General features: G+C 71.5%; 47 protein-coding genes (2 of these 47 running past the window's edge). 21 read left to right on the forward strand and 26 right to left on the reverse strand.

The genetic code is table 11. The features are described 5' to 3' along the window. Nucleotides 1-224, forward strand: partial view of an L-glyceraldehyde 3-phosphate reductase gene (gene mgrA, locus LL648_RS21470; protein WP_232664422.1) — the 3' end only. 802 nt of this gene lie to the left of the window's left edge; the window shows 224 of its 1,026 coding nt (coding positions 803-1,026); its start codon lies off the left edge, out of view; it ends in the stop codon at nucleotides 222-224. Nucleotides 225-338: 114 nt separating this feature from the next. On the opposite strand, the gene LL648_RS21475 is transcribed toward mgrA, so the two are convergent. The 4 genes from LL648_RS21475 to LL648_RS21490 form a co-directional block, all read right to left on the reverse strand. Beyond that, nucleotides 339-1,532 carry a CynX/NimT family MFS transporter gene (locus LL648_RS21475; RefSeq protein WP_232664423.1) on the reverse strand — a complete coding sequence of 398 codons (1,194 nt, stop codon included), beginning with the start codon at nucleotides 1,530-1,532 and terminating at the stop codon, nucleotides 339-341. Continuing rightward, nucleotides 1,529-2,215: a FadR/GntR family transcriptional regulator gene (locus LL648_RS21480; protein WP_232664424.1), complete on the reverse strand. Its 687-nt coding sequence runs from the start codon at nucleotides 2,213-2,215 to the stop codon at nucleotides 1,529-1,531. Before LL648_RS21480 ends, LL648_RS21475 begins: the two co-directional genes overlap by 4 nt. Before the next feature lie 62 nt (nucleotides 2,216-2,277). After that, a complete protein-coding gene (locus LL648_RS21485; RefSeq protein ID WP_232664425.1) occupies nucleotides 2,278-2,871 on the reverse strand; it encodes a hypothetical protein in 594 nt (197 codons plus the stop codon). After that, entirely contained in the window at nucleotides 2,856-3,614 is a 759-nt protein-coding gene (locus LL648_RS21490) for a MerR family transcriptional regulator (protein ID WP_232664426.1), read from the reverse strand. Before LL648_RS21490 ends, LL648_RS21485 begins: the two co-directional genes overlap by 16 nt. 197 nt (nucleotides 3,615-3,811) lie before the next feature. Here LL648_RS21490 and LL648_RS21495 point away from each other — a divergent pair, with 197 nt between their 5' ends. The 3 genes from LL648_RS21495 to LL648_RS21505 are packed head-to-tail and all read left to right on the forward strand — an operon-like array spanning nucleotide 3,812 to nucleotide 5,866. After that, on the forward strand, nucleotides 3,812-4,912 hold the full coding sequence (locus LL648_RS21495) for a methyltransferase (protein ID WP_232664427.1): 1,101 nt from the start codon (nucleotides 3,812-3,814) through the stop codon (nucleotides 4,910-4,912). Between the two features lie 49 nt (nucleotides 4,913-4,961). Next, nucleotides 4,962-5,279 (forward strand): type II toxin-antitoxin system prevent-host-death family antitoxin, encoded by a 318-nt coding sequence (locus LL648_RS21500; RefSeq protein WP_232664428.1) that lies wholly within the window; start codon nucleotides 4,962-4,964, stop codon nucleotides 5,277-5,279. Continuing rightward, nucleotides 5,276-5,866, forward strand: coding sequence for a Fic/DOC family protein (locus LL648_RS21505; protein ID WP_232664429.1), 591 nt, complete (start codon nucleotides 5,276-5,278; stop codon nucleotides 5,864-5,866). The genes LL648_RS21500 and LL648_RS21505 overlap by 4 nt, the downstream gene beginning before the upstream one ends. A gap of 166 nt (nucleotides 5,867-6,032) precedes the next feature. On the opposite strand, the gene LL648_RS21510 is transcribed toward LL648_RS21505, so the two are convergent. From LL648_RS21510 to LL648_RS21520, 3 genes are read right to left on the reverse strand one after another with little or no spacing between them, the layout of a single operon-like run. Beyond that, on the reverse strand, nucleotides 6,033-6,743 hold the full coding sequence (locus LL648_RS21510) for a nucleotidyltransferase domain-containing protein (protein ID WP_232664430.1): 711 nt from the start codon (nucleotides 6,741-6,743) through the stop codon (nucleotides 6,033-6,035). After that, nucleotides 6,740-7,261 carry an orotate phosphoribosyltransferase gene (gene pyrE / locus LL648_RS21515; RefSeq protein WP_232664431.1) on the reverse strand — a complete coding sequence of 174 codons (522 nt, stop codon included), beginning with the start codon at nucleotides 7,259-7,261 and terminating at the stop codon, nucleotides 6,740-6,742. Before pyrE ends, LL648_RS21510 begins: the two co-directional genes overlap by 4 nt. Continuing rightward, a complete protein-coding gene (locus tag LL648_RS21520) occupies nucleotides 7,258-7,998 on the reverse strand; it encodes a methyltransferase domain-containing protein (protein ID WP_232664432.1) in 741 nt (246 codons plus the stop codon). Before LL648_RS21520 ends, pyrE begins: the two co-directional genes overlap by 4 nt. Nucleotides 7,999-8,304: 306 nt before the next feature. Here LL648_RS21520 and LL648_RS21525 point away from each other — a divergent pair, with 306 nt between their 5' ends. After that, nucleotides 8,305-9,750: a serine hydrolase domain-containing protein gene (locus LL648_RS21525; RefSeq protein ID WP_232664433.1), complete on the forward strand. Its 1,446-nt coding sequence runs from the start codon at nucleotides 8,305-8,307 to the stop codon at nucleotides 9,748-9,750. Between the two features lie 162 nt (nucleotides 9,751-9,912). Here the strand turns inward: LL648_RS21525 and LL648_RS21530 are convergent, their stop codons facing one another. Further along, entirely contained in the window at nucleotides 9,913-10,536 is a 624-nt protein-coding gene (locus tag LL648_RS21530; protein ID WP_232664434.1) for a DUF1963 domain-containing protein, read from the reverse strand. A gap of 40 nt (nucleotides 10,537-10,576) precedes the next feature. Continuing rightward, the gene (locus tag LL648_RS21535; protein WP_255686172.1) at nucleotides 10,577-11,143 is read right to left on the reverse strand and encodes a putative immunity protein; all 567 of its coding nucleotides are present in this window, start codon (nucleotides 11,141-11,143) and stop codon (nucleotides 10,577-10,579) included. Nucleotides 11,144-11,228: 85 nt separating this feature from the next. On the opposite strand from LL648_RS21535, the gene LL648_RS21540 reads away from it, so the two are divergent. Continuing rightward, nucleotides 11,229-12,725, forward strand: a complete 1,497-nt coding sequence (locus LL648_RS21540; protein ID WP_232664436.1) for a serine/threonine-protein kinase — start codon at nucleotides 11,229-11,231, stop codon at nucleotides 12,723-12,725. Between the two features lie 6 nt (nucleotides 12,726-12,731). Here the strand turns inward: LL648_RS21540 and bfr are convergent, their stop codons facing one another. Together bfr and LL648_RS21550 are read right to left on the reverse strand one after the other, a co-directional pair. Then, the gene (bfr, locus tag LL648_RS21545) at nucleotides 12,732-13,217 is read right to left on the reverse strand and encodes a bacterioferritin (protein WP_232664437.1); all 486 of its coding nucleotides are present in this window, start codon (nucleotides 13,215-13,217) and stop codon (nucleotides 12,732-12,734) included. 123 nt (nucleotides 13,218-13,340) lie between these two features. After that, the gene (locus tag LL648_RS21550; protein WP_232664438.1) at nucleotides 13,341-13,553 is read right to left on the reverse strand and encodes a (2Fe-2S)-binding protein; all 213 of its coding nucleotides are present in this window, start codon (nucleotides 13,551-13,553) and stop codon (nucleotides 13,341-13,343) included. An 82-nt stretch (nucleotides 13,554-13,635) separates the two neighbouring features. On the opposite strand from LL648_RS21550, the gene ligD reads away from it, so the two are divergent. Continuing rightward, nucleotides 13,636-15,555 carry a non-homologous end-joining DNA ligase gene (gene ligD, locus LL648_RS45300; protein ID WP_308190369.1) on the forward strand — a complete coding sequence of 640 codons (1,920 nt, stop codon included), beginning with the start codon at nucleotides 13,636-13,638 and terminating at the stop codon, nucleotides 15,553-15,555. A gap of 313 nt (nucleotides 15,556-15,868) precedes the next feature. On the opposite strand, the gene LL648_RS21565 is transcribed toward ligD, so the two are convergent. Next, nucleotides 15,869-16,702: an LLM class F420-dependent oxidoreductase gene (locus LL648_RS21565; protein ID WP_232664439.1), complete on the reverse strand. Its 834-nt coding sequence runs from the start codon at nucleotides 16,700-16,702 to the stop codon at nucleotides 15,869-15,871. A 95-nt stretch (nucleotides 16,703-16,797) separates the two neighbouring features. On the opposite strand from LL648_RS21565, the gene LL648_RS21570 reads away from it, so the two are divergent. Both LL648_RS21570 and LL648_RS21575 read left to right on the forward strand, forming a co-directional pair. After that, nucleotides 16,798-18,351 carry an FAD-dependent oxidoreductase gene (locus LL648_RS21570; RefSeq protein ID WP_305080790.1) on the forward strand — a complete coding sequence of 518 codons (1,554 nt, stop codon included), beginning with the start codon at nucleotides 16,798-16,800 and terminating at the stop codon, nucleotides 18,349-18,351. Beyond that, nucleotides 18,348-19,937, forward strand: a complete 1,590-nt coding sequence (locus tag LL648_RS21575; protein WP_232664440.1) for a bifunctional 3'-5' exonuclease/DNA polymerase — start codon at nucleotides 18,348-18,350, stop codon at nucleotides 19,935-19,937. Before LL648_RS21570 ends, LL648_RS21575 begins: the two co-directional genes overlap by 4 nt. A gap of 7 nt (nucleotides 19,938-19,944) precedes the next feature. Here the strand turns inward: LL648_RS21575 and LL648_RS21580 are convergent, their stop codons facing one another. After that, entirely contained in the window at nucleotides 19,945-20,835 is an 891-nt protein-coding gene (locus tag LL648_RS21580; protein WP_232664441.1) for an SGNH/GDSL hydrolase family protein, read from the reverse strand. Nucleotides 20,836-20,900: 65 nt separating this feature from the next. On the opposite strand from LL648_RS21580, the gene LL648_RS21585 reads away from it, so the two are divergent. Further along, a complete protein-coding gene (locus LL648_RS21585; protein ID WP_232664442.1) occupies nucleotides 20,901-21,356 on the forward strand; it encodes a pyridoxamine 5'-phosphate oxidase family protein in 456 nt (151 codons plus the stop codon). An 83-nt stretch (nucleotides 21,357-21,439) separates the two neighbouring features. On the opposite strand, the gene LL648_RS21590 is transcribed toward LL648_RS21585, so the two are convergent. Genes LL648_RS21590 through LL648_RS21605 form a run of 4 tightly spaced genes read right to left on the reverse strand, consistent with a single transcriptional unit; the run spans nucleotide 21,440 to nucleotide 26,631 of the window. Further along, nucleotides 21,440-22,840, reverse strand: coding sequence for a serine/threonine-protein kinase (locus LL648_RS21590; protein WP_232664443.1), 1,401 nt, complete (start codon nucleotides 22,838-22,840; stop codon nucleotides 21,440-21,442). A gap of 19 nt (nucleotides 22,841-22,859) precedes the next feature. After that, nucleotides 22,860-23,879 (reverse strand): acyl-CoA dehydrogenase family protein, encoded by a 1,020-nt coding sequence (locus tag LL648_RS21595; RefSeq protein WP_232664444.1) that lies wholly within the window; start codon nucleotides 23,877-23,879, stop codon nucleotides 22,860-22,862. Next, nucleotides 23,876-25,060: an acyl-CoA dehydrogenase family protein gene (locus LL648_RS21600; protein WP_232664445.1), complete on the reverse strand. Its 1,185-nt coding sequence runs from the start codon at nucleotides 25,058-25,060 to the stop codon at nucleotides 23,876-23,878. The genes LL648_RS21595 and LL648_RS21600 overlap by 4 nt, the downstream gene beginning before the upstream one ends. Nucleotides 25,061-25,089: 29 nt before the next feature. Next, nucleotides 25,090-26,631 carry an MDR family MFS transporter gene (locus LL648_RS21605; protein ID WP_374112086.1) on the reverse strand — a complete coding sequence of 514 codons (1,542 nt, stop codon included), beginning with the start codon at nucleotides 26,629-26,631 and terminating at the stop codon, nucleotides 25,090-25,092. A 197-nt stretch (nucleotides 26,632-26,828) separates the two neighbouring features. Between LL648_RS21605 and LL648_RS21610 the strand changes: the two genes are divergently transcribed. The 5 genes from LL648_RS21610 to LL648_RS21630 all read left to right on the forward strand — a co-directional run bounded on the left by LL648_RS21610 (nucleotide 26,829) and on the right by LL648_RS21630 (nucleotide 30,981). Further along, entirely contained in the window at nucleotides 26,829-28,310 is a 1,482-nt protein-coding gene (locus LL648_RS21610; protein ID WP_232664447.1) for an NAD-dependent succinate-semialdehyde dehydrogenase, read from the forward strand. Between the two features lie 95 nt (nucleotides 28,311-28,405). After that, on the forward strand, nucleotides 28,406-29,083 hold the full coding sequence (locus LL648_RS21615) for an energy-coupling factor ABC transporter permease (protein ID WP_232664603.1): 678 nt from the start codon (nucleotides 28,406-28,408) through the stop codon (nucleotides 29,081-29,083). Continuing rightward, nucleotides 29,080-29,439 carry a PDGLE domain-containing protein gene (locus LL648_RS21620; protein WP_232664448.1) on the forward strand — a complete coding sequence of 120 codons (360 nt, stop codon included), beginning with the start codon at nucleotides 29,080-29,082 and terminating at the stop codon, nucleotides 29,437-29,439. The genes LL648_RS21615 and LL648_RS21620 overlap by 4 nt, the downstream gene beginning before the upstream one ends. A 10-nt stretch (nucleotides 29,440-29,449) precedes the next feature. Continuing rightward, complete coding sequence (gene cbiQ, locus LL648_RS21625; RefSeq protein ID WP_232664449.1) at nucleotides 29,450-30,214, forward strand: cobalt ECF transporter T component CbiQ; 765 nt, start codon at nucleotides 29,450-29,452, stop codon at nucleotides 30,212-30,214. 11 nt (nucleotides 30,215-30,225) lie between these two features. Then, nucleotides 30,226-30,981, forward strand: coding sequence for an energy-coupling factor ABC transporter ATP-binding protein (locus LL648_RS21630; RefSeq protein ID WP_232664604.1), 756 nt, complete (start codon nucleotides 30,226-30,228; stop codon nucleotides 30,979-30,981). A 216-nt stretch (nucleotides 30,982-31,197) separates the two neighbouring features. On the opposite strand, the gene LL648_RS21635 is transcribed toward LL648_RS21630, so the two are convergent. The 3 genes from LL648_RS21635 to LL648_RS21645 form a co-directional block, all read right to left on the reverse strand. Then, the gene (locus LL648_RS21635) at nucleotides 31,198-32,493 is read right to left on the reverse strand and encodes an SPFH domain-containing protein (RefSeq protein WP_232664605.1); all 1,296 of its coding nucleotides are present in this window, start codon (nucleotides 32,491-32,493) and stop codon (nucleotides 31,198-31,200) included. Nucleotides 32,494-32,518: 25 nt separating this feature from the next. Beyond that, a complete protein-coding gene (locus tag LL648_RS21640) occupies nucleotides 32,519-32,953 on the reverse strand; it encodes an NfeD family protein (RefSeq protein WP_232664450.1) in 435 nt (144 codons plus the stop codon). Between the two features lie 174 nt (nucleotides 32,954-33,127). Beyond that, the gene (locus tag LL648_RS21645; RefSeq protein ID WP_232664451.1) at nucleotides 33,128-33,937 is read right to left on the reverse strand and encodes a DUF3097 domain-containing protein; all 810 of its coding nucleotides are present in this window, start codon (nucleotides 33,935-33,937) and stop codon (nucleotides 33,128-33,130) included. 151 nt (nucleotides 33,938-34,088) lie between these two features. On the opposite strand from LL648_RS21645, the gene LL648_RS21650 reads away from it, so the two are divergent. Further along, nucleotides 34,089-34,886, forward strand: coding sequence for a hypothetical protein (locus LL648_RS21650; protein ID WP_232664452.1), 798 nt, complete (start codon nucleotides 34,089-34,091; stop codon nucleotides 34,884-34,886). 24 nt (nucleotides 34,887-34,910) lie between these two features. On the opposite strand, the gene LL648_RS21655 is transcribed toward LL648_RS21650, so the two are convergent. The 3 genes from LL648_RS21655 to LL648_RS21665 form a co-directional block, all read right to left on the reverse strand. Further along, complete coding sequence (locus tag LL648_RS21655; protein ID WP_232664606.1) at nucleotides 34,911-36,200, reverse strand: MFS transporter; 1,290 nt, start codon at nucleotides 36,198-36,200, stop codon at nucleotides 34,911-34,913. Between the two features lie 247 nt (nucleotides 36,201-36,447). After that, nucleotides 36,448-36,942 (reverse strand): GyrI-like domain-containing protein, encoded by a 495-nt coding sequence (locus tag LL648_RS21660; RefSeq protein ID WP_232664453.1) that lies wholly within the window; start codon nucleotides 36,940-36,942, stop codon nucleotides 36,448-36,450. Nucleotides 36,943-36,972: 30 nt separating this feature from the next. After that, the gene (locus tag LL648_RS21665; protein WP_232664454.1) at nucleotides 36,973-37,935 is read right to left on the reverse strand and encodes a helix-turn-helix transcriptional regulator; all 963 of its coding nucleotides are present in this window, start codon (nucleotides 37,933-37,935) and stop codon (nucleotides 36,973-36,975) included. A gap of 62 nt (nucleotides 37,936-37,997) precedes the next feature. On the opposite strand from LL648_RS21665, the gene LL648_RS21670 reads away from it, so the two are divergent. From LL648_RS21670 to LL648_RS21680, 3 genes are all read left to right on the forward strand, one after another. Beyond that, complete coding sequence (locus LL648_RS21670; RefSeq protein WP_232664455.1) at nucleotides 37,998-38,501, forward strand: VOC family protein; 504 nt, start codon at nucleotides 37,998-38,000, stop codon at nucleotides 38,499-38,501. A 71-nt stretch (nucleotides 38,502-38,572) separates the two neighbouring features. Continuing rightward, nucleotides 38,573-39,532, forward strand: a complete 960-nt coding sequence (locus LL648_RS21675) for a GlxA family transcriptional regulator (protein ID WP_308190370.1) — start codon at nucleotides 38,573-38,575, stop codon at nucleotides 39,530-39,532. Between the two features lie 10 nt (nucleotides 39,533-39,542). Next, entirely contained in the window at nucleotides 39,543-40,160 is a 618-nt protein-coding gene (locus LL648_RS21680; protein WP_232664457.1) for a DJ-1/PfpI family protein, read from the forward strand. A 295-nt stretch (nucleotides 40,161-40,455) separates the two neighbouring features. On the opposite strand, the gene LL648_RS21685 is transcribed toward LL648_RS21680, so the two are convergent. Together LL648_RS21685 and LL648_RS21690 are read right to left on the reverse strand one after the other, a co-directional pair. Further along, nucleotides 40,456-53,559 carry a hemopexin repeat-containing protein gene (locus LL648_RS21685; protein WP_232664458.1) on the reverse strand — a complete coding sequence of 4,368 codons (13,104 nt, stop codon included), beginning with the start codon at nucleotides 53,557-53,559 and terminating at the stop codon, nucleotides 40,456-40,458. A 203-nt stretch (nucleotides 53,560-53,762) separates the two neighbouring features. Continuing rightward, nucleotides 53,763-54,428, reverse strand: a complete 666-nt coding sequence (locus LL648_RS21690; RefSeq protein ID WP_232664459.1) for a hypothetical protein — start codon at nucleotides 54,426-54,428, stop codon at nucleotides 53,763-53,765. A gap of 4 nt (nucleotides 54,429-54,432) precedes the next feature. Between LL648_RS21690 and LL648_RS21695 the strand changes: the two genes are divergently transcribed. Then, nucleotides 54,433-54,990, forward strand: coding sequence for a papain-like cysteine protease family protein (locus LL648_RS21695; RefSeq protein ID WP_232664460.1), 558 nt, complete (start codon nucleotides 54,433-54,435; stop codon nucleotides 54,988-54,990). Nucleotides 54,991-55,121: 131 nt separating this feature from the next. Here the strand turns inward: LL648_RS21695 and LL648_RS21700 are convergent, their stop codons facing one another. Further along, on the reverse strand, nucleotides 55,122-56,738 hold the full coding sequence (locus tag LL648_RS21700) for a hypothetical protein (RefSeq protein WP_232664461.1): 1,617 nt from the start codon (nucleotides 56,736-56,738) through the stop codon (nucleotides 55,122-55,124). A 255-nt stretch (nucleotides 56,739-56,993) separates the two neighbouring features. On the opposite strand from LL648_RS21700, the gene LL648_RS21705 reads away from it, so the two are divergent. After that, nucleotides 56,994-57,671, forward strand: partial view of an alpha/beta fold hydrolase gene (locus tag LL648_RS21705; RefSeq protein WP_232664462.1) — the 5' portion only. It continues 201 nt past the right edge of the window; 678 of the gene's 879 nt are visible here — the first part of the coding sequence; the start codon lies at nucleotides 56,994-56,996; its stop codon lies off the right edge, out of view.

Raw genomic sequence — 57,671 nt, forward strand, 5'->3', positions numbered from 1 at the left:
TGGCCGAGGCCCGTGGCCAGTCCCTCGCGCAGATGGCGCTGGCGTGGGCGCTGCGCGACCAGCGGGTCACGTCGGTGCTGATCGGCGCCCGCACCGTCGAGCAGCTCGACAACAGCCTCGGCGCGCTCGACCAGCTCGCGTTCACCGACGACGAGCTGACGCAGATCGACAAGCACGCCGTCGACGCCGGGATCAACATTTGGGCGAAGTCCGCGGAGCGCTGAACCCTCGCCGTACCCCTCGCCGGGCGGATGGCACGCGAGGGCAGGAAAGCCACTTTCCGGCCCCCACAGGGCAGGAAAGTGGCTTTCCTGCCCTCCCCAGACACCCGCGGGGCGTCAGCCGACCAGGCGAGGCCGCCCGGCCAGCGCACCGGCGACGGCCTGCGGCACGAACATCAGCAGCACCACCAGCAGCGGCACCGTCCACCCTCCGGTGAGGTCGTGCAGCGCGCCCACGACGAACGGGCCTGCTGCCGCGACCACGTACCCGGCGCTCTGCGCCATCCCGGAAAGCTTCGCCGCGTGCTGCGCATCGGGTGCGCGCACCGCCATCAGCGTCAACGCCATCCCGAGGCAGGCGCCCTGGCCGATGCCCAGCACCGAGGTGCCGACGACCTCCCATCCCGGCACGGCCAGGATGATCAGCAGGCCGGAGCCCGAGAGCGCCGTCACCGCAGCGGCCAGCAACGACTGCTTCGGTGCGCGGGTGGCCAGCGTCGGGGCGGCGAGCGAACCGATAATCGCCGTGATGCTGGCGAGCGACAGCAACCAGCCCGCCGTCGCCGGCGAGTACCCCCGCCCGACGTACACCGCTGGCAGCCACGCCGCGAGCCCGTAGAAGCTCATCGACTGCAACCCCATGAACGCCGTGACCTGCCACGCCACCGGGTCGCGCCGCAGCGCCGCCACCCGGGCGCCCGCGACGGAGATCCGGTGCCCGGCGCCACGCAGCTGCGGCAGCCAGCAGAGCAGCCCGACCCCTGCGAGCAGCCCCCACGCGCCCAACGCCATCCGCCAGTCGAGACCGGCCGCCTCGGCCACCGGCACGGTCACCCCGGCGGCGATGCCGCCACCGGCGGAGATCGCCATCGTGTAGATGCCGGTCATCAGGCCGGTCCGGTGCGGGAAGTCCCGCTTGATCAAGCTCGGCAGCAGCACGTTGCCCACGGCGATCGCCGCGCCGAGCAGCACCGTCCCCACATACAGCGCCACCAGCGACGGCGCCAACCGCACCACGAAGCCCACGCACAACACCAGCAGCGTCGCCAGCAGCGAGCGCTCGATCCCGAACCGCCGGCCCAGCACCGGCGCCAACGGCGCGAACAAGCCGAAGCACAGCACCGGCAGCGCGCTCAGCACACCCGCCGCCGTCGCCGAGAGCCCCTCAGCGGCCCGGATCTGCTCCAGCATCGGCGCCACAGCCACCACAGCCGGCCGCAGGTTGATCGCGACCAGGACGATCGCGATGCCCACCCACAGCGACGCCCGCCGCGCCGGAGCCGGAACGTCGACCTCCGCGACCGCGCTCACCGGCCGGTCCGCACGGCGATCGCGCGGGCGGCGTCGACGCACACCGACGCCGCCGCACGAGCGGCCTCGGCGTCGCCGGCGATCACCGCGGCCGCCAGCTCCTCGTGGCCGGGGAAGCCGTGCGGGTCGTCGTCGACGGCGTCGACCTCCCGGACGCTGTGCTGCACGGCCTCGGTCAGCCCGTTGTAGAGGTCGATCAGCACGGTGTTGCCGGTCGCCGCGATCACCGCGCGGTGGAATGCCAGATCGGCCGCGACGAACACCGAACGGTCCTGCGCCCCGAGCGCGGCCCGGCGGGCGTCGAGCGCCGCGCCGATCGCCCGCACGTCCGCCTCGGTGCGCCGATGCGCAGCCGCGGCAGCCGCGTCACGTTCGAGGCTTGCGCGGACGTCGAGCACGTCCAGCACCGACGACCGGCCGGTCCGGCGACGCAGCGCCGCACCCAGATCGGTCTCCGCGCGCACGTAGGTGCCGTCGCCGCGGCGGGGCTCCAGCAGGCCGGCGCGTTCCAACGCCCGCACCGCCTCGCGGACCGTGTTGCGTCCGACGCCGAGCGCGGCGACCAGCTCGGGCTCCGGCGGGATCTTCGACCCGACCGGCCACTCGCCGCTCGAGATGAGGACCTCCATCTGGGCCATCACCTGGTCGCACACCCGACCGGCCCGTACCTGCACCAATGTCACGCAAAACAACCTAACATCCCATGTTTCACGGGTTGTCGTGTTTTCCGTGACACCAACGCCGGTCAGGTAGGGGCGAGTGCGCGGTGTGCGGCGGCGACGAACGCGCCCGGGGTGTCGACGTGCATCCGGACCGACGTCACCTCCACCGGCCCCTTCCCGGGGAGCGTGACCCGCACCGGCTCGACCAGCGCGACCTCGACGTTCGTCTGGCCCGACACGACCAGGTGCAGCACCCCGTCGACGACCTGCACCGCCGCGCCGTCACGGGCCCGCAGCACCGACCGCACACCCGACACGTCCGTCCAGGGCAGGGCGAGATCAACCACGGTGCCGTACCGCACGCGCAATCCCGCGGGCCCGACCAGGTGCGGGTGCACGACGTACCCGGCGAGCACTGCGATCATCACCCGCAGGCTCCAGATGCCTGCCACGAGCAACACGGCCCGGGGGACCGGCCAGGGCAGCAGCACCTCGACCGCGACGATCTCGATCACCGACGCCCCGGTCAGCACCCACATCAGCGGCGCCATCAGCGCGTGGTACCCGAACGCCGCGTCCCCATCGGCCAGCCCTGGCCGCCGTCGTAGCACCCAGTTCCACAGGCTGCGCCACTGGTCGAACTCGAACACCCATGCCCGCTTCACCGGCTCGTCCACTTCCGGTAGAGGGTGCGCAGGACCTCGGCCTGCGCCGGCGGGAAGTCGCCGACGAGCGCCGCACCGTAGGGCTGGTCGTCCAGCTCACCCGGGGGCGCCGCCTCCACGACGGCCGTGAGCTCACCACCGAGAGCGGCCGCCATGTCGGCCGCGAGCGCGGGCACCCGCGGGTCGTCGGGCGAGGCGTCCACCAGCTCGTCGAACCGGGCGTAGATCGCGGCGGTCGCGGCCGCCAGCGCCGGGTCGTCGAGCGCCTTGTGGTACTCCGCGAGCACCGCGCCGGCCCGGCCGCCGTCGAACATCGCCAGCAGCTCGCGGTCGCGACGCACGGTCGGCCCGTCCGGGATGCTGACGTCGATCCGCGCGAGCAACCGCGCTGTCTCCTCCGAGACGGCGTCGTCGGGGCCGAGGCGGCCTTCGCGCGACCGCGCCATCATCGCGGCCAGCTGCCGGCGGCGCAGCCGGATCTCCTCCTCCTGCCGGGCCAGGTCGGCGTCCAGCTCGGCGAGGATCTCCGGCAGCTCCCGCCCCTCGTCGTCGGCCAGCACGTCGCCGGCCTCGGCGAGGGTCAGCCCCAACTCGATCAGCCGGCGCGCCCGCGCCAGCCGCAGCATGTCCCGCATTCCGTAGGTGCGGTAGCCGTTCGCATGCCGCTGCGGCTCCGGCAACAGCCCGACACGGTGGTAGTGCCTGACCGTTCGCGTCGACACCCCGACCGCCGCTGCCAACTCCCCGATGCGCATGGGACCAGTTAAAACGTTGACGCCGCGACAAGGTCAAGGCATTCTCACCCACGTGGTGCGTGCCTCGCTGAACTGGTGGACCCCGTCCGACTGACGGCCCGTGCAACCCACCCGCGCCGTCTTCGGACGGTGCCCGCTCCACTCCGCGCAGGAGGTAGCGCCCGCTGAAGGCGGCTCCCCAGTCCGGAGAGTCCCCGATGCAGCACCCCACGATCACCTGGAACGACAACGGCACCCCGCGATCCGCGCCGCTGGTCACGGGCGATGCCCCGGCCGGTGAGGTCGTCGCCGTCGACGAGCGGGTGCGTGCCGACACCGCGTTGCGTCTCGCCACCCGCGGCACGGCCCTCGTGTGGAGCGGTGAAGCCCGCACGGCCCGCCACCTGCTCGACGCGCTCAAACGCCGGCTCGACCGGCGACCCGTCCGCGAAGGCATCGACGCCGCCGACACCTTCCGCCGCCACCGCCAGGCCCGCGCGCACCGGCGCCGGGTGTTGGGCGCGCTGCTCGTCCGGGTCACATCCGACGTAGGGGCCGCGTGCCGGGAGGCGTTCGGCACCGACGACGGCCTGATCGCCCTGCAGGATCTCCTCGGTGCCGTCGCCGCCTACGAGTGGCGCCGCCGGGGGATCGACGTGCTCGCGCTCGGCGGACGCATCCACCCGCACTACAGCGTGTTCGCCCCGACCCGGCAGGACTACGTCGACCTCGTCGCCGCTGCGCCCCTGCCTCCCGGTGCGTCGGTCGTCGACGTCGGTACCGGCACGGGTGTGCTCGCCGCCGTCCTCGCCTGCGGCGGCGCCACACCCGTCACGGCCACCGACATCAACCCCCGCGCCGTCGCCTGCGCCCGCGACAACATGGCCAGGCACGGCCTCGACGTGCGCGTCGAGCAGTCCGACCTGTTCCCGGAGGGGCGCGCCGACGTGATCGTCTGCAATCCGCCCTGGCTGCCCGGCACCCCGACGTCACCGTTGGAGGCCGGCGTGTTCGACCGCGGGAGCCGGATGCTCACGACGTTCCTCCGCGAGCTGCCCGCGCACCTGAGCAGCGGGGGAGAGGGGTGGCTGGTGATCTCCGACCTCGCCGAGCTGCTCGGCCTGCGCTCGCGGGACTGGCTCCCCGAGACGATCACCCGCGCCGGGCTGCACATCCACGAGCGCAGGGACGCGCCGCGGCGGCAACGCACCGCACGCGCACACGACCCGCTCGACGCCTACCGTGATGCCGAGACCGTCTCGCTCTACCGTCTACGCGTCCGAACGCGTGACACAGCGGAGTCGAACGTACGTTCGTAGCGTGACGACAAGTACCGGAACGTGTACATCTTCCAGTACAGTGCTGCGTGTGCACATCCCTGAGGTGCTGTCGGTCAGCGAATTCCGCGCGGGTCTCGCCGGTGCGATGAAGCGGGTCACCGACAGCGGACCGGTGTTCATCGGCTCCCACCGCAAAGCCGAGGCCGTGATGATGTCGGTGGAGCAGTACGAGGCGCTCACCGGAGCCGTCGAACGTCGCTACGCCATGGCCGAGGCGCTGGCCTCGGGCCGCGCGGAAGGCCTCGAACCCAGCCCGGAAGGGCTCGCGCTGCTCGAAGCCGTTGCCGGCGGCGAGCTGCGCCCCGATGAGGCACGTGAGCGGATACTCGCGCGCCGCTCCCGGTGACCTTCGACCACTACCTCGACCTCGACCACGGCGTCCTGCGCAACAAGCTCGGCATCACCGACCCCACCGAGCTGGCCGGCGCCGAGGCCGAGCTCGTCGCGCTGCGCCAGTACGAGCTGCACACCAGCCGACTGGAAGGCCGCTACGACCTCCACCACCTGCAGGCCCTGCACCTGTGGCTATTCCAGGACGTCTACGACTGGGCCGGCCGCATCCGCACCGTCAGCATCGGCAAGAACGGCCAGATGTTCTGCATGCCGCAGAACATCCACCCCTTCGCCGGCACCATCTTCGGCTGGCTCGCCGACACCGGCCACCTCCGCGGCCGCACCCGCCCGCAGTTCCTCGCGGGCGCCACCACCCTCCTCGCGCACATCTGCGAACTGCACCCGTTCCGCGAAGGCAACGGCCGCACCCAACGCGTGTTCCTCACCCAGCTCGCCGGCGACGCCGGCTACCGCATCCGATGGATCGACATGGATCCGGTGCAGAACGTCGCCGCCTCCCGAGCCTCGCTCGACGGCGACAACGACCCGCTGCGCGCGATGCTCGACACCCTCGTCGACAGGGTCGAGCCGGGCCCGTGACGCCCGCTTCCGCGACGGCCTCAGCGCTGGTCGTGTGGCGATGTGCGCGGAAGGGCAGCAAAGCCACTTTCCTGCCCTGTGAGGGCCTGAAAGTGGCTTTCCTGCCCTCGCGTGGGACCGTCGCGGACCTCCTGGCACCAGGCGGTGCTCGGCTTCCCCCGTGACGTCACGTACCGGATCGGTGTCGTGCAATCCGGCGGTAGCCGGCGCCGACCCGTCCGCCGCGGGTGTCGAGGATCGCGGAGCCGCGTGTGTGCAGCACCATCGGGTCGACCGATGCCGCGGACGTCACCAGCTCGTTGCACAGCTGCGGCGCCAAGCTCGCGAGCCGGCGGCCCAGCCACTTGCCCCGGCTGAGCCATTGCCGATCCTGCGTCAGCACCAGCTCGGCGATCTCCTCCAGCAGTCGTGCCGAGACGAATGCGACCGAGGTTCGGTCGCGGGCGTCCGAGAGGTCGTCGAGCAGGTCGGTGATCCGGTACCGGCGGTCCTCGTCCTCACCGGGGGAGAGGGGAGGCGGACCGGCCGCGAGCCGGCGACGGGCATCCTCCTGGATGCGCACGCCGCAACCGTCGACGTCGAGCAGCAGCCGACCTTCGGCGCACATGTGCAGCAGCGGCGACCGGCGGGTCGCGATCTCGCGCTCCACGAACTCGACCATCGACGCCGGCGTGTGCAGGAAGACCTCCACCGGCCATCCCGCGTAACGCAGCGTCTCGCGCAGCACCGGGCCGCCGGGCTCGCCGACGACCACGACGTCGAGGTCGGACGACGCCGTGGCCAGCGACGTCCCCGCACTTCCGGCGAGGAACGCCGCCTGCGCGTCCGGGAACCGCTCGGCGACGAACCGCCCGGCCACGTCATCAGGAGCGCTCACAGCAGCTCCGATCCCGTGACGAGCGACCTCAGGTCGATCCCGATCGCGTGCAGCGCGGCACACCCGCCCTCGCCGCGATCGACGACGCAGATCGCGGTGTCGACCGTCGCGCCGAGAGCGCGGAGGTCGCCGGCCGAGGCGACGATCTGCCCGCCGGAGGTTACGACGTCCTCGATCACCAGCACCCGGCGTCCCGCAACGTCCGGGCCTTCGGCGAGCTTCGCCGTCCCGTACTGCTTCGCCACCTTGCGGACGAATACGGCCGGCACCCCGGTCCGCAACGACAGCGCCGTCGCCACTGGCACCCCGCCGAGCTCGAGGCCTCCGAGCAGGTCGGTGCCCGCAGGGACGAGGGGCGCGAGCCGGTCGGCGATCGCCGACAGGAGGGCGGGATCCGACTCGAACTGATACTTGTCGAAGTAGTGGTTCGCGGTCCGGCCGGAGCGGAGCAGAAATGCTCCTTGCAGCAGCGCAGCGCCCCGGATACGGGAGACGAGCTCCGCACGGTCCACCGTCATGCCCGCCGCGCGATCAGCTGGAACATGCGGGCCACGTGCTTGTACGGCTCGCGGTCGGTGACGGCCAGCTCCAGCCGCTCCAGGTCGGCGAAGAAGGTGGGGTCGTGCTTCCGCTCGTCGTCGGTGATGTAGTCGCAGAAGCTGCGGATCCCGTAGTGGCCGTCGACTGCGCAACCCAGCTCGGTGAGCGTTGCGCCGATGTCCTCGGCGGTGTGCAGGGTGATCGCCGTGTCGAACGTGGCGGTGTGGGACTGCGCGGTGTCGAGCGCGGCCAGCGCGGCGACCGGGTCGACCTCACGGATGGCAGCGACGAGGGGAGCGGAGTGCCGGTTCAACGACATCACCGAGAGCAGGCCGCCGGCGCGCAGCAGATCCACCGCCACCCGCAGCGTCGCCTGCACGTCGGAGACGTAGGGGATGACGTTATGACAGAGCACCACGTCGAAAGGGGACAAGTGGGGTAGGGCGGCAACATCGGCCTGAACGAGGGTGACCGGCGCGCCAGCGGCCCCGGCGCGTTCACGAGCGGCCGCGAGCATGTCGGTGTCGCGGTCGACGATCGTCACGTCGTGGCCGGCCGCAGCCAGCCCGACGGAGTCGAGGCCGTCACCGCCGCCGAGGTCCAGTACCCGCAGGAACGCCCCGCCGAGATGCCGGGCCAGGTTCGTCCCGGCCACCGCGTACCGTAAGCGCCCCCACGGGCTGTCCTGCCATGTCTGCCACGCCGTCATGCTCATGGGGCGACCGTATCCATCGATCAACCGCCGGCCTGCTGGGTGTGCTTCGGCAGCAGCCACACCAGGCCGAAGGTGGTGAACGAACGGCACCCTCGTCCACACCTATTGGACGAAAGTGCCGTTCGTTCAAGCCGTCCGGGGAACTTCCGGGGAGCGGGCAGAACCTGATAACTGTCATAACATCGATTATCGGATCAGCATGGCTGCCTGCGACCACTACGTTGTGGAGCTGCTCCGTCGACACCCACCGGCCCGGCTTCGGCCAGCTCCGTAAACTCGGTTGAGCGGCTGGTTACGTTTTCCTGGATGTCTTCTCAGCATGCGCTGCTGCCCCGGTCCACACCGGCTGCCGCAGGGGTGTCGTCCCGTGCGATTGCCGCCCTGCTGGACCGGCTCGAAGCGCACTCCATCGAATGTCACTCGATCATGGTGGTGCGCCACGGCCACGTCGTTGCCGAGGGCTGGTGGGCGCCGTTCTCGGCTGAACGCCCGCACCTGCTCTACTCGGTGACCAAATCGTTCACGTCGATTGCCGTGGGACTGGCGATCGCCGACGGGCTGCTCTCCTTGGACGACCGGGTGGTGGACGTGCTGCCCGACCACGTCCCGGTCGACGTCTGCGAGCAGGGCCGCCGCATCACCGTCCACCACCTGCTGTCCATGACGGCCGGACACGACACGGACAGCCTCGAGGAGGCCTGGCAGCTGGAACCGGGCGACCTGGTCAAGGGCTTCCTGCGCGTGCCGTTCCCCGAAGCCGAGGGGACACGTCACGCCTACGACAATGCGACCACGTTCGTCCTGGCGCGAATGGTGGAACGGGTCACGGGTCGTGGCCTCCCGGAGTTGCTCGACGAGCGTCTCTTCAGGCCCATGGGCATCAACCACGCCGAATGGGACCGGGTGGCCGGCGGTGCCGCCTTCGGGTTCCACGGGCTGCACCTCACGACAGAGGCCGTTGCCGCGTTCGGCGAGCTCCTGCTGCGCGGCGGCCGTTGGGGTGAGCGGCAGCTCGTCCCCCGCGGGTGGGTGGAGCTCGCGACCAGGCGGCACATCGAGACCCTGCCGTCCGAGGACGGAGCGGGTAACGCCGATTTCCTGTGCGGTTACGGGTACCAGTTCTGGATGTCGCGGCACGGCTACCACGGGAACGGTTCCTTCGGCCAGCAATGCGTGGTCGTCCCGTCGCACGATCTCGTGGTCGCTGTCACCAGCGGCCACACGAACGCGGACTCCCCGGCGCAGGTCATGCTCGATGCGATATGGGAGTTCCTGCTGCCGAGCCTGGATGACACGGGAAGCGCCCGGGACGACGAGATCCTCGCCGATCGACTGCGCCAGCTTTCCCTCGCGGGGGTGCCGGGTTCGGCTGCCCCCTCCCGTTCTTGTGCTGCGCGTATCGACGCCTCTGTCGAGGATTCGGCCCTGCCCGGCGGAACCGCTGTGCTCGTCGAGCCGGTGGCCGGTGGTTGGCTCCTGCAACTCGGGTCGACGTCCTTCACGATCGCGGTCGGCCACGGCGAATGGCGGGAGAGCTCGCCGCTCGGCCGCCCCGTCGTCGCGGCCGGCGCCTGGCAAGGCAGCACGTTCGTCGCCGAGGTCTACGTCATCACCACACCGCACCGGGTTCGGCTGGTGGTCGACGCCGACGCCGGAACGGCGGTGGCGACGTGGAGCACGGTGCCCCTCACCGGCCCCAGCCTGGAACTGCACATGAACTCGCCGCTGATGACCCGGCCCGACGTCGCGTAGCGCGCCTCGGGTCTGGTCAGCACTCGACGACCGACCAGCAGACGTCATTGCGCAGCCGCTGGTCGTCGAGGACGAGCTCGCGGATCGGCCGCCTCATCGGTCCGCTCCGAGGTCGTGCGCGACGACGTGGGCGACGGTGCTGGCCTGCCCGGCGGCGACCGGTCAGTGGCACTGCCAGAGGAAGCTCGCCCCGCCGCACGGGCGACATGCGAAGGCGTAGGCGCTGCCGGCGTCGCCGTAGTTGGCAGCCGTCCGGTCGTCGTGACCGGGTTCGAGCTGTGCGATGAACTCCATTTGCTGTGCGCACCCGGTGCAGGACGGGATTTCCTCGTCCTGGATCCACGCCGGCTCACCTCCGAGGCAGCCCAGCAGCTCGTTCTGGTCGCGTCCGGTCGAGTCCGTCCACGTGTCGTAGGCCTCGGCGTAGCTCGTGACATCGGACGGCAGCAGCTCCACGCGCGACGAACTCCCCAGGTCCGTTTCACCCTCGGCGGGGACGGTCGCGGGCAGCAGCTCGCCCTTCCGCAACAGGAACGCGCGATTGCCACCCGCGATCGGATCCCACTCGTCGCACAAGCCCGGATCGTTCGCGCACATGAAGATCGAGACCAGGTCGCCGGACGGGTCGAGCGCGTCGAGCGGCAGCTGCGCGATGAACTGCATGTTCCCGTGGCAATGGGCGCACACGGGCCAGTCGAAACCCGCCGGCACCAGCGGGACACCGCCTGTTCGCGCTCCGAGGGCCGAAGGGTCGGAGGGTCCTGCGTAGGCCAGCAAGGTCATCACGGGCGGGAGCGTACGGGGCCGCACCGACAGCACAGGGGCCTCAGCACTCGAAGACCGACCAGCAGATGTCGTTGCGCAGCCGCTGGTCGTCGAGCACGAGCTCGCGGATCGCGTCAGGGAGCTGGTCGCGTTGCCACTGGCATTCGCGCCGGCCTGCGGCTTCCGCCTCGGCGGCCGGTACCGACGCGCGGACTGCCTTGATCGCGTAGGCGGCCGCTCCGAGGTCGTGTGCGGCGACGTGGGCGACGGCTCCGGCCTGGCCGGCCGCGTACGCGGCGTGCCTGGGCGCGCCGCGCAGGTCCCTGGCCGCTCCCATGGCGTGGCCGCCCGCTGCCCTGGCCACCATCATCTTGACCTCGCCCCGAACCCATGCCCGGGCGTGCTCGATGGCTTCGCGTGGGCGCGGGTCGTCCGGCTTGACCGCCTCGAACAACGGCAGGACGTGTTCCGCGCATTCGGCCGCCCACAACGCGATGAGGTGGTGGTCGGCATCGGTCAACGTCCCGCCTCGGCGGATGGTGATGAGCCTCGGATCCCGAATCGTCGAGAGGATCACCGTTCGTCTCCCCTTGGACCATTTGCCGGCTGATCCTGCAACGTTAGCCAAGCCGCATTCGTGTTATGACAGCACCTTGGCAGCTACGTAGGACCACGGGCGCGGCGACCGTTGCCGATCTCCTACTGTTCCCGCCGTGGAACCGCTCCGGCCAGGCGATCCCGAATGGATCGGGCGATACCGACTGCAAGGCAGGCTCGGCGCGGGCGGGATGGGTGTCGTCTTCCTCGGCACCACTCCCGAAGGTGTCCAGGCCGCCGTCAAGATGATCCGGGACGAGCTTGCCGGCGACACCGGGTTCCGGCAACGCTTCCGGCGCGAGGTGTCCGCGGCGGTGTCGGTGGCCGGCATGTTCACCGCACGGGTGCTGGATGCCGATCCGGACGCCGATCCACCGTGGCTCGCGACGCAGTACATCGACGCACCCTCGTTGCGTGACGCCGTCGATCGTTACGGGCCGCTCGACCCGCCGGCGTTGCTGCGGCTCACCCACGGGCTCGCCGAGGCGCTCGCCGCGATCCACGCAGCCGGGCTCGTGCACCGCGACCTGAAGCCGGGCAACGTGCTCCTCTCCCCCACCGGCCCGAAGGTGATCGACTTCGGGATCGCGCGGTCGGAGGGCGCCACGCAGCTCACCGGCACCGGCGACGTGATCGGCACGCCCGAGTACATGGCGCCGGAGCAGCTGGCGGGCGCCGGCGGCGGCTCCCCCGCCAGCGACGTGTTCGCGCTGGGCTCCACGATCGTGTTCGCCGCGACGGGACGCAGCCCGTTCTCCGCCGAGCAGGGTGCGGCGGCGATGTACCGGATCGTGCATGTCGACCCCGACCTCACCGGTGTCCCGCCAGACGTGGCGGGATTGGTCCGGGCATGCCTGGACAAGTCGCCGGCACGGCGCCCGTCGGCGCAGCAGGTGGCGGTGAGCCTGCGCGGCGGGCCGCAGGTCGCGCCGGCGGGCGACCTGACCGTGCCCACACCCGCAGCGCTGACGGCCGCGCCGCCCGCTCCGCCGAGCCCGAAGGCTCGCGGCCGTCGACCGTTCGTCGTGGCCGCGCTGGCCGCCGTGGTGGTGCTGGCCGGGGCCGGCGCCGCCGTCGGGGTGACGGTGCTGCAGCGCGACGTCCCCCTCCCGACCCCGCCTCAGGTACCGACAACAACGGTGGCAGCGCCCCCGATCGACCCGAACAGCCCGGCGGCGAAGTACGTCGACCGGCTCTGCGCCTCCGGCGACCTGCTCACGACGCTCGGCAGCAGCGCCCCGAACGTCCGCTCGACCGGCGACCCCGCGATCGCCAAGCGCGACTTCCTGACCGCGAGCGACCGCTCGATCGGCGTGGTCGACGCCGCGACGAGCGACTTCGGCGCGCTGCGGGACGACGCGCCGAACGACGAGGTCGCGATGCAGTTCGGGCTGATCGTGCGGGAGTTCACGAGCGCGCGGGAGGCGTTCGTCGACGCCCGCGCGCAGGTGGCGCAGGCCGATCCGATGACGGCCGAGGTGTACTCGGCCGCCGTCACGCGGTTCACCGACGGCGTGCGCAACCTGTCGCTGGCGGCCACGCTCGTCCAGGGCATCACGTTGCCGCCGGAGTACACGGCGGCCTCGGCGGTGGCCCCGAACTGCACGAACTAGAGCGCGTCAGCCGGCGGTCGGCGGCTGGTCGACGGTCTGGGCGAGGTAGAGCTGCTCGCCGAGGCGGTCGATGAGCTCGAGGTTGGTCTCGATGTAGTCGATGTGGTGCTCCTCGTCGGCGAGGATCTCCTCGAGGAGCTTCGCGGAGGTGGCGTCGCCCTTCTCTCGGCACATCATGATTCCCGGGCGCAGCCGCTCGACGACGGCGAGCTCGATCTGCAGGTCCGACTCGAGCTGCTCACGCACGGTCTGGCCGATGCGCAGAGTGCCGAGGCGCTGGTAGTTGGGCAGGCCTTCGAGGAACAGGATGCGGTCGGTGATCTTCTCCGCGTGCGTCATCTCCTCGATCGACTCGGCGCGGGTGTAGGCGGCGAGTTTGGTGAGGCCCCAGTTCTGCTGCATCTTCGCGTGCAGGAAGTACTGGTTGATCGCGGTGAGTTCGCTGGTGAGCTGCTCGTTCAGCAGCGCGATGATCTCGTCGTCGCCACGCACGGTCGGTCCCTTCGTCGGAGTTCGGGACTTCGACGGTAGCGACGCGTCACGATCGGGTGAGAGGCAGGATCACCTGGCCCGCAGCGAGGAAAGCCTCCCTTTGCCCAGGTCAGGCTTGTCCAACTAGGCGGTGGCGGGAAGGCTCGCGATCACCGACGGCGAGTGGGCGGCCGCGAGGAAGACGTCGATGTGGTCGTGGCAGGAGCCGCAGCCGGTGCCGGCCTCGCAGGCGTCGCCGACCTCCTCGACGGTGCGGGCACCGCGTGCGATGCAGGACCGGATCTCGGTGTCGGTCACCGCAGCGCAGATGCACACGTACATCAGGCATCCCTTCACTTAGGCCAGCCTATGCTCTCAGTCGATCAGGGAGGTGCGCAAGAGCACCGGATCGTCGGTGCTGTGCCATACGCTGGATCGCGTGCCGCTCGACGAGTACCGCCGCAAGCGCGACGCGCGGCGTACACCGGAGCCGGTGCCCGAGGCCGAGCCCGCGCAAGGTCCCGACAACCGGTTCGTCATCCAGGAACACCACGCCCGCCGCCTTCATTGGGACGTCCGCCTCGAACGTGACGGGGTGCTGGCGTCGTGGGCCGTGCCGAAGGGGCTGCCGACCGAGCCGGAGACGATCCGGCTGGCGGTGCGTACCGAGGATCACCCGATCGAGTACCTCGACTTCTCGGGGGAGATCCCGGCCGGTGAGTACGGCGGCGGCCGGATGACGATCTGGGACACCGGCACGTACGAGACGGAGAAGTGGAACCCGCGCGAGGTCATCGTGCGCATGCACGGTGAACGTGCCAAGGGCCGGTTCGTGTTCATCCGCACCGAGAAGGACAAGGGCGGCGGCTGGGGCATCGAGAAGGGCGGCAAGGACAACTGGCTGCTGCGCCGCTCCGACCCCGCACCCGACTTCGACCCGCTCCCCCACGACGCGCTGCCGATGCTGCCCACAGTCGGCGAGCTGCCCGGGAGCGAGGGCTGGCTGCTGCAGGTGCGGTTCGGCGGCACCCGCGTGATCGTGCGCGTCGAGGGCGGGCGGATCCGGGTCACCGACGCCGAGGGCGTCGAGCTCGACGAGCCGCGGTTGCGCGGGCTCGGGCCGTCGCTCGGCGCGACGCAGGTGATGCTCGACGGTGAGCTGGCCGGCGCGAAGGGCAAGGCCGACCTGTGGATCGGCGACGTGCTGCACCTCGACGGCCGCGACGTCACCGGGCTGGGGTTCGAGCAGCGCAAGGCGTTGCTCGACGAGCTGCCGCTGGAGGGTGCGCACTGGCGCCTCGCCCCGGTGTTTCCCGGCGGCCCGGGCGCCGCGGCGGTGGTGGCGGCCGTGGAGCAGCAGGGCCTGCCCGGGGTGGTCGCGAAGCAGGCTTCGTCGCCGTACACGCCGGGCCGGGAGAGCGACGAGTGGGTGCAGGTCGGCGCGTCCCGTCCGGCGCCGGCGCGCCCGAGCGGCCGCTCCGGCGGGGTGGGGCGGGCGAAGCTCAGCAACCCGGGCAAGGTGCTCTACCCGCTGACCGGCACGACGAAGGCCGAGATCCTCGCGCACTACGTCGCGGTGGCCGAGGCGATGCTGCCGCACCTGCGCGACCGCGCGGTGACGATGGTGCGCTGGCCCGACGGCGTGGAGAAGTCGTCGTTCTTCGAGAAGGACGTCTCGCGGCACGCGCCGTCGTGGATCCGCACGGCCCGGGTCGGCACGCCCGGTGGGCGGTCGGAGAACGCCGACTTCCCCGTGATCGACGACGTCGAGGGGTTGGCGTGGGCGGCGAACCTCGCCGCGTTGGAGCTGCACGTGCCGCAGTGGCGGCTCGGTCCCGACGACACCCGCCACAACCCCGACCTCGTGGTGTTCGACCTCGACCCGGGCGAGGGGACGACCATCGTCGACTGCGCACGGGTCGCGGAACGCCTCGCGGATCGGCTCGCGGAGGACGGCCTGGTCGCCTACCCGCGCACGAGCGGCGGGAAGGGGATGCAGCTCTACCTGCCGGTGGCGGTCGAGTCGCCCGAGGCGACCTCGACGTTCGCAAAAGGCCTCGCGGAAGAGCTGGCCGCCGAGACACCCGGCCGGGTCATCGCGGTGATGACGAAGGCCCGCCGCCGCGGGAAGGTGTTCGTCGACTGGAGCCAGAACAACCCGTACAAGACGACGATCGCCAGCTACTCGCTGCGCGGGCGCGCACGCCCGACGGTGGCGACGCCGATCACGTGGGACGAGGTGCGGGCGTGCCGGCGGCCGGAGGAGCTGGTGTTCACGATCGCCGACCTGCCGGGGCGGCTCGCCGAGCACGGCGACCTCATGGCGCCCCTGCTCGACGAGCCGCAGCAGCTGCCCTGACGCCGCGGCGGATCGCCAGCGGGTGGGTGCCAGGAAAGTCCGCCATGGCCCTCCGGGCCGCCACGAGGGATGAGAATCCGTGCTTGGTGCGGCGCTGGGGTGGACGGCCGCGGTGGGGTCGTTCACTTCTGGCCGACCTCGGGTGCCGGTTCACCCCGGTGGCTGCAGCGATTCGCCGGGGCTGGGCCAGGGGTGCGTGCGATCCGCATGCGTGGGCAGGAAAGCCACTTTCCTGCCCTGTGAGGGCCGGAAAGTGGCTTTCCTGCCCTCACGGCCCAGACGCCCGCAGCCGTGCAGCTGTTGGTGCCCCGGGCTACCGCAGCCCGAGCGCCGGTGCGAGCTTCTGCAGCGTGGGCAGGATGGCGTTGTCGCCGAGGACCTGGATGGTGACGTGGTCGGCACCGGCGTCGAGGTGCTGGTCGAGGCGGGCGGCGATGGAGGCGGCGTCGCCGTGCGCGACGAGGGCGTCGATGAGGGCGTCGCTGCCGCCGTTGTCGAGGTCGTCGGTCGACCAGCCGAGGCGCTGCAGGTTGCTGCGGTAGTTGCGCAGGTGCAGGTAGGGGCGGTCGACGTAGGGGCGGCCGATGGAGCGGGCGCGGTCGACGTCGGTGTCGAGGACGATCTTGTGCTCGGGTGCGAGCAGCACCCCGGCTCCGAGCTGGGCACGGGCCTCGCGGGTGTGTTCCGGTGTTGTCAGGTAGGGGTGGGCGCCTGCGGAGCGTTCCGCGGCGAGCTGCAGGACCTTCGGGCCGAGCGCGGCCAGCGCACGGTGCTCCACGGGGACCTCGGCGGCGTCGAGCTCGTCCAGGTACTCGACGATCGTGGTGTACGGGCTGCGGTACTCGGTGGTCTGCTCGGGGTGCCCGATGCCGACGCCGAGCAGGAACCGGCCGGGGTGGGCCGTCTCGATGCGGTGGTAGGACGCCGCGACCTCCGCGGCCGGGGTGGCCCACATGTTGACGATGCCGGTGGCGACGACCAGCCGTTCGGTGGCGGCGATCGCGGCCTCGGCGATCGCCAGGTCACCGGGTGGGGAGCTGCCGATCCAGATGGCGCCGAAACCGAGCGACTCGATCTCCTTCGCCAGTGCCGGGGTGAGGTGCTCCTTGCGGAGCCAGATGCCGTAGCGGCCGAGTGCGATCGTCACAGACGTTGCGAACACGATCGCCGGTGTCGATGTTCCGCCCGGACGGTGGCGCGCAGTGGGCCGGTGCTGTCGGTGGGCGTCGTTAGGGTCGGGCCATGAGTCGGGGCTTGAGTTGGGACCGGGCGGCTCCGATGCGGATGCGCCAGCACGTGCTGGTGCCGGCCGAGCCGGCAGTGCCGCGTGCGGCGCCGGCCGGCACGGAGGCGGTGGTCGTCGGCGGCGGTATCGCCGGGGTGTCGGCGGCGGTGGTGCTGGCCGAGCGCGGGGTGGCGGTGACGCTGCTGGAGGCGGCGCCGACGCTGGGTGGGCGGCTCGGCGCGTGGCCGCACACGTTGTCCGACGGCACCGAGCAGGTCGTCGAACACGGCTTCCACGCCTTCTTCCGGCACTACTACACATGGCGGGCGTTGCTGCGGCGGATCGATCCCGAGCTGTCCTTCCTGCGTCCGATCGGCGGGTACCCGGTCGTCTCGCGGGAGTGGCCTGCAGAGGACCTCACCGGGCTGCCGGCCGCGCCGCCGTTCAACCTCATGGCGCTGTTCGCCCGCTCCCCCAGCCTCGGCCTGCGCGACCTGCTGGGATCCGACCAGCGGCGTGCGGCGGAGCTGCTGGCGTACGAACGGCGGCGCACCACGGCCCTGTACGACGACGTCGCCGCGGCCGATTTCCTGGCCGGGCTGGGCATGTCGGACCGGGCGCAGGCGATGCTGTTCGAGGCGTTCGCCCGGTCGTTCTTCGCGCGACCCGCGGAGCTCTCGGCCGCCGAGCTGATCGCGATGTTCCACTACTACTTCCTGGGCAACCCGGAAGGCATCGGGTTCGACGCGCCGGCCACCGACTACCTCACGTGCATCTGGGCGCCGTTCCAGGCGTGCCTGGAGAGGCAGGGCGCTCAGGTGCGGACGGGTTCGCGGGCGCTCGCGATCGCGCCGGCCGCGGGGCACAGCTGGCAGATCGACGTGGCGGGCGAGTCCCCGCTGGTCACACGACACCTGGTGCTGGCCACCGAGCCGGGCGCCTTGCGCGAGCTGGTGGCGGCGTCGCCCGACCTGGCGTCGGTGGCGCCACGGCTGGTCCGCCTGGCCGCCGGGATTGCGGTGGCGCCGCCGTTCGCGGTGAGCCGGTTGTGGCTCGATGCGGACGTCGCCGCCGCGCGGCCGACGTTCAGCGCGGTGAGCCGCGAGCCGACCCTCGACTCGATCACCGTGTACTCGCGGCTGGAACGCCCCTCGCAACAGTGGGCCGCGCAGACCGGTGGGGCGGTCGTCGAGCTGCACTCCTACGCGTGCGACGCCGCCGACGCGCGCACGGCGACCGAGCGGATGCACACCGAGCTGGCGGCACTGTGGCCGGAGACGGCCGACGCGCGCGTGCTGGACCGGCTGGAACGGCTGGAGGCGACGGCGCCGACGTTCCCCCCGGGCTCGGCGCGCAACCGCCCGCAGGTCACCGGAGCGGCGCGCGGGATCCGCCTGGCCGGCGACCACGTCGGCACCCCGTTCCTGAGCGGTTTGATGGAACGGGCCGCGGTCACCGGCGTGCTCGCGGCCAACGACGTGCTCGCCGAGGTCGGCGCCGGACCCGAGGAGATCCGCGGCGGACCGCAGCGTGGGCTGCTCGCCGGGCTGCTGCCCGGCTCACGCCGGTGAGGATCGCGCTCGACCCGGGTCCGCGGGAGGGCCCCGCGGTGATCCAGCGCCTCGACGAGAGCGGCGATCCGCTCGCTCCGCCGGAGAAGCTGCCCGACCTGACCGCGGTCGCGGAGCTGGAGCGGGCCGAGACGCCGCGATGGGTGCTTGCACGGTCCCGGACCCACCGCCGGCTGCTCACGGAGACGGGTGTCGAGGTGGCCCGCTCGCACGACGTCGAGCTGGTCGAGGGGTTGCTGGTCGCGGCGGCAGGCGGGTTCGGGCAGCCGCACGGGCTCGCTGCGGCTGTGGCGCGGCTCGAGGGGCGCACGCCCGAACCCGATCCACCGGTCGGTGTGGACGATCGGCCCACGCTGTTCGACACCGGCCCGGTCGACGAGCTCGCCGACATCGTCGCCGTGCACCGCGCGCAACAGGCTGTGCTGGCGGCCGACCCGCGGATGCGGTTGCTCGCGGCGGCGGAGTCGGCGGCCGGGTTGGTGGCGGAGGAGATGACGGTGCACGGGCTGCCGTGGCGGGCCGACGTGCACGACGAGCTGCTCACCGAGGCGTTGGGGCCACGGTCGTCGCTGGGTGGGCGCCCGCCGAAGCTCGCGGCGCTGGCCGACGAGGTGGTGGCGGCGTTCGGTGGGCGGGCCGTCAACCTCGATTCGCCCGCGGAGGTGCTGCGCGCGTTCGCCCGCGCCGGCCACGAGCTGGGCAGCACCCGCTCATGGGAACTCAAAGGCATCGACCATCCCGCGGTGGCGCCACTGCTCGCGTACAAGGAGCTGGCCCGGCTGCATACGGCGCACGGATGGGCGTGGCTGCGCACATGGGTGCACAACAACCGGTTCCGCCCCGAGTACGTAGTGGGCGGGGTCGTGTCGGGCCGGTGGGCGTCGCGGGGCGGTGGGGCGTTGCAGATCCCGCGCGCGGTGCGGGCGGCGGTGCGTGCCGACCCCGGTTGGAAGCTGGTTGTCGCCGACGCCGCGCAGCTGGAGCCGCGGGTGCTCGCGGCCCTGTCGGGCGACCACGCGCTGGCGCCAGGTGAGGACGACCTCTACACGGCGCTCGCGTCGGCGGAGTTCGGGGCCGACCGGGCCACCGCGAAGCTGGCGTTGATCTCGGCGATGTACGGGCAGACGTCCGGTGGGGCGGGGCAGCTGCTGGGCACGTTGCGCAGGCGGTTCCCGGCGGCGATGGGGCTGCTGGAGGATGCGGCGCGGGCCGGTGAGGAGGGCCGGCTGGTGCGGTCGCACTTGGGGCGGACCTGCCCGCCGGCGCGTCCCGGCCACGAGCTACCGGCCGCCGCGCGAGCGCGGGGGCGGTTCACCCGCAACTTCGTCGTGCAAGCCACCGCGGCCGAGTGGGCGTTGGTGCTGCTCGCGGAGCTGCGGCTGGCGTTGCGCAGTGCCGCGACGGGCGCGCAGCTGGTGTTCTTCCAGCACGACGAGGTGCTGCTGCACAGCCCTGCCGAGACCGCCGACGACGTCGCCGAGCTGGTCCGCGTCGCAGCCCTCACAGCGGGCCGGCGGCTGTTCGGGGCGACCCCGGTCCGGTTCCCGATGCGGCCCCGCGTCGTCGATGCCTACGACGAGCGCTGATACCCCGTCAGGCGGCGGAGGAGTCGGAGAGCGCTGCCAGGACGGCGTCGGCCATGCCGCGCTCGCCGCGCGCGTTGGGGTGGACCGGCGCGGCGGGCTCGGTCGGGACGAGCCCCTCGACCCACTTCACGCCGGGCAGCTGGCAGACGTCGTGCCCGATGGACGGGGTGTACGTGTCGACATAGGTGGCGCCGCCCGCGCCGGCCTGATCTTCGAGCATCGCGTTCAGCTTCTTCTCGGTGTCGCGCAGGTAGGCGACGTCACCGGGGCTGAACGGGACGACCGGGAAGCAGCCGGGGCCGGTGTCGGGCAGGATCGCCGGGTAGCCGACGATCAGGATCTCCGCGTCCGGGGAGCGCTCCGCGATACCGGCGATCGCGGCGGCGATCTTCGGTGCGGCAGCCTCGATGTTCTCTTCTAGCTGGTCGGTGCCACCCGCGGTGTAGTGGTCCATGCACGCGGCGCCCTGCGGCTTCGTGGGTGACCGCAGCGCGCACTCGGTGACGATGCTGCCGAAGCCGATGTCGTTGCCACCCATGGTCATCGTGACCAGGTCGGTGTCCGCGGTGAGCGCGTCGAACTGCGGCGCCGCGGTGCCTGCGGTGACCTGCTGCGACGCGGTGAGGTGCTCGGTGGTCGCAGCGCTGCATGTGACGTCGGTGAACGAGGTGAACCCGCGCTCTCCCGCGACCACGGAGGCGTAGTTGTTGGTGGAACGCAGGCACCCCGCCGGGGTGCCCTTCGGCAGCGGGACCAGCGGCCCCGCGGCGTAGGAGTCGCCGAGGGCCACGTAGTCGACCTGTGCCGGCAGCGCCTGGGCAGGGCTGACGAGCACGGCGAGCGCAGCGACGGGAACGACGGCGACGGCGGCCAACCGGCCGGCTGCAACGCGGGTCACAGCAGGTCAACGAGGCCGACGCCGCGAGGTTACTCCCGGGTACCGCCGGATGTACGGTCCTCCTCATGCGGCAGCAACGACGGGCCCGCGCCATCGCGATGACCCCGGACGAGATCGACGCGTTGCTCGCCGAACAACGCACGTGCCGGGTGGCGACGGTCGGGCGCGGCGGGCCGCACGCCACCCCGCTCTGGTACGTGTGGCACGGCGGCGCGCTGTGGATGACATCGCTGTCGCGCAGCCAGCGGTGGGCCGACCTGCAGCACGACCCGCGGATGGCCGTGGTCGTCGACACCGGTGAGGACTACCTGCAGCTACGCGGCGTGGAGCTGCGCGGCCGCGTCGAGGTCGTCGGCGAGGTGCCGCGCACCGGGGAACCGTGCCCTGAGCTGGACGGCCCCGAGCAGGCGTTCGCCGACCGCTACTCCGGCGGTGTCGTCGGCCACGACGGACGACATGCGTGGCTGCGGCTCGTGCCGGAGAAGATCACCAGCTGGGACTTCCGCAAGATCCCGACGTAGGCCCGTCCGCCACATGGAACCTTGTGGCGGCCGTGCAACGTTGAAAATCAGCCACGAGGTTCCATGTGGCGTCGGGCAGTGGCTCAGAAGAGCTGGTAGGCGGCGCGGGAGACGACGAACCCGTGGCGGGTGGTGGGGTTCTCGCAGCGCAGGCCGGTTTCGCGGCTGACGCAGATGACGTCGGCGAAGCGGACCGCTTGCCCGTAGTCGAGCACGGTCAGCGTTGGTGCGGCGAGGGTGTCGCCCACGCACGACAGTTCGGCGGGGCCGCTGCCGGAGAGGACAGCGCCGGTGCCGTAGTCGAGGGTGCAGGTCGGTGGGGTGGGCGGGAGCGTCCAGCTGTTCTGGGTAACGTCGCAGCGCACCTGGTCGGGGTCCATCCGGCAGGCGATGTTGCGGCTCGGGCTCGCGAACGCGGCGCTGCCGACACCGAAGCGGGGGTCGGTGGCGGCATCGATGAGAACGGCGCCCGCTGCGGGGTCGGACAGCGGAAGCGCCGTCGTGGTGGGCGCGGAAGGCGGTGCCGCGACCTGCGTGGGTGGCGGATCGGGTGAGCCGCCGGTTCGTCCCGGCATGAGGATCGCGGTGGTGATCCCGGCGATCAGGGCCACTGCGACGGCCGCGGCGCCGATGAGAAGGCCGCGCCGGCGGGACGGGTGGTTCGGCGGCGGCGGCGCGGGTGTGGCCGGGGCGGGCACGGGAACCACGGGTTCGCCGCCGCCGCGGAGCATGACCCCGACCTGAGCCGCCGTCGGACGAGCAAGCGGGTCCTTCTGCAGGCATGCGGCGACCGCGGTGCGGACGGGCCCGGTGAGCGGGCCGAGGTCGGGCTCGGTGTACCCGAGCCGGTGCAGCACCCGGGCCTTGTCCTCGGCGGCGAACGGGGACCGTCCGGTCGCGGCGAAGGCGATCAGCGAGCCGAACGAGAAGATGTCGGACGCCGCGCCGATATGGCGTTCCCCGGCCGCCTGTTCCGGTGAGAAGAACTCGGGGCTGCCGGTGCTGCTCCCGGTGATACCCATATCGGTCAGGTGCGGGCCGTCGCCGGCGAGCACCACCGTGGCGGGGGTGATGTTGCGGTGCGCGAGCCCGCCGCCGTGCAGGACGGCGAGGCCGTCGGCGATCCGCAGCGCCATCGACGCCACCCCGGGCGGGCTGAACGGGCCGCGTTCCCGCACGAGCGTCTGCAGCGACGGGCCTTCGACGTAGGCGGTCGCGAACCACGGCTGTTCCGCGTCGGCGTCGGCGGCGAGCACCGCTGAGGTGAACCACGCCGGCGCGGAACCGGCCGCCGTGACCTCGCGGCGAAACCGTTCCCGGAAACCGGGCTGCGCCGCGACCTCGGCGTGGACGACGGTCACGGCGGCCTGCTGCCCGGCCTCGTCGACCCCGAGCAGGACACGTCCGGCGCCGCGCTCGCCGAGGAACGCGACGATGCGGTAGAGCCCGAGGGTGGTGGGGTCGGCCGAGCCGGACTCGTCCATCACCCCCGACGCTATCGGGTCACGGGGCTCCGGCGATCAGCGGCCAGAGCGCGTCGGGGCCGCCGTCGAGGACCTCGGTGCCGATGAGCTCGGCCCATTCGGCCTCGGAGCCGTCCTCGTCGCGCCAGGCCCACAGGCGGGTCGTGACGAGCCGCAGGTCGTGCTCGCGGGTGAACCCGATCGCGCCGTGCACCTGGTGCGCGATCCGCGCGACCACGCCGGCGGCTTCGCCGGCCCTGGTCTTCGCGACGGCGACGGCGAAGCGGGTGGACGCGGCGCCGAACCCGTCGGCGTCGGCCACCCGCGCCGCTGCCGACGTGGCCGCGGACGCGGCTGCGACCTCGGCCGCGGCGATCGCGAGCTGCTGCTGCACGGCCTGGAACCGGCCGATGGGCCGACCGAACTGCACCCGCTCCCCCGCGTACCGGACGGCGGCGGCGAGGGCGCCTTCCGCGGCGCCGGCGAGCAGCAGTGCCCGCCCGAGGGCGCCGCGCAGCCGCAGCTGGGCCCCGACGTGCTCCTCGACGCCCGCGGCGGTGACCTCGCCCTCGACGACGACGGTGTCGCGGGGTTCCTCGGCGAGGTTGGTGCCGTCGGTGATGGTGAGCGCGGCCGGGTCGAACAGGAGCACCTGGTCGCCGGCGAGCATGACGATCCCGGCGGCGGCGCGGGCCCACGGCACGCGGTGCAGGGTGCCGGCGGCGCGGGTGACGGTGCGGGTGACGTCGAGGTCGCCGGTGGCGAGGGTGAGCGGCCCGTCCGGCAGCGGGATCCCTGCGGCGTGCAGGAGCCAGCCGGCCTGCAGGTCGGTCTCGACCAGCGGTGCCCGTGCGGCGTTTCGTCCGGCGGCGGTGAGCACGACCGCGGCGTCGGCGAACTCGGCTTCGCTGCCGCCGGCGTCGGCGGGCAGTGTGAGCCGGGCCAGCCCGGTCTGTTCGAGCGACTCCCACAGTGCGGCGTCGAACCCGGTTTCCGAGCTGTCGGCGTCGCCGAAGATCGATTCGGCCAGCTCGGAGAGTTCCTTGGAGGTGTCGGTCATCGCAGGCCCAATCCGCGCGCGACGATCCCGCGCAACACCTCGTTGGTTCCGCCGCGCAGGGTGAACCCCGGGGCGTGCAGGACGGCGTCGGCGAGGAGGCGGGCGTAGCCGCTCTCGGCGCCGGGATCGGGCGGGATGGCCAGCAGCAGCCGGGCGGCGTCGATGACCTCGCTCTCGAAGCGGGTGCCGAGGTCCTTGGTGACGGCGGCGGCCAGCTCGGGAGCCGCACCGGACTCGAGCGCGCCGGCGATGGCGAGCGACATCCGCCGCAGCGCCGCGAGCCGCGCGACGAGCGACCCGACGGCCCGGCGGGTGCCGGCATCGTGGCCGGCGCTGGTGCCGGCAAGTTCCGCGACGAGCGCGGTGAGCAGCGGGAACGTCGAGAGGAACCGTTCGGGGCCGCTGCGTTCGAACGCGAGCTCGCTGGTGACCTGGTGCCAGCCTGCGCCGACCTCGCCGAGCACCATCGTGTCGGGGATGAAGACGTGGTCGAACACGACCTCGTTGAAGTCGTGGGCGCCGGTGAGCAGCGGGATCGGGCGGATCTGCACGCCGGGGGCGTCGAGCTCGACGATGAACTGCGAGAGACCGGCGTGCCGGTTCTGCTCGTCGCGGGGCGCCGAGCGGGCCAGCGCGAAGAACGCGTGGGCGTGGTGCGCGCCGGAGGTCCAGACCTTGGTGCCGGTGAGCTCCCAGCCGCCGTCGACCTTCTCCGCCTTGGTGCGGACGCTCGCGAGGTCGGAGCCGGAATCGGGTTCGCTCATCCCGATGCCGAAGTACACCTCACCGGCGGCGATGCCGGGCAGGAACTTGCGGCGCTGCTCCTCGGTGCCGAACCGCATGAGGGTGGGCCCGATCTGGCGGTCGGCGACCCAGTGGGCCGCGACCGGGGCGCCGGCGGCGAGCAGTTCCTCGGTGACGACGTACCGGTCGAGCGGGGATGCGCCGTGCCCGCCGTACTCGGTGGGGATCGTCATCCCGAGCCAGCCGCGCCGGCCCAGCTCCTTGGTGAACCGCTCGTCCCATCCGGAGAGCCAGACGTCGGCGCGGGGTGCCCACGCACCGTCGGCGCGTTCCGCCGCCAGGAACGCGCGTACCTCCGCGCGCAGTGTCGCTGCGCGCGGAGGTAGCTCGACCGGCGGCGGTACGAGCGCCGGCAACCTCGTTGGTGTCTGCGTCACGCCCTCATCCTGCGCCACGACCCCGGGGGTCAGTGAACAGGATGTGATTCATCCTCGAACGCAGCCCCGCTGTGAGCATCCCCGCCGTGGGCGTCGTCGGACTGCACGGGCGTGGTGATGAAGAACGCCCCCACGATCGCGACGAGCGAGATGAACGCCGCGACGAGGAACGCCAGGTGCACCCCACCCGCGGTCTGCGCGACCGCGCTCTCGACACCGTCGGTCTTGAGCTGCGCGGCCTGCAGGCTGTAGACGCTGACCAGCAGCGCAACCCCGGCGGCGCCGGCGAGCTGCTGCAGCGTGCCGAAGATCGCGCTGCCGTAGGAGTAGAACTTCGGCTCCACCGCACCCAGGCCCGCGGTGAACAGCGGGGTGAACACGAACGCCAGCCCGAGGCTCAGCGTGAGGTGGAATGCGATCACGGCCCACACCGGGGTGGTCGAGGTGAACAGCGTGGTGGACCACAGCGCGAGGCTCACCGCGACTGTGCCGGGCAGCAGCAGCGCCCGCGCGCCGAACCGGTCGTACAGGCGCCCGACGACCGGCCCGAGCAGACCCATCAGCAGCCCGCCGGGCAGCAGCAGCAACCCGACGGACAGCGGGTTGAGCAGCAGCACCTGCTGCAGGTAGATCGGCAGCAGGATGATCGTGCCGAACAGCGCCGACATCATCAGGCCCATCAGCACGATGGACACGGTGAACGTGCGGGAGCGGAACGTGCGCAGGTCGAGCAGCGGCGAATCGGTGCGCTGCAGCAACAGCTGGCGCGCCACGAACAGCGCGAGCCCGCCGACACCGACCACGAACGGCAGCCACGTCGGCACCACCGACGCCTCGCCGGCGGAGTGCCCGATGCTGCTGAGCCCGTAGACGAGCCCACCGAAACCGAACGCGGAGAGCAGGACCGACGGGATGTCGATCGGGGTGTGCACCGGCTCACCGATGTTGCTCATCTTCCGCAGGCCGATGGCGAGCGCGATCAGGGCGATCGGCAGCACGGCCCAGAAGATGAACCGCCAGCTCAGCAGGTCGAGCACGAGCCCGGACACGGTCGGCCCGATCGCGGGCGCCACGGAGATGACGATGGACAGGTTGCCCATCACCGCGCCGCGCCGCGACGGCGGCACGAGCGTCATCACCGTGGTCATCAGCAGCGGCATCATGATCGCGGTACCGCTGGCCTGCACGACCCGCGCGGTGAGCAGCACCGCGAAGTTCGGCGACAGCGCCGCGATCAGCGTGCCGGTGCTGAACAGCACCATCGCGGTGGTGAACAGCGTGCGGGTGGGGACCCGCCGGATCAGGAAGCCGGTGATCGGGATCACCACGGACATCGTGAGCAGGAAGCCCGCGGTGAGCCACTGGCCGACGCTCGCGCTGATCGCGAGGTCGTGCAGCAGCACCGGCAGCGCGACGGCCATCGTCGTCTCGTTGAGGATGACGACGAACGTCGACACGATCAGCACGGAGATGACCGTGCGGTCGCGCGGGGACAGCTTGGCCGCGGGTTGCGGCGGGGCGTGTTCTGGTGTGAGATCGGCGGGCAGTTCAGCGGTCTGGGACACGGTCATCCTCTTCGAGCGAAGGTCTGTATGACCGCGTGCGGTGCTGCGGCGGCGGAGCCCGCGCGATCATTCGGTTTCCAATCTAGAAGGGGAGACCGACAGAAAGCTCGCGAGTAATCGGTCCGCGAACACAGAAATGTTCCCGCAGGTGTGCGCTGTGCCACACCGCTGCGCCGATGCGGCGGCAGTGCGAGGATCGGGCCATGCCGAACTCCAGCAGCCATGTCGACGAGGCCCGTGTCGTCGACGACGTCCCGACCGGCCTGTTCATCGGCGGTGAGTGGCGGGCGGCCGCCTCGGGCGCCACGCTGAACGTCGACGATCCGGCGACCGGTAAGACCCTCTGTGAGGTATCTAACGCCGGCCCTGAAGACGGGATGGCCGCGCTCGCCGCGGCCGTCGAGGCGCAGGCGGCGTTCGCGGCGATGGCCCCGCGCGATCGCGGCGAGATCCTCCGCCGCGCCTACGAGACGATCATGGCGCGGATCGACGACCTCGCCCTGCTGATGACGCTGGAGATGGGCAAACCGATCGCCGAGTCGAAAGGCGAGATCACCTACGCGGCGGAGTTCTTCCGCTGGTTCGCCGAGGAGGCCGTGCGGATCGACGGCGGGTACGCCGTCGCGCCCAACGGCGCGAGCCGGTTCCTCGTCCAGAAGCAACCGGTCGGGGTGTGCCTGCTCATCACGCCGTGGAACTTCCCGATGGCGATGGGCACCCGCAAGATCGGCCCGGCGATCGCGGCCGGCTGCGCGATGGTCGTGAAGCCCGCGCAGCAGACCCCGCTGTCGATGCACGCGCTCGCGGCGATCCTCGACGAGGTCGGGCTGCCCAAGGGTGTGCTGAACATCGTCACCACCGCCGACGCGGGCGGGGTGATGGAGCCGCTGATCCGCGACGGGCGGGCCCGGAAGCTGTCGTTCACCGGCTCGACGGCGGTCGGGAAGAAGCTGCTCGAGCAGGCGTCGGAGAAGGTGCTGCGCACGTCGATGGAGCTGGGCGGCAACGCGCCGTTCCTGGTGTTCGACGACGCCGACCTGGACAAGGCCGTCGAAGGCGCGATGCTCGCGAAGATGCGCAACATGGGCGAGGCGTGCACCGCGGCCAACCGGTTCCTGGTGCAGCGCGGGATCGCCGACGCGTTCGCCGCGAAGATCGCCGAGCGGATGGGTGCGCTCGTGGTCGGGCGCGGCACCGACGACGGTGTGCAGGTCGGGCCGCTCGTCGACGCCAAGGGCCGGGACAAGGTGGTGGAGCTCGTCCGCGACGCCGTCGACAAGGGCGCCACGGTGAAGGTCGGCGCCGACCCCGTCGACGGTCCCGGCTACTTCTACCGCCCTACCGTCCTCACCGACGTGCCGCTGGGGGCGCGCCTCACCCACGAGGAGATCTTCGGCCCGGTCGCGGCCATCACCGTGTTCGACGAGGAGGACCAGGGCGTCGCCGCCGCGAACGACACCGAGTTCGGGCTGGTCAGCTACCTGTTCACGGAGAACATCACACGTGCGCTGCGCGTGTCGGAGCGGCTGGAGGCGGGCATGATCGGGCTCAACACCGGCCTCGTGTCCAACCCCGCTGCGCCGTTCGGCGGCATCAAGGAATCGGGCCTGGGCCGCGAAGGCGGCAGCGTCGGCATCGAGGAGTTCCTCGAGACGAAATACGTGGCCATCGGCTTCGGCGGGTAACCCCTCCGTTAGTCGCACATGTTTTGCGACTGCAGTAACGGCGCGTCTAGCCTGTGGCGAGCACATCTGAGGAGGTGGTCGGCGTGGTCGTGGCCATGCACATGAGCGACGGGCTGGTGAACATCCCGACCGCGCTGGCCTTCGCGGTGGTCGCCGTGATCGGCCTCGGGTTCGCCGTCACCCGCGCCCGCCGCGACCTCGACGACCGCACCGCACCGATGGCGGGGCTCGTCACGGCGTTCGTCTTCGCCGTCCAGATGATCAACTTCCCGATCCTGCCCGGCGCCAGCGGCCACCTGCTCGGCGGTGCGCTGGTGGCGATCCTCGTCGGCCCGTGGGTGGGGTCGCTGTGCATCACGATCGTCCTGGTCGTGCAGGCGCTGCTGTTCGCCGACGGCGGGCTCACCGCGCTCGGCACGAACATCACCAACATGGCGCTCGTCGGGGTGTTCACCGGCTACGCGGTCGCGGTCGCGATGCGCGGCCTGGCCCGGCGCAGCCGCGGCGGCCTCCTCGCCACCGCCTTCGTCGCCGCCTTCGTCAACACGGTCGTCGCGTCGCTCGCGTTCGTCGTCGAGTACGCGCTCGGCGGCTCCGGCGGTGCCGCGCTCGGCACGGTGTTCGCGCTGATGGTCGGGCTGCACGCGCTGATCGGGTTGGGCGAGGGGCTGATCACCGCGGCCACCGTCGGTGCGGTTGCGTCCGTCCGGCCCGACCTCGTCCACCTCCTGCGCCCTACCAGGGCCGCACTCGACTCCAGGGACCCGTCATGAGCAACGCAGGCACCGACAGCAGCACCGTCACCCGGTTCTACGTGGGGTTCCTGCTGGTCACGCTGATCATCGCGGGCGGGCTCTCGTACTTCGCCAGCTCGTCGCCCGACGGCCTGGACACGGTGACGCTGCACGGCTGCCAGGTGGTCGAGGTCGAGACCGGCGAGCAGCTCAACGGCTCCTGCATCGCGCAGAACACCGGCGACCACATCGTCGCCGGCAGCCCTCTCGCCGACTACTCCATCGGCGGCGCCGAGGGCACCACCGGCGTGGCCGGGGTCGCCGGGGTCGTGGTGACGGTGCTCGTGGCAGGTGGCCTGTTCTGGCTGCTGCGCCGCCGCGGGTCGCGCAACTGATGGGCAGCTAGTGGGCGCCGGGCACGCCCACCCGCTGCACCTGCCGGGCACCTCACCGGTGCACCGGATGCCGGCCGAGGTGAAGATCGTCGCGGCGGTGCTGCTCGTCGTCTGCGTGGTCGCCACCCCGCGGGAGGCGTTCCCCGTGTTCGGCGGGTTCCTCCTGCTGCTGGGCGCGGTGTGGGTGGCGGCGGGGATCCCGCCGGGCTGGATCGCGCGGCGGGCGGTGATCGAGCTGCCGTTCGTGGTGCTCGCCGTGCTGCTGCCGTTCACCGGTGAGGCGCCGACGGTCGTGTGGCTGGGCGTGACGCTGTCCGAGCCCGGCCTGCTGGGGGCGTGGAACATCCTCGTCAAGGGCACACTCGGGGTGCTGACGTCGTTGACGCTGGCCGCGACCACGCCGATGCGGGAGCTGCTGCACGGCATGGCCCGGCTGCACGCGCCGACGCTGGTCGTGACGATCGCGACCCTGATGCTGCGCTACGTCGACGTGATCGTCGCCGAGGCCGGCCGGATGCGCGTCGCGCGGATCTCACGGGGACACGACCCACGGTTCCTGTGGCAGGTGGGTGCGACCGCCCGCGGGGTCGGGGCGCTGTTCCTGCGCTCCTACGAGCGCGGCGAACGGGTGCACCTCGCGATGCTGTCGCGCGGCTGGACGGGCCGGATGCCGCAGCTGCAACCCGGACGCACCAGCGCGGCGCAGTGGCTGGTGGGCCTGTCCCCCGTCGCCGCCGGGGTCGCACTGGCCGTCACCGGGTGGGTACTGACGTGAAACCGGCCGAGGTGCGCGCCCGTGAACGTCTCGGGCAGGCGCCGCCGTCGCTGGAGGTCGACGGGCTGACGTTCGCGTACCCGGACGGGCATCCCGCCCTCCGCGGGGTGGGGCTGCGGGTGGAGCGCGGCGAGCGGGTCGCGTTGCTCGGCCCCAACGGCGCCGGGAAGACCACCCTCGTGCTGCACCTCAACGGCATCCTCACCGCGGCACAGGGCAGCGTCCGGGTCGCCGGCCTACCGGTGGGTGCTCCGCACCTGCACGAGATCCGCCGACGGGTCGGGATCGTCTTCCAGGACCCCGACGACCAGCTCTTCATGCCCACCGTCGCCGAGGACGTCGCGTTCGGACCGGCGAACTTCGGCGTGCCCACCGACCAGCTGGCCGCGAGGGTCGACGCCGCGCTCGCCGCCGTCGACATGACGGGGCACCGCGACCGGTCGCCCCTGCACCTCTCGGGCGGGCAGCGGCGGCGGGTGGCGCTGGCCACCGTGCTCGCGTGCGAGCCGGAGATCCTCGTGCTCGACGAGCCCTCGTCCAACCTCGACCCGGTCGCCCGCCGCGAGCTCGCCGACGTGCTGGGCAGGCTCGACGCGACGATGCTGATGGTCACCCACGACCTGCCCTACGCGCTGCAGCTGTGCCCGCGCAGCATCGTCCTCGACGACGGCGTGGTCGTCGCCGACGGCCCCACCCGCGAGCTGCTGCGCGACCCCGACCTGCTCCGCCGCCACCGCCTGGAACTGCCCTACGGCTTCACGCTCTAGCCCAGCAGGTGAGTCGACACTTCTAGCACGGTGAGTCGACACCTTCGGCACGGTGAGTCGACACCTTCGGCACGGTGAGTCGTCACTTCTGGCACGGTGAGTCGTCACCTCTAGAGCGGTGAGTCGTCACCTCTAGAGCGGTGAGTCGCACGTCCCAGTACGCGCCGGGCGCACCGAAACGCGCAACTCACCGTGCTGAAAGTGACGACTCACCTGCTACTGCTGGGGTGGGGTCGGGTAGCCGGGGCGCGGCCCGCCGCCGCCCTCGTGGCCGCTCGGTGTCTGCGGGATGCCGCGCGGCGGGGTGGGGGTGGCGCTCTCCGGGTCGTGCGCCGGCGCTGACGGCAGGCCGGGTGCGCGGCCCGCGGGCGGCAGCGGCGGCGGCCCGGCGGGTGGCGGGGCCGGTGAGCTCATCGGCGGCGGGACGTCCTTGCGGGCCTCGGCCTCCGCATCGGCGACGACCCGTGCGATCTCCGGGTTGGTGGACGTGTCGAACCAGTCCTTGATCGACTCGTCGTCGTCCTCGGGCTTGGACTGCACGCCGTCGTCGGGTGAGGGCTGGAACCGGAACACGCCGTCTTCACCGGGGGCGCCGAGCATGCGGGTGAAACCTTCGAGCGCCTTTCCGAAGTCGGACGGCACCAGCCACACCTTGTTGGCCTCGCCCTGCGCCATCTGCGGGAGGGTCTGGAGGTACTGGTAGGCCAGCAGCTCCGGGGTCGGCTTGCCCGCCTTGATCGCGGCGAACACCTTCTCGATGGCCTTCGCCTGGCCCTGCGCCTGCAGGTAGCGGGCGGCGCGGTCACCCTGCGCGCGCAGGATGCGGGACTGCCGGTCGGCCTCGGCGTTGAGGATCGCGGCCTGCTTGGCGCCTTCCGCGGTGAGGATCTGCGCCTGCTTCTGCCCTTCGGCGGACCGGATGGCCGATTCCCGCTGCCCTTCCGCGGTGAGGATCGTCGCCCGCTTCTCGCGGTCGGCCTTCATCTGCCGTTCCATCGACTCCTGGATCGACGCGGGCGGGTCGATCGCCTTGATCTCGACCCGGGCGACCCGGATGCCCCACCGGCCGGTGGCTTCGTCCAGCTCGCCGCGCAGCACGGTGTTGATCTCGTCGCGGGAGGTGAGCGTGCCTTCGAGGCTCATCCCGCCGACGACGTTGCGCAAGGTCGTCGTGGTGATCTGCTCGACGCCGACGATGTAGTCGGAGATCTCGTACACCGCCGCCTTCGGGTCGGTGACCTGGTAGTAGACGACGGTGTCGATGTTCACCGTGAGGTTGTCCTGGGTGATCACCGGCTGCGGCGGGAACGACACGACCTGCTCGCGCAGGTCGATCCGCTCACGCACCTTGTCGATGAACGGGACAAGGAACACCAGCCCGGGATCGGCGGTGCCCTTGAAGCGACCAAGCCGCTCGATCACCGCGGCTGTCGCCTGCGGGATGATCTGCACGGCTTTCACCAGCGAGATCACCACCAGCAGCACGACCAGCACGACGACGATCAGCAGCACCACGCTTCCGTCCACGAGCTCTCCCTCACGATTCCTGGGGCACGACCACGGCCGTGGCACCCGAGATCTCGGCAACGGTGACCCGTTGCCCCTCCGCGATCACGACGTCGCCATAGGTGCGCGCCGACCAGATGTCGCCGCCGATCTTCACCCGGCCTCCGTGACCGTCGACCTCTTTGACGACAACGGCATCCCGGCCGACGAGCGCTCTGCTGTTCGTGCTGGTGTGGTCGATGCCGCGGTCCAGTTTCCGGCGCAGCGCGGGGCGCACCACGAACACCAGCAGCACCGACACGACCACGAACACGATGGCCCCGACCACCGGCCCGCCGACCAGCGCCGACACGCCTGCCGCGGCGAGCGCGCCCCCGCCGAGCATCAGCAGGACGAACTCCCCCGAGGCGACTTCGGCGACCAGCAGGACGATTCCCGCGATCAACCAGATGATGGCGGGCCACATATGTCTGATCCTGCCAGACCAACGCGCCTCGTGATCGGCTCGTCACACAACCGCGATGTAGCGGAACGCGGCAATGTGTGCGGCGCGCACGTTGTGCCTGGAAAGCCACTTTCCAGGCGCGTGGGGACGGGAAAGTGGCTTTCCAGGCAACCCCCGGGAGCTGGGGCGCGGGCGTTATGCGGTGACGAAGTCGATGAGGCGTTCCACCGCGCCGATGAGGGGTGTTTCCAGGTCGCGGAAGTCGCGGACGGCGCCGAGCACGCGGCGGGCGCCGTCGGCCGGCTCACCCCAGCGCAGCGCCGCGCACACGCCGGTCTTCCAGTCGATCCCGCGTGGGATCTCCGGCCACGCCCGGATGCCCACGACGGATGGCTTCACGGCCTGCCACACGTCGACGTAGGGGTGGCCGGTGACGAGCACGTGCGGCCCCTCGACGCTGCGCGCGGCGCGGCTCTCCTTCGAGCCGACGACCAGGTGGTCGACCAGCACCCCCAGCCGGCGTTGCGGACCGGGCTCGAACTCGGCGACCGCGGCGGTGAGGTCGTCCATGCCGTGCATCGGCTCGACGACGACACCTTCGACGCGCAGGTCGTGGCCCCACACCTGCTCGATCAGCGTGGCGTCGTGCAGGCCCTCCACCCAGATCCGCGCCGCCCGCGCAGTGCGTGCGGTGTGGCCCTGCACCTTCACCGAGCCCGACGCCGACCGCGCCGGTGCCGCCGCGGCCCGCTTGGGCACGACGAGCGTCGCGGTGCGGCCTTCGACGAGGAACGCAGCGGGGCGCAGCGGGAACACCCGCCGGGCGCCGTGCCGGTCCTCCAGCGTGACCTCGCGGATGTCGACCGCGACGACCGCGCCGCAGAACCCGCTCGCCGGGTCCTCGACCACCAGGTCCGCCTCGGCCGGCACCTCGGGGACCGCGGTGCGGGTCACCCGCCGGGTGCCGTCGGCCCCGAAGACACCGCGGTAGTCGTGGGTCGCCATGGCGCTTGTTGTACCCGGCGGGCCGCGCGGGACAGAGCACCGACACGCCGTCCCGCAGCGGCACGGCCCGCTACCTGCGATGACAGAACGTGTTCGTGTTCACCCGCACGGAAGGCGTGCTGTAGCCCACTTCCGTGGCTAGCCTGATCGGGTGCCCTGCCCCTCAGCGACCTTCGCCGTGTGGACGTCGGCCTGGTTGGCCGGCGCCGCGGCACCCGATGACGTGCTCGATGCGCTCGCCCCGTGGGCGGAGGCGCACGACGTCCAGGCGGCCGACGCGGCCACCGCGGCGATGACGAACCTGTCGCCGCCGGGCGAGCCGGTGTCGTCGCTGACGTTCCTCCTCGCGGCGCTGCGCAGGGCCGAACCACGCGGCCCCGGCCGGCTCGTGCTGCCGGCGCCCGGGGACGTCCGCGGGCTGCCCGGCCCGGGCATGTTCAGCCGCGAGGCCACCACCGCGGGGCAGGGGGTGCTGTTCGTCGAGGCCGGGCTGGGGATCGTGCCGGCGACCATCGCCGACGGCGTGCTGCGCTGGACCGTCTACCCCGTGCCCGACCCGGGCCCCGTACCGGAGTTCGTCGCGCTCAACCAGGCCGAGCGGGAGCTGCGCGACCAGGTCCGCCAGTCGGCGTCGGTGTTGACGTCGCTCGGTGTCGCCCGACACCGTCCCGGGGTTCGCGAGGAGATCGCCGCCGCGTTGCGTGCTCGGCCGGCGTCGCTGTGGCCTGCGGGGATGCCCGGGCAGTCGTTGCGGGTGCTGCAGCACGCCGACGAGGTCGAGGCCATCCTGGCCGCGGCGTCGGTCGACGAGCCCGGTGGGGCGCTCTCCGCCTCGGCCGCGACGGCGCGGCGCGAGGCGCTGCGGCCGATCGAGACCGCCGTGCGCGTCGCCCGCCGCGCCGCCGTTGCCGAAGCCGTCCGCGTGCTGGCTACCAGCCCGCTGGTCTGAAGGCCGCCGATCTCAGCAACACCGTCAGCGCAGGACCGTGCCCTTCGTCTCCGGCAGGGTGAGGATCACCAGGAACGCGATCGCCGCACCGACCGCGACGTACCAGAAGAACGCCGTCGCGTAACCCGCCGCCGACAGCGCTGTGACGACCAGCGGCGCGGTCCCGCCGAACGTCGCGACGGTGAGGTTGTACCAAGCGCCGATGCCGAGCCCGCGCAGCTCCGTCGGGAACAGCTCGCTCATGATCGCCGGCGCGATCGACGTCATGGCGGTGTAGAGCGTGAGCCCGACGCAGAACACCACGAGCATGTTGCCGAGGCCCGGCCCGATCAGCGTCGAGAGCGGCACGATCAGCACCGCCGTGGCCGCCGACCACACCAGCAGCTGCGGCTTGCGCCCGAACCGGTCCGACAGCGCACCCATCGGGTACTGCAGCGCGATGAACAGCGCCGTCGCGATCGACAGGGCGAGGAACACCTCGCCGGCGTCGGCGCCGCGCGACTTCGTCGCGAACGGGGTCAGCGCGGAGAAGAACGTGTAGTAGCAGAGCGTGGAGAGCAGGGTGAACCCGATGAGCTGCCCGACGGCCTTCGGGTGGTCGCGCAGCGTCGTCAGCAGGGGGTGCTTGAGCGCCTGCGCCTTGACCTTGTTCTCCTCGAACTGCTCGGTCTCCGGCATCGCCCGCCGCAACCACAGCCCGACCAGCCCCAGCACCGCGCCGAGGACGAACGGGATCCGCCAGCCGTAGGCGGCGAGCTGTTCCGCGGTCAACGTCCGCGCCAGCGCCCAGCCCAGCACCGACGCGATCAGCACCGCGGTGCCCGTCGAGATGTAGAAGAACGCCGAGTAGCGGCCGCGGCGGTCGGGCGGCCCGATCTCCCCCAGGTACGCCGACGCGTTCGACACTTCTCCGCCGAGCGACATGCCCTGCGCGATGCGGGCCAGCAGCAGCAGGACCGGCGCGAGCCAGCCCACCGCGTCGAACGTCGGCAGGATCGCGATCGCCAACGACCCGCCGGCCATCAGCACGATCGTCAGCAGCATCGCCGTGCGGCGGCCGCGCAGGTCGGCGAACCGGCCGAGCAGCCAGCCGCCCAGCGGGCGGAAGAAGAACGACACCGCGTACGCGGCGAGGGTGTTGATCAGCGCGAGTGTCGGGTCGCCCGACGGGAAGATCTGCGTCGCGAAGTAGATGCTGAACGTCGCGTAGATCGTCCAGTCGTACCACTCGATCGCGTTCCCGACCGACGCCGCGATCAAGGTGCGGACGGGCAGCCGGTGCGGGGCGCTCGGATCGGCGGCGGGCTTGGTCATGTCGGGCACGGGCAACTCCCAGCTCACGGGACCGGATGGAGGCACATTAGTGCCCTCACCTGGATCCCGCTGGGGCCCACCGAACCGAAGTTCCCCACCGTTTTGCCAACCCTCACAGCCTGCAGGGCGTGCAGGTTGGCAAAACGGTGGGGAAGTTGCCGGCGGCAGGGCCGGAGTTCCCCACCGTTTTGGGCACTTGCGCGCGTTTTCGGCGCGCATCCACCCAAAACGGTGGGGAACTTGGGGGTCAGGCCAGCTTCATCGCCAGCTCGGTCTGCCAGCGGTGCATGTCGGGTTCCTCGGCGGGGTCGGTGAGCAGGACCTCGAGCCGGCTGCCCCACTCGTCGCCGCGGTCGCCGGGGTGCACGTCCAGCTCGAGGCCCTGCTCCGACGCCCACGCCAGGAGCTGCCCGGTGCGGTCGACGAGCTCGTCGGGGTGGCCGGTGTGGGTCAGGGTCACGTACCGGCCGGGCGGGAGCACGTCGACGACCACGTCCCCCTCGCCCGTGACGGGTACGGCGACGGGCACGCCGGCCTCCACCTCCAGCTCGTGTTCCATGTCGATCACGCGGTAGCGGAAGAACGGTGGCCCGGACGGGGCGATCCGACGGGCGGCGAGGAAGCCGAACACCTCGCCGAACCGGTCGGCGATCTTCCCGAACGTTTGCATCGTCACGCGTCCCGACACGGCCACGTAGGGCTGCTCGGTCCACTCGACGACGGTCGGCACATCAGTGGTCATGCAATGAAGGACCTGCCGGGCGGAGAGAACTCATCGCACGCCCGCCTGCAGACGTCGGATGAGCAGCCGGAGGTGCTCCACAACCTCCGGCGGGCCGTGCACCTCGAAGTCGCAGCCCAGCGCAACGAGCTTCGACCCGATCCACGGCAGCGTGTCGGTGTGGCGGTGGACCCGGCAGCTGGTGTCGTCGATCGCGACGACGTCCTGCGGGGTGTCACCGAGCCGGCCGACGACGGTCGCGGCGGGTGCGTGCACGGTGACGTCGGCGCTGTAGGTGGGGGCGCTGGTGTACATGCTCGTCTGCAGGTAGGCGGCGGCGTCCCCGTCGTGCTGGCCCGGCAGCTCGCGTGGGGTGGTGCGGGCGCCGGTGCCGCGCGCGTCGGTGATCCGGTCGGCGCGGAAGCTGCGCCAGGCGTCGCGGTCGAGGTCGAACGCGACCAGGTACCAGCGACGGCCGGCCGTGACCAGTCGGTACGGCTCGACGTGCCGGGCCGCCTGCGCGCCCTCATGGGTGCTGTAGCGGAACCGCGCCCGCTCCCGGTTCGTGATCGCCGCCGCGAGCGCCGAGAGCACCTCGGGCTCGACGGCTGGGCCCTCGATCGGCATCGTCGTGGTCGCGGCGCCCAGCGCTCCCACCCGGTAGCGCAGCCGCGAGGGCAGCACCTGCTCCAGCTTCGCGAGCGCACGCATCGAGGCCTCGTCGATCCCGGCGACGGCCTGCCCGGCCGCGGTGCGCAGGCCGACGACGATCGCGACCGCCTCGTCGTCGTCGAGCAGCAGCGGCGGCATCGCGGCGCCGGCGACGAGCCGGTACCCACCGATCGATCCCCGGCTCGCCTCGACGGGGTAGCCGAGGTCGCGCAGCCGGTCGACGTCGCGGCGGATCGTGCGCGGGCTGACCTCCAGCCGCCGCGCCAGCTCGCTGCCCGGCCATTCCCTCGGCATCTGCAGCAACGACAGCAGGGAGAGCAGCCGGCCGGGGGTGTCGGTCATGCCGGAAATACTGCCACGGTATTAGGTCGTAATCTGTCCTATACCGTTTCTACGGTTCACCCATGGACATCGTGAAGCCCATCCCCGAGGGATACACCGCGATCACGCCGTGGATCATCGGCCCCGACACCAACGGCATGATCGACTACCTGACCCGCGCGTTCGGCGGTGTCGAGATCGGCCGGGTCGTCGGCGAAGACGGGTTCATCGGCCACGCCGAGGTCCGGATCGGCGACGCCATGGTGATGCTCTTCGACTCCCGCCCGGACTGGCCGGCCACCCCCGCGTTCCTCAGGCTCTACGTCGAGGACGCCGACGCCACCCACCGCGGCGCGGTCGAGGAGGGCGGGACGTCGGTCACCGAGGTCACCCACCTCGCCTTCGGCGACCGCGTCGGCCGCGTCCGCGACCCGTTCGGCAACCTGTGGTGGATCCAGACCCGCGTCGAGAACGTCACCGAGGCCGAGATGATCGCGCGCTTCGCCGAACCGAGGTGGACCGCCGCGATGGACTACGTGACCAGTGCGAACCTGTTCCAGTCGAGCGATCCGGCGCTGCGGCCGTAGGACCTGTCGGTCCCGATCCGAGGGGTCCGTGTCATTGCGGACCCCTCGGGCGGCGCAGGATGCTTGGTGGTGTGCACGAGGTCGTGATCGTGGTCTACGACGGCGTCCAGCTGCTCGACGTCGCCGGACCCATGGAGGTGTTCGACGCCGCCCGCCGCATCCTCGGTGGCAGCGGCTACCGGGTGCGGCTCACGTCCCTCGACGGGAACGACGTCGTCTCGGGCGCCGGCGCCCGCCTCGGCGTCGCCGCACCCATCACCGAGATCCACGACGTCGACACCCTCGTCATCGCCGGCGGCTGGGGGTTCTCCGCCGCGGCCACCGAACCGCCGCTGATCGCGCAGATCCGGCGGCTCTCCGCCCGCGCCACCCGGGTCTCGTCGGTCTGCACGGGTGCGTTCGTGCTGGCCACCGCGGGGCTGTTCGACGGGCACCGCGCCACCACGCACTGGGCGTTCTGCGAGGCGTTGCGCACTAAGCACCCGCGCATCGACGTCGAACCCGACGCGATCTTCGTCCGCGACGGCCGCATCGTCACCGCCGCCGGCGTGACCGCCGGTGTCGACCTCGCGCTCGCGATGGTCGAGCACGACCACGGCGCGACGCTCGCCCGGACCGTCGCCCGCTGGCTCGTCGTGTTCCTGCAGCGCCCCGGCGGGCAGTCCCAGTTCAGCACCTGGACCGAGGCCGGCGCCTGCAGCGACGACGCGCTGCGCAAGCTCGTCTCCGAGATCGCCGCCGACCCGGCGGCGGACTTCTCCGTGCCGGCCATCGCGCAACGCCTCTCCGTCAGCCCGCGGCACGTCAGCCGCCTGTTCCGGCGCGAGCTGGGCACGAGCCCCGGCCGCTACGTCGAACGGGCACGGGTCGAGGCCGCCAGGATCCGGTTGGAGAGCGGCCGCGACGGCATCGACGTCGTCGCCCGCCGCTGCGGCTTCGGCACGGCCGAGACGATGCGCCGCGCGTTCATCCGCGAGCTCAACGTGCCCCCGAGCGCCTACCGGGAACGATTCGCAACCACCGCAAGCTGAACGGACACCAGTGGACATCGCCTACGTGCTCTACCCGAACATGACCGCGCTCGACCTGGTCGGCCCCTACGAGGTGCTCGGCCACCCGACGGTCCGGCGGCACTTCGTCGCGGCCTCGACCGGCCCGGTGCGCTGCGACAACGGACTCACCCTGCACGCCGACACCACCTTCGCCGAACTGCCCGGCGCCGACGTGATCGTCGTGCCCGGCAGCTCGCGGTGGCGCGACGCGCTCACCGACACCACCATGATCGACTGGCTGGCCGCGGCCCACCCGTCGGCGACCTGGACGACCTCGGTGTGCTCGGGATCGACGCTGCTCGGGAAGGCCGGCGTGCTCGCGGGACGGCGCGCCACCTCGCACTGGGCGGTGCGCGACACCCTCGCCGCCGACGGCGCCACCGTCGTCGACGAGCGGGTCGTCATCGACGGCGACGTGATCACCGCGGCCGGTGTCTCTGCCGGGATCGACATGGCCCTCACCCTCGCCGCCACCCTCTGGGGCACCGAGACCGCCGAGCTGATCCAGCTGGCGCTGGAGTACGCACCGCAGCCGCCGTTCGACGCCGGCACCCCCGAGACCGCTCCACCCGCCGCGGTCGAACGCTTGCGCGCCGCCTTCAGCTGACGGGCACACGCCCGACCCGGCCGCATCGAGCCGCCGCTGCACTGAGCCGCCGCTGCACTCGCGCCCTGTGAGGGCAGGAAAGCCACTTTCCTGCCCTCACAGGGCCGGAAAGTGGCTTTCCTGCCCAACCCCGGCGCGCCCGGGGCGGGGTGCGCGGCGGCAGCGGCGTTGCCTGGAAAGTGGCTTTCCCGGCGTGGAGGGCCGGGAAAGTGGCTTTCCAGGCAGCACCGTGCGCCCTGAGCGGCCCGCCCTCCGTGCGCCGCCGTCAGGGCGCCGCCTGTCAGGGCGCCGCCTGTCAGGGCGCCGCCCGGTAGGTGAGGATCAGCCCCACCCCGGCCAGTGCGTCCTTGGGCCCGTCCACGGTGAACGTCCAGCCCGCTCCATCGCGGTTGACCCGCAGCCCCGGCGGCGTGATCACCGTCCCTTCTTGCAGGGCGAGCGCGCGGTCCCCGTTGAGGAGCAGCCGCGCCGCACCACCGTCCAGGTCGTACCGCGCGGCGACGCCGGTGATCAGCGAGTTCTCCATCCCCGGGAACAGGTCGGGGGTGAGCGGCAGCGTCAGGACGTCGCCGTCCTCGACGAACGCGGCCCATTCGAGCGGGAACTCCGCCGCGACGTCGACGTACCGGGTGGCGGGGTAGGGCTTGAGCATGCCCCGCACCGCCGCCGCGAACGTCTCGCCGCCGTCCTCGGCGGTGTAGCGCACGACGAGCCCGACGCCGCGCAGGTCGGCCGGTGGGCGGCCGTTGAGCTGCAGCTGCCAGGTGGAGACGGCGCCGGTCCCTTCGAACGGGAGGTAGCGGGCGTCGTCGTAGCGCAGCTCGAAGAGGCCGTTGTTCTCCTGGTCGCCGACCTGCGAGAGCACGATCCGCTGGTTGGCCCGCCAGTCGCTGCGCACCGAGGTCGGTGGCGGTTCCGTGGGGTCCAGCAGGTGCTTGACGGCCTTCGGGTCGGCGGTCAGCACGGTCTTGTGGCCGAGCTGTGTGAGCGTCGCGTTGACCTCGATCGAGTTGCCGTCGACGTCCTCGAACACCACGGCGAGCGCGCGGATCTGCCGGCGGTGGTGCCCGGGGAAGTCGCGGTCGAACAGCTCTTCCGTCAGCGCGAAGTCGCACTTGCCGGTCGCGATGAGCCGCAGCAGCGCCACCGGGTTCAGCTCCATCAGCGACACCCGCTTGGTGATCTCCAGCCCGCGGACGTTGCGTTCGCTGTAGGCGTTGCCCAGCCGTTCGAGGTCGACGGACAGGCTCTCGCCGGCCAGCAGCCCGCCACGGCGGCCGTCCCAATACGCGGGCCGGATGAAGGCGTCCGACCCGTTCGAGCTGCCCAGGCCCTCCACCCCGCGTTCGAAGCGGTACGCCTGCTCCGCGGCGCGTGCCATGTCGTGGGCCAGGCCGTAGGCCTGGAAGTACAGCCCGCCCAGCTGGCCGGCCATCCACTGGTACAGCTGCGCCCCGGAGAACTTCCCCTTCAGGTACGTCGCGACCTCGCCGTGGTGGGTGATCTCCTTGGCGAGGATCTCCGCTTCCCGCTTGGCGACGGCGACCTGCTGCTCGGCGGCGCTGACCTGGTGCTTGATCTGTTCGAGGTCGCTCGTGGCGGTGTCGAGCTGGAACTGCCAGTCCTCCCGGGACCGTTCGTGTCCCGCTTGCACGCCGAGCAGCTCGCCGGTGATGGAGAACCCCTCGCCGAGCACCTGCGGGATCTCCGCGGCCGCGTTGAGGACGCTGCCGAGCTGCTTGCCGCCCCATTCGACACCGATGATGAACGGCCCGATCTTGTTCTGCGGCAACGCGTAGGCGATCCCGGCGCCGACCTTGATCAGGCCGGCGGTCAGGTGCAGCGCGGACGCCGTCGACATCATCCCGATCTGGGCGCGTTCCATCGCCGAGAGCCCGTTGTCGAGCAGCCGCTTGTAGTGTGCGGCGCGTTCCGTCACCGCCGTCCGGCCGGCCTCCAGCTCCCGCAGGTTCGTCTCGGCGATCCGCACTTGGGCGTCCTTGATCGCGCGGGTCATGTCCAGCACGACGCCTTCCTGCCGGTTCTGCAGCAGGCTCAGCTCCTCGGCGTCGCGCCGGTCCAGCGCGCTGAGCAGGTCGTTGCCGAGCTGGCGGAGCTTGTCCACGAGCTCCTGCGCCCTGCGGAACGTCGCGTCGAACCGGTAGTGCGGCACCGGCGCCGCCCCGGCCCCGGTGGCCGCCGCACCGTTCAGCCCGGCCGCTGCGCCGCGGACCAGGTCCATCGGGTCGAGCGGCGGTTCGAACAGCGGCAACGGCTGGCTGATCCCGAGGATGTTCAGCGACTGCCGGATCTTGCGGAGCCGGTCCTCGACCCGGTCCCAGAACCCGCTGATCGTCGTGTTGGCGGGCACGGCGAAGTAGCTGTTGGCCAGGCCCGCGTGCACCGCGCCCTCGCCGTTGAGCATCGCGCCGCCCGCGGCCAGCTCGGCGAGCACCTCGAGGTCGGGCGACCGATCGAGGTCGCCGTAGGTCTGCGTCGGCGACAGCGGCCGCGGCCCGAGATCACCGGGGCGCGCCCCCAGCAGGTCCCACGCGAAGACGTACAGCGCGCGGGCCTCGTCGATGCTCTCCCGCGTGTACTGGCGGAACAGCGTGTCGGCCCATTCGAGCAGGTTGTCGATGTAGGCCATGACAACGGCCCGCCGGTAGGCCACCGGGCGCAGCTCGGCGATGGCGTGGGCGTCGAACGGGTCCTGCTGGTAGGCGTCGACGAGCCGAGTGACGTCGCCGGTCGTGTCGTAGTGGCGGCGCAGCCCGGTCACCAGCGCGGTGCGTTCCTGCAACCCGCGCAGCGCGGCGACGACCCGCTCCCCCGCCTCCCGTCGGGCAGGGTCCGACCCACCGGTGAGCAACTCGTCGACGGCCGCGACGGTGTCGGCGAGCCGGACCGGCAGCTGCGACGACGCGAGCGCGTCGAGCACCGTCTCCTCGTCCTCGTCGAGCGGCCGGTTGCGGCGGAACGCCGGGGCGAGCGTGGCGAGGCCGGCGAGCACGGGCTGCAGCTCGGCGGTGATGCCGCTGGTGTCGCCGAGCTCGGCCGCGGTGACCTCGGCAGCGAGCTCGGCCATGTCGGTCCGGCAGCGCTCGGCGAGCGCTGCCAGGTCGACGGCGAGGAACGGCAGGAACCGCCAGTACCGCTGCGGCTCGGTGGGGTCGAAGACGTACTCGTACCACTGCCTGGCCTCGGCGAAGCGCTGCGCGTCGCCGAGCGCACCGGCGATCAGCAGCGGCGCGTGGAAGAAGATCTCCCAGTAGTAGGTGCCGTTGGCGCTGTGGAAGTCGAGGTGGTCACCGGCCGGCAGCCGGGTCGCCTCGACGCGGTCCGGGTCGATCTGGATCGTGTTGCGCCCGGTCCGATCGGTGCTGAACGCGGGCAGCTCGTCGATCTCCTGGCTGGTCGGGTCGAGCATCGCGCCCACCCCACCGGCGAGCAGCCGCTGGTTGAGCTGCGCCGCAGTGCTCGTGGTGAGCCGCACCAGCTCGACCTTCTGCGCCGCACGCTCGAACGGGCGCGGCACCGGCACCCCGGCCGGGTAGCGCCGGTAGTGCGGGCCGAAGAACAGGTAGAGGTGCCGGTCGGTCTCGCTGTCGAGCACCCCGGTGAACTCGGCGGGGAACCCTTCCGGCAGGTCACCCCACCTGGTCTCGATCTCGGCGAACCCGGTGAGACCCGACGGCTCCTGCTCGGGCCGCATCCGCGCATAGGTGCCGCCGGCGAACACGTACCGGTGCACCCCGCGCCGGAACACCGCGTCGACCTGCTGCGGCAGCGGCAACCGGTCGCCGTCGGCGAGCAGCGCCGGCGGCGTGTCCTCGTCCACCCCGTAGCGGACGTACCGCTCGCCGCTCAGCACGTAGAGCACCCCGGCCCGGACGAACCCCGCGTCGACGGTCCCGAACCCGGAGATCGCGGCCCGCCCCAGCTCCTCGACGTCGCGGCGCCGCTCCGTGGGCCGGCGCCGCCGCCGGGTACCCGGTCCTGTTGTGCCCGGCCCTTCAGCGTCGAGCGGCGGCACCCGCAGCTCGACGTAGACCTTCGCCTCGTTGTCGAAGTAGAAGCCGACCCCGTCGACCCGCACGCCGGCGTCGACCCGCTGCCCGCGGGGCAGCCCCTCCTCGTTGTCGGAGAGCCGCTGCGGGTAGTCGCCGTCGTGGCGCTGGTAGTCGCGACCGGTGTAGCGGACGTACTCGGTGCCGGACGACACGTAGGTGAGGGACTGTTCGCGGTCGACGACCACCGCGCGCACCGGCCCCCAGCCGAACGGGTTCGCGACCGCCCTGGTCAGGTCCGGCTCCTGCACGACCGTCCTGCGGTCGGCCGAGAAGAACCACTCGGTGCCGTCGAGGTCGGTGAACGCCGTCCCGATGCTCCGCCACTGCGGCAGGCGGTCGGTATTGCCCAAGATCGGCCTGGGGTAGGTCGGGTCGGGGGTGCCGAACGGGGCGCCGGTGAAGCGGAAGTACTGCTCGCCGGAGAACACGAACGTCTCCTGCTCGCGCTGCAGCACGGCGTCGACGACGCCGGTGCGGGTGAGGTTGTTGGCCACCCGACCCCACACGTCCGCCGTGTTCTCCGCCGCCGCGAGCACGCCGTCGACGGACCGGACGAACCGCCCGACCGTGTTGTCGAAGAAGAAGCGGGTGCCGTCCGGCGTCTCGAACGCGGCGTCGATCTGCGCCCACTCGGGCAGGCCGTGCCCGTTGCCGCGCAGCGCGAGCGACGGCGGTTCCGCCGCGGGTGCGACGGCCGCCGGCCTGCACAGGAAGCTGCCGCCCTTGTGGTCGATGCTGAACCACGGCCCGTACGTCGAGGTCCGAGGGCTGTTGAAGCGCACGACCCGCGGCACGTCGGAGACGTTCATGGCCGCCACGGCGGCCATCTCCGCGTCGGTGAACACCTCGTCGAGAGGGTCGGTGACCGGGACGATCTCGCCGCCCGGGACCGGTCCGGCGGTCAGCGCGGGCAGCAGCTCCACGGCCTCCTGCACGAGCTCGGGGCTCAGGCGGGTCGCCTGCGCCTGCCGCGACATGCTCGTGGTGACGGTGCCGTCGTCGTCGGTCTGCTGGGTGACGACCGAGTAGGCGCAGGTCACGACGATCGACTCGGGATCGTCGGCCACCTCCACCGAGAGGTCGACGTCGAAGATCGAGCCGGGCTGGCGGGTGTCCATGGCGAGCGTCTGCGCCGGCACCCATTCGCCGTTCAGGTTGTAGAACGAGTAGTGCACCTTGACGCGCTCGGTTACGGGCGGCGCGGTGACCTCCTGCGCCCCGTCCTGCTGCTCCTGGGTCACCAGAGTCGTGCTCGTCGACGACGGCGCCACCGACTCCTTCGTCGTCCAGAACACGAACACCCTGTTGAACGCGTGCACCGGCTGCACTTCGTCGGCCTCGATCTGCACATCGACCTTCAGCCACGGCTCCCACGTCGCCACGAGCTTCTCCGCGCTGCGGAACCGGGCCCGGCGGTAGTAGTAGCGGCGCGGCTGGGTGCGGGTGCGCCCGAACAGCACGAGGTCGCGGGTGTCGGCGGGGCCGGCGGCGCTGAAGACGTACCCGCCGGCGATCGCAAGCCGGGACACCTCGGTGTACTCGTCCAGGTAGCGCTTGTAGGCCTGCTGCACCGACTCGGCGGTGATCTCGCCCTGCAGCAGGTCGCTCTCCAACGCCTCGAACGCCGGGGTCTTCGACTGGCGAAGCTCGGGACGCAGCACGTTCTCCGGGTACAGGAAGACCTTCCGGTTGACCTCCCAGGTGCGGTAGTTGCGCATCCACGACCACCAGGCGCGCACCCGGCGGCGGGTCTCGTCCGGGTCGCGCCCGTCCGGGACGGCCAGCTCTTCCAGGTCGAGCAGGTAGCGGTGCACGAACAGCTGGGTCGCCGCGATCGCCTCGAACACCGGTGACGTCGTGCCGCGGCTGCCCATGTCGACGTCGATGAGCAGCTGCTGGAACAGGCCACGCGAATCGGGCAGGTCGGCCCTGGCGAGCACCACCGCGAGCAGCGCGTCGCGTTCGAGCACGAGCAGCTCGTCGCGGATCTGGCGCGAGAGCGTCTCCCACGCGGGGCCGGTGTGTTTGCGGGCGAGCATGCCCCGCAACGCGGCAGCCGCACCGGCGAGGTCGGGTTCTTCCCCGTGCAACCGCGACCAGACGTCGGTGACGACGGCCGCCGGCCCGGCACCGAGCTTGTCGGTCACCGCGAACACGTCGACCAGCTTCAGCAGCAGCTCCAGCTCGACCCGCTCGTCGGGGGCGCCGGCGAGGAACCCGCGGCGGCGCACCAGCCACCGCAGCTGCTCGACGTCCCACCCGAACGCTCCAGCGAGGAACCCGTACGGGTCCGCGACGGTCCGCGGGCCGGCCGCCATGAACTCGGCGAGCCCGTCGTGGGCGTGCGCCAGCTCGGCGAACCGGCTGATGATCCGCAGGTCCTCCAGCCGGTAGTCCGCGCCACCCGACCAGCGCTGCCGGAACGTCTGCGGGTAGGTGCGGTCGATCGCCGCGTACCCGACCCCCGAGTACCGCACGTACTCGTCTTCCAAGCCGAGGTAGGTGCGCCCGTCGAGGACGAACGCGACGTCGATCCGGTCTTCGAGCGTGTCGGGCAGGTCGCCCCAGTCGTCGCGGATGGTGCGGGGGAACCCGTCGTCGACGAACGTCAGGTCGCGGCCGGTGTAGCGGGCGTACTGGTCGCCGCGGAACACGTACAGCTCACCGGTGGGCGCGACGAACGCGGCGTCCAACCCCGGGTCGGTGGTGAACGTGTTCCGCAGCGCGCCCCAGCGACCCGCGACGGGCTGCAGCGCGGCACCGTCGTCGACCCTGACGAAGCTCGGCCCGGCGAACAGGTACGTTCCTCCGTCGGTGCCGCGGAACGCCGCGTCGATCCCGTCGTACAGCGCCGCGGGGAGCGCATCGACGCCCAGCTCCCGCGGCAGCTCCGCCTCGATGGTGCGCGGGTAGCCGTCGTCGACGTAGGTGGCGTCGAGACCCGAGTAGCGGACGTACTGGTCGCCGCTGAACAGGAACGTGCGCCCCTCGCTGACCAGCGCGGCGTCGACGGTGCCACGTTCGGCGATCACGTTGCGGACCGCGCCCAGCCCGCTCACGTCGACGGTCGCGACCGCGGTGCGGGAGACGGCGTGGCAATCGCCGCCGATGAACAGGAACACCGTGCGCGGGTTGGCGACCACGGCGTCGACGACCGGGCCGGTCGCTGCCCGCTCCGCGACGACGTACTCGAACGTGTCCGGCAGGTTCGCGAACGACTCCTCCGCCCGCAGGTGCGTCGCGATCGACTTCGGGTAGCCGTCGTCGACGAACCGGTACCCGGAGTCGCCACCTCGATCGGCGCTGTAGCGGACGTACTGGTCGCCGGAGAACAGGAACGTCGCCCCGGTGCCGTCGACGACCGCGGCGTCGACCCGCCCACCTGCGGCCAGGAAGTTGTTGCGGGCCAGCCCCCAGGCCTCCTTGATCGCCCGGGATGGGCCGGCCGTGCCACCGCTCCAGGTGGTGAACCGGCCGGGGAAGAAGATGTGCGTCGCGCCGTCGGGCGCGGTGAACGCGGCCGTCACAGGCGCCGCGGGGTCGATCCCCGGCCACACCCGGCCGACCGGCCGCGGCGGCGACCAGGTGGCGGTCGGCTCGTGGTGGCGCAGCACCTGCCCGCCCGTGAGCAACAGCATGTTCTCGCCCTCGAACAGCACGGCGTCGGGCGCGGTGAAGCCCTCGGGCGCCAGGTCGGCGGGGACGTCCCAGAAGCCGGCGTCGGCGGTGCGGGGATAGCCGGGGTCGGGCCGGGCGTAATCGGCGCCGGAGTAGACGAGGTAGCGCATGGCGCCGGTGTCGTCGGGCTTCTCGAACACGTAGGTCGTGCCGGCGCGGACGTAAGCGAGGGTGACGCTGGTCAGGCCCGCCCAGTGGGCGTCGACGGGCCGCGGCTCACCGTCGATCTGCGCATCGACCACCCGGTTGCCGGTGTAGACGACGAACTGGTCGCCGCTGAACACGTACGTCCGCCCGTCGCGCCCGACGAACGCGGCGTCGACGTGCTCGTCGTTGCGCACCGTGTTGCGCGGGCGACCCCAGTCCTGCGCGAGCGGGAACTGGCGGCCCAGGCCCACGTCGAAGCACAACTCACCCTTGAACAGGTACGTGTTGTCGTCGGCGCCGCGCAGGACGGCGTCGAGGCCGGTGCGGAACGCCTCCGGCACCCGGCGAAGCGTCCGCGGCCGCACGGCGGTCCGCTCGACCGTCGTGCCTTCGAGCGAGCTGTAGTGCTTCCAGCCCCCGCTGTCCTCCACCAGGACCGCACCGTCCTCGATGAACGCGCACCCGACCCCGCCGCCACCGAGATCGCTGTAGCGGCGGTACAGGGAATCCGAGACGACGTGGCAGCGGCCGTCGACGAACAGGTGCACCGAGCGCCGGTCCGCGAACGCGGCCCGCACCCGGCCCTCCAGTGGCGGCAGGTGCGCGAACCGCGGCTCCTGCGCCAACGCGTCGAGCCGCCGTGGGTAGCCGTCGTCGACGTAGGTGGCGTCCGGCGCCGAGTAACGGACGTACTGGTCGCCGGAGAACAGGAACGTCACCCCGTCGACGACCAGCGCGGCGTCGACCTTCGCCTGCCGCGCGATCGTGTTCACGACGTTGCCCCAGAACGACCTGATCGGCGCCGGGTACCGGTCGTCCAGCTTCGTGTGGTCGGTGTCGGAGTAGCGGACGAACCGCTCGCCGGAGAAGACGTAGGTCTTGCCGTCGCGCCCGACGAACGCGGCGTCGATCGCCTCGAACGGGAGGCTGTCCCAGTACCGGTGCAGCTCACGCGGCTCCGACCACCAGCGGTGCTTGTTGTCGAACACGACGTACCGGCTCCCGGAGAACAGGTACGTCCGGTTGTCCCGGCCGGTGAAGACGGCGTCGACGGTGGTGAACGTGCGCTCGGCGTCGGGGCCGTCGGGCAGGTTCCACCAGTTCTCGGTGAGCGGCTTCGGGTAGCCGGCGTCGGGTGTCGTGTAGTTGCGGGTGGAGTAGCGGACGTACTGCTGCGGCTCGCCTTCGGCGCGGGTCCCGAACAGGTACGTGGCGCCGTCCAGCACGAACGACGCGTCGACCCGGACCAGCCCGCCCCAGTCCCGCGCGATCGTCCGCGGGTAGCCGGGGTCGACCGCGGAGTAGTCGGCACCGGAGTAGCGCAGGTAGCGCTCGCCGCTGAACAGGTACGTCTTCCCGTCCAGACCGACGAAAGCGGAGTCGACGTGCCCGCCGGTCAGGGCATCGGGGAGCCGGCCCCACCGCTCCGGGATCGCCACCACCGGGCCCGCTGTCCCGTTCTCGACCGTGACGGTCCGGCCGTCCTTGAACAGGTGCACGGCCCCGGACGGCGCGACGAACACCGCCTCCAACGCGCCCTCGAACCCGGCCGGAACGTCGCGCAGGTGCGTCTCGATCCAGCACGGGTAGCCCTCGGCGACACGCACGCCGTCGTTCTCGAGGCAGTCGGCGTACCGGACGACCTGGTTGCCCGAGTACAGGACGGTTGCGGCGCCCTCGACGCAGGCGGCGTCGACCCGGCCGGTCTCGGTGAGGTGGTTGCGGACCCGGCCCCAGACCTCCGCGGTCGGCAGATCCACGGCTTCTGCGCTGCCGATCGCGCTGCCGATCGCGAGGCACCGGTCACCGGCGAACAGGTGCGTGGTGCCGTCGCGGTCCTGGAACGTGGCGTCGACGGACGCCCGGAACCGCGCCGGTAGCGGCGTGTGCCGGTCCTCGCCCTCCCACCACTCCCCGATGGCGCGCGGGTAGCCCTCGTCGACGTGGGTGTAGTCCGAGGTCGAGTAGCGGACGTACTGGTCGCCGCTGAACAGGTAGGTGCGGCCCTCGTCGTCGACGAACGCGGTGTCGATCCTGGCCGGCGCGGCGAACGTGCTGCGGACCGTCCCCCAGACCTGCTCGCGTGCCGTCCAGTAGGTGGTGCCGGCGGCGCGGACGAACGCGTGCGACCCCGTGTGATCGTGTCCGATGATCCACTCGGTGCCGTCGGCGTCGGTGAACGCGGCGTCGACCGCGGTGAGCCCGGCGAGGCGGGGGGACAGCTCCGCGAGCCGGCGCGGCGCGGTCGACGCTGCGGTGGCGTCGACCGGGTAGGTCCAGACCGTGGCGTCGCGGAAGGCGTACCGGGTGCCGTCGGCGGCTTCCAGCACGGCGTCGATCCGGTTGACGTCCGGGGGCAGCACCAGCGGCTCGGGGAACGCGCCGGCCAGGTCCTGGTCGTGGAACGCGACCTCGACCAGCGTCGCGTCCAGGGCGAGGGTGGTGGCGAGCCGGGCGAACCGCCTGATCCGCCGCAGCGTGCGCGCGGCCGCCGCACCGGGCGTCACGAGTGCTTCGAGCGCCGCATCGACCCCACCGCTGACGCCCGCGCAGATCGCCTCGACGGTGTCCGCGGGCAGCCCCAACGCCTCCGCCAGCACCCCGACCAGCGCGGACCGCTGCAGGTCGGCCTGCTCGACGAGGACGTCGACGACCTCGGTGATGCCGTCCTCCGTCGCCGCCGCCACCGCGTTCAGGAGGAAGAAGATCTCCGTGCTGTAGTCGGCCAACCCCTCCAACCGGAACGCCAACGCGTTGCTCGGCACCGCGAACCAGGCCAGCCGGTGCGCCGGCACACCCAGCACGTTGTCGAGGTGGTCCTCCGAGATCAGCAGGTCGATCAGCTGGGTGGTCTCGTCGGTGTCGAAGCCGAGGTCCGCGACAGCGGCCAGATCCAGCTGGTAGGCCTGCTGCTCGGTGAGGATCTCCGCCATCCGCGCGGCAACCGTCGCCGGTGCCTCCGCGGTCAGCAGCAGGGCTCGCGTGGCACCGGAGAGGTCCGGGACGTTCTCGGGGTCGGCGAAGAACGCGCGCATCTCGTCCGGTACCAGCTCGTCGACGATGTACGCACCGTCGGCGGCGCTGCTGAGGGCTGCGGCAACAGCGGCGGCCGTCGCGGAATCGGCGATGTCCTCGAACCAGGCCTCGTCGACGGTCAACGCCTCGGCCCGGACCTCGGCTAGCTGCACCTGCACGGCGTCCAGGACCGCGCCGCGGTACGGGTGGAACTGGATGGCCAGGTCGAACCGGTCGACGGTGAGCCCGGCCAGCCCCGCCGGGTCGACGTAGTTGCCGTGCTGGTCGAGGTGGCCGTTGAACCGCAGGCTGTCGACGAGCTCGACGACCTGCTCTGCGGTCAACCCGATCTCTTCGAAGATCGACGGGTCGAGCTCGACCTTCGCCGCCCTGAACCGCTCCGCCAGCGCCTGGAGCTCCCGCAGGACGGCGGGTGCAACATCATCCAGGTCGACCGTCACCTGGAACGACCCGAGCCCGTCGGGGTCGGTGAAGACCTCGGGGGTCAGGATCGCCCCGGAGACGTCGAGATACCCGTGCACGAGCAGGTTGTCGTACAGCTCGGCCTGGTCGAGCTCGGTCAGCTCGTCGAACACCGCGAGGTCGGACGGGTAGCACGCCGGGCCGTCCTGGGCGCCTTCCTCGCTGTCATCTTCGGCGCAGAACCCGCTGATCAGCGCATACAACCGGTCGCGGACCGCAGCGAAGTCGGTGGCGAGCCACAGGTCGTCGACGGTCGCGGGCAGCGTCGCCGGGTCGAGCATCCCCGACGCGTCCAGATAACCGACCGAGACGAGGTTCGTGAAGATCTTCCTGGCCAGCCCGGGGGCCAGACCGAGACCGCGGAGGTCCCGGTCGGTCACCGCGACCAGCTCACCCACCGCGTCGAACGCCGCGGACGCGACAGGGCTGTCCGTCGGGGTGTCCGCAGCGAGCCGCAGCAGCCGCGGGTCACCACCCGCGACGACGGCGTCGGCGGCAATCAGACTGTCGTGCAGCACCCGCGCCGCGCGCTCGCTGAACCGGTCGGAGACCAACACGTCCGGGGTGAGCGCCACCTGGTCCAGCGCCTCGCGCAACCCGGTGAGCACTTCGTCGTCGCCTTCTACGGCAGGGGCCGCAGCGCCACCCAGGACCGCCCGCAACCCCTCGCTGTCGAAACCGGTCGCCTGCATCCAGCGGGTGACGCCGCTGAGCATCTGCAGCAGGCACAACGCGGAGCCGGGGTCGGGGGCCTGCAACATCCGGTAGTGGTCGAGCGTGCCCGGCTCGACGTCGATCAGCCCGCCGAACACCCGGTTGGAACGGGTGGACGGGTCGCTGTCGAGCGCGTCGAGCACCCCGAACAGCTCGGTGACGGAGACACCGAGCGCGCCGGTCAACCGGCCGATCCGGTGCAGCAGCGCGAGCAGGTCCCGCCCCGACGTCTCCAGGGTCGGCCGGCGGAGCCGGTAGCGGGTGACGACCGTCGCGATGTCGGCGGTCGAGAGCCCCACTGCGTGGGCGACGCGCAGCCGGTAGCCCTCGTTGGCCGGGGCGAGGACGTCCCCGACGACCGTGGGAAGGTCGATTGCCCCGAAGACGCGGGTGAACAGGGCGGGGTCCATCGGGGCGGCGAGGCTGCAGACGACGTCGACCGGGAGGTCGAGGGTGCGGTGCAGGTGCACGACGACGGCGATGATCCGCAGCGCGCGCTCGTCGATCAGGTTGTCGCAGCAGCTGCGCAGCACGAGGTCGGTCGCGGTCAGCCCGAGACCGGTCAGGCGGGCGAGCCGGAGGAACCGGTTGACCCGCTCGAACCATTCCGGGCCGGCCGAGACCATCCGGGCACCGTCCGCGTCGAGCGTCGGGCTGCCTTCGAGGCGAAGTAGCTCGTGCCATTCCGCGGTGGTCAACCGGGCGGCCCGCAGGAACTGCTCGACGTCGGTGACCTCGTCGAACGTCGCATTTTCCGCCCTGCCGTAGAACGTCTGCAACAACGCGCTCCCGCCATCTGCGGCGGTATCGACCACAGTGGTGACCAGCGCTGCCTCAGCTGCGGAAATGCCGAGGAACTCGCGCGCGACGGTGTCCGGATCGCGGTCTTGCGCGAACAGCGAATAGAGCTGTTCGGGGTTGACCCCGGAATGGTGTAGGTAGCGCCCGATCGCGGCGAGGTTCTGCTCGAACGGAGTCGTGAACGGGAAGCGATCCGTTACCAGCCGGCCGTGCGCGTCGGGTCCGACAAGCGTGGCCAGCACCCGGTTGACGATCTTGAGGTAGGGCACCTCAGTGAAGGTGCGCTCGGTGTCGAGCACGATCGCCGTCAGGTCGGATCGACGATCTGTGCTGGTCAGGGATGTTTCGGCGAAGTTGTCGTCGAGGAGTTGCAGCAGCTCCGTGAGGTACGCCGCCGGGGAGTAGACCGACCGTCCCTCGTCGACGCCCCGGAAATCGATCTTCCCGAAGAGTTGCTCGTACGTCGGCAAAGATCGGTCGAAGCGCACGCCGGCCCCCATGTGAAAGAATGCGGGAAACGCGGGCCGACCACAGCGCCCGGAAGGCGCGTGTCGACCCGCAACAGGACGCGGCATCGGCTTCGCTCGGCCCCGAACACGAATTCGGTCGATTGCCGCCGTGAACAGCAGCCGAGTCTAGCGGCGCGCCTGCTGCCCGGCGTGCGCTGAATGGGTGCCGCCGAATGAAATGGTTATGAACGCGATGTCGCCCGATCGGCGGCGGCCGCCGGCCGGGTGCGTGCTCGATGATGGCCGCCGACCCGCTCAGGGAGGCACGGGATGAACAGCAGCAGCCGGTTGAGCCGTTCGCCGAGCCGCAGCACCTCGAAGCTCAAGAAGAAGTCGACCAGCACGTCCCCGGAGAAGACCCGGAAGAAGAAGATCAGCTCCCGGAGCCCGGAGAAGACGGTCACGATCGAGAAAACCCCCGAGAAGAAGGCTGCCGCCGCAAAGACGGCCGAGAAGACGGCCGACACGAAGACTGCAGAGAAGAAGACGGCCGCGAGGAAGTCCGTCTCGAGGAAGATCGCCACGAGCAAGCTCGCCGAGCCGAAGGTCGCCACCAGCAGGCTCGCCGAGAAGAAGATCGCCGACCGGAAGGTGATCGAGAAGAAGCCCGTGGCGCCGAGCGCCGAGAAGAAGTCAAGCGCCGAGAAGAAGCCGGTGGCTGCGAGCCCGGAGAAGAAGCCGAGTTCGGATCGGGTGTCGCGGCGGTCGCGGTCGTCGGGTCCGTCCCGCTCGGCGAGGGTGTCCTCGCCGGAGAAGCGGTCCGTGGCGCTGCGGGAGCGGACGGTGACGACGGAGCTGACGCCCGACGGGATGAAGCGGGTGGTCAGGCGGCGGTCGCCGGAGGTCACGAAGGTGAAGCGGGAGCCGGCGGGGATCGTGGAGCCGGTCAAGGTGAACCTGAAGGTGCCCTTCATCCAGCAGAACGGTTCGTTCGACTGCTGGCACGCGTCGCTGCGGATGCTGTTCGCGTTCCGCGACGGCCCCGACGGTGACGTGCCCGGATACCCGAAGGTGCTCGAGGCGGGTCAGCGGAGGGAGGCGGAGCGCAAGCAGGTCGGCGTGTCCGGTCTCGACGAGATCGGCCGGCGTTGGGCGTTGAAGAAGCTGCCGCCGATGGGCCTCCCGGCGTCCGAGTTCGCCACGTTGGCGAAGCTCAACGGGTTGGCGCCGGTGGACCTGCCCGACCGCGACGTCGGGTTCACGAGCGACCAGGTCGCGGACCTCGTGACGGCCCACGGGCCGCTGTGGTGCGCGTTGGGCTACTTCCACGTCGTCGTGATCAAGGGGGTCGACGCCGAGGGGCACATCCTGGTGCACGACCCGCAGGGCGGCCCGGACAAGCCGTACACGGTCCAGGGTTTCAACCAGAATTTCGCGTGGACCAAGAACGCGATCATGTACCTGCCGTAGGCGGACGGGGCTCGGCCCGCTCGACGAGCGCCCCGTCCGCGACATGGAACCTTGTGGCGGTCGTGCAACGTTGTAGAGCAGCCAAGGGTTCCATGTGGCGCCGAGGGAGCCCGCCGGCCCGACCGGGGCGGCTACTTGTTGAGGCCCTTCACCCGCATCGTCAGCAGCTCCAGCTCGATCTCCCGCCGGGCCTGTTTCACCTGCGGCAACGCCTGCACGAGGACCTTGATTGCTGCGGCTTCGTCCCTCTTCTCCGTCGGAATGCCCGGGCCGGTGATCCACTTGTCCAGTTCGAGGATCAGGCTGTGGCCGGGAGGGATCGATGTGGCCTCGACCTTGCGCTCGCTGAGCAGCCGCGCGACCTGCTGGGTCTCGCGAGCTATGTGTCCTGCGCTCTGGTCGCCGGTGAGGAGCCCGTCCAGCCTCTGGGTGTACCGGTCGAGCGTGGAGGCCAGCGGGTCGGTCTTGCCGATGCGGAACGTCGCGATCTCCGCCTGCAGCTGGCGGGCGGAAGTGCGGGCCTCGTCGCGGAAGAGCCGTCCCGCGATACCGCCGGCGAGGAAGGCGTGCTCCTCTATCGGCTGGTGGGGATAGACGTTGTCGGGGGGTTCGATGTAGCCGGCGGTGCCCGAGTTGAGCGCGAACAGGGTGGCCTGCTGGTGCTCGACGGTGCCCGGGGCCGGTGCGTTCGGCGTGCTCAGCTGCTCGACGAGCAGCCGCTGCCGGTTGTGGGTGTTCTCGTGGACCAGCGTGTCGAGGATGTCGTCGAAGTTCGTCTTGTACGCGTCCTTGCGGTCGTTGAGGAAGATCGTGTTCGTGTTGCCGTCGTAGAACCCGTTGTTGTATGCGCCCTCGGCGGTGGGGGTCAGGTTGGGGTCGTCGGAGTACAGCTTCAGCGCGGGGATGTCGGTGCCCGGGATCCCGAGCGCGGTGCTGTGGGTCTTCAGCACGTCCTCGAGCAGCGCCATCTTGTCGGCGCGCGACAGCGTGGCCCAGGCGAGCCGTTTGGCGGCGATGCCACCGATGTTCTTCACGGTGGCGAGCGCGGCGTCGATCTTCTGCACCTCGGCGGTCTTGAAGGCCGGGTCGAGCTGGATCGACCGGTAGAGCGTGATCAGCGCGGCTCGGCGTTCGTCGCGGCGGGTGGGGTCGCCGTGCACGAGATCGCGGACGAGGTCGATCCGCGCGTCGGGGGTCATGGCGGCGAGCTGGTTGGGTTGGGCGTTCTGCACGGTGGAGAGCGCTGTGGTGGTGGCGTTCTTGATGGTCGCGACCTCTGCGGCGAGGCGAGCGGCGAGGGTCTGCCGGGCGGCGTCGGACGCGTTGGCCGCCACGATGTCGCCGTCGAGCGTTGCTCGGCGGTTCGGTTGTGCTGCTGCGAGGAACTCGGCGTCGAGCACGATGGGGGTGAACTCGGCGATCTTGGTGAGGGTCGCCAGTTGCGCTTGTGCGTTCGCCAGCGGGTCGGTGATGGTGCTGATCTGCTGCAGCTCGGCGTCGAGCACCTGCGCGATGCCGACACCCAGGCCCAGGGTCCGGATCAAGTTCACCCTGGCCGCGACCGGTGACAGCGCGGCGGGCGGCCCGGTCGTGGGAGTGGCCGGCGTGGGGGTCGTCGTGGTGGGGGTCGTGGTGGATCCGGTGGCCTTGGTCTTGTTCCGCTTCGTCTTCTTGATCGACTTGGGTGGGTGCGGGGTGCCGCCGCTGGGCGGAGTTGCTGTCTTGGACTTCTTGGTCCCAGTCTGCATGCGTCCACCCATCCCGATCGGTGACGACGGAGCAACCGAGCGTAGCTGCGGAGTGGCGAGGCGGGACAGCGCCCGAATGCAGCATTGCCACAGACGATCGAATCGATCGGCATCCATCGCTTTTCCTGATGTCGAGATGGCTCTAACGTTTGGTGCGTGGAGCTGACCAGCAGCGACGTAAGCAGCCGGTCAGCCGGAAGTCAGCACCCGAGTCCACCATGGACTCCCCCGCGGTGCGCTACGGAAGGATCTCTCATGGGCATGACGGAACGGACGATCAAGACGAACGGTGTCGAGGTCGCCATGACTACGGCCGGCGACCCCACCGACCCCGCAATCGTGCTGATGCACGGGGCGGGCCAGTCGTCCGCGGCATGGGACGACGAGTTCGTGGCCCGCCTCGCGACTGGTGGGCGGTTCGTGATCCGCTTCGACGCCCGCGACACCGGCCGGTCGACCAGCTACCCGGTCGGCGCACCGGAGTACGGGCTCCCCGACCTGGTCGCCGACACGGTCGGACTGCTCGACGAGCTCGGGATCGACCGGGCCGGCATCGTCGGGATGTCGCAGGGCAGCGCGGTGGCCCAGCTCCTGGCAATCGACCACCCGGACCGTGTCTCGTCGCTGACGGTCATCGCGTCGACACCGGGTGGACCGGGCCACGACAACCCCGACCTGCCCACGTTCAGCGACCGGATCCTCGCCTCGTTCCAGGACGAGGCACCGCAGCCGGACTGGGACGACCGGACCGCCGTCGTCGAGTACCTGGTCGACGCGGAGCGCCCGTACGCGGCGACGTCACGCCCGTTCGACGAGGAGGGCGTGCGCGCCGCCGCGGAGCGGGCCGTCGACCGGGCCGGCCGGACCATCGCCGCGCAGGTGACGAACCCGTTCCTGATCAGCGCGGGCCCGGCGTGGCGGCAGCGGCTGGGT

This window comes from Pseudonocardia sp. TRM90224 (assembly GCF_021245725.1).
GTDB lineage: Bacteria > Actinomycetota > Actinomycetes > Mycobacteriales > Pseudonocardiaceae > Pseudonocardia.

Coding starts and splice junctions, on each gene's coding strand:
- LL648_RS21490 (WP_232664426.1), bottom strand. CDS start 3,614: ATGCGCATCGGGGAGTTGGCAGCGGCGGTCGGGGTGTCGACGCGAACG.
- LL648_RS21495 (WP_232664427.1), top strand. CDS start 3,812: ATGCAGCACCCCACGATCACCTGGAACGACAACGGCACCCCGCGATCC.
- pyrE (WP_232664431.1), bottom strand. CDS start 7,261: ATGACGGTGGACCGTGCGGAGCTCGTCTCCCGTATCCGGGGCGCTGCG.
- LL648_RS21520 (WP_232664432.1), bottom strand. CDS start 7,998: ATGAGCATGACGGCGTGGCAGACATGGCAGGACAGCCCGTGGGGGCGC.
- LL648_RS21525 (WP_232664433.1), top strand. CDS start 8,305: ATGTCTTCTCAGCATGCGCTGCTGCCCCGGTCCACACCGGCTGCCGCA.
- LL648_RS21570 (WP_305080790.1), top strand. CDS start 16,798: ATGAGTCGGGGCTTGAGTTGGGACCGGGCGGCTCCGATGCGGATGCGC.
- LL648_RS21585 (WP_232664442.1), top strand. CDS start 20,901: ATGCGGCAGCAACGACGGGCCCGCGCCATCGCGATGACCCCGGACGAG.
- LL648_RS21590 (WP_232664443.1), bottom strand. CDS start 22,840: ATGGACGAGTCCGGCTCGGCCGACCCCACCACCCTCGGGCTCTACCGC.
- LL648_RS21595 (WP_232664444.1), bottom strand. CDS start 23,879: ATGACCGACACCTCCAAGGAACTCTCCGAGCTGGCCGAATCGATCTTC.
- LL648_RS21605 (WP_374112086.1), bottom strand. CDS start 26,631: ATGACCGTGTCCCAGACCGCTGAACTGCCCGCCGATCTCACACCAGAA.
- LL648_RS21610 (WP_232664447.1), top strand. CDS start 26,829: ATGCCGAACTCCAGCAGCCATGTCGACGAGGCCCGTGTCGTCGACGAC.
- LL648_RS21615 (WP_232664603.1), top strand. CDS start 28,406: ATGCACATGAGCGACGGGCTGGTGAACATCCCGACCGCGCTGGCCTTC.
- LL648_RS21620 (WP_232664448.1), top strand. CDS start 29,080: ATGAGCAACGCAGGCACCGACAGCAGCACCGTCACCCGGTTCTACGTG.
- LL648_RS21640 (WP_232664450.1), bottom strand. CDS start 32,953: ATGTGGCCCGCCATCATCTGGTTGATCGCGGGAATCGTCCTGCTGGTC.
- LL648_RS21645 (WP_232664451.1), bottom strand. CDS start 33,937: ATGGCGACCCACGACTACCGCGGTGTCTTCGGGGCCGACGGCACCCGG.
- LL648_RS21655 (WP_232664606.1), bottom strand. CDS start 36,200: ATGACCAAGCCCGCCGCCGATCCGAGCGCCCCGCACCGGCTGCCCGTC.
- LL648_RS21660 (WP_232664453.1), bottom strand. CDS start 36,942: ATGACCACTGATGTGCCGACCGTCGTCGAGTGGACCGAGCAGCCCTAC.
- LL648_RS21665 (WP_232664454.1), bottom strand. CDS start 37,935: ATGACCGACACCCCCGGCCGGCTGCTCTCCCTGCTGTCGTTGCTGCAG.
- LL648_RS21670 (WP_232664455.1), top strand. CDS start 37,998: ATGGACATCGTGAAGCCCATCCCCGAGGGATACACCGCGATCACGCCG.
- LL648_RS21700 (WP_232664461.1), bottom strand. CDS start 56,738: ATGCAGACTGGGACCAAGAAGTCCAAGACAGCAACTCCGCCCAGCGGC.